This is a genomic window from Paenibacillus sp. FSL K6-1318 (assembly GCF_037976905.1).
GTDB classification, from domain to species: Bacteria; Bacillota; Bacilli; order Paenibacillales; family Paenibacillaceae; genus Paenibacillus; species Paenibacillus amylolyticus_A.
In genome coordinates, this window is sequence record NZ_CP150270.1 from 4237101 (window position 1) to 4294771 (window position 57671).

Here is a 57671-nt window from a genome sequence, read left to right on the forward strand (position 1 = left end):
AAACAACCATGGTCGGCGGCTTAACAGCAACCTGAGTCACATAGTTAATTCTCATTCTCCGTCCTTTGTCCGTTGGCGGAGGGTTAATAGCCACTGCATCCGATACCACATCATTAAGTAGATGCGTTTGTACACGTAACGAGTGTTGCTCCGCTACATGTTTTACAACTGGCAACAGTTTTTGTAAGCGTTGTTTTGTGAGGGCTGACAAAAATACGACCGGAGCATAAGTCATAAACAGGAAGTGATCCCGAATTTTTTTCTCAAACTCTTTCATCGTCTTGTCATGCTTCTCTACCACGTCCCATTTGTTTACGACAAACAAAGACGCTTTACCAGCTTCGAATGCATAACCTGCAATATGCTTGTCCTGTTCAATAATGCCTTCTTCACCATTAATGACAATCAGCACAACATCAGCACGCTCAATCGCACGCATGGCACGCATTACACTGTATTTCTCCGTTGTTTCATATACTTTACCGCGCTTACGCATACCTGCTGTATCAATCAGCACGTAACGTTGGCCGTCTTTTTCAAAAGGTGTATCAATCGCATCCCGAGTCGTTCCAGCCACGTCACTTACAATGACACGCTCTTCACCCAGAATCGCGTTCACCAGTGAAGATTTACCCACGTTCGGTCGTCCGATCAGAGCTACACGAATGACATCCTCATCGTAAGTCTCTTCCTCAAGTTCAGGCAACTTCTCCACAATTGCATCAAGCAAATCACCTACACCTGTACCGTGACTTCCGGATACGCCGATGGGATCACCGAAGCCGAATCCATAAAACTCATAAATGAGCTCACTTCGTCCGATATTATCCACTTTGTTAACGGCTACAACAATAGGCTTGCCTGAGCGGTATAACATCTCTGCGACCTCTTCATCCGATTGCGTAATACCTGCTTTTGCATCACACATGAATACAATAACATCCGCTTCTTCAATAGCGAGCTCTGCTTGCATCCGGATTGATTTTAAGATGACATCCTCACCATCAATTTCGATACCACCTGTATCAATAATACTGAATGGTTTACCGTTCCATTCGCCGATTCCGTAGATCCGGTCACGGGTAATGCCCGGCTTGTCTTCCACAATGGCCAGTCTGTCGCCGATGATCCGATTGAAAATGGTGGATTTACCCACGTTCGGTCGTCCGACAATTGCCACAACGGGTCTTGCCATACATTCCACTCCTCCTGTCCATACTTACGATACTCATCATAGCAAAAAAGATATGTCTTGGCTAACGTTTCATGCCAAAATACTCGCAATAAAAACAATCGGCGAACCCGCCTGGGGCTCGCCGATCTTGCTTTTATTATTCAGCAAAATATGCAGTATATAACTAAGAACCATGCATTGTTAACTTATTTGAATTTGCTGAGTTTGTCACCAAACAGTTCGCCGAGCGTAGTGCTCATACCTTGATTGTTCAAGGAAACGTTTGGATTGTTGATTTCTTCACGTGGAGCGTTGTTTCTTGCAGGTCTTTCTGATTTTTGTGGTTGAGCTGGAGCTTCTTCTGTTTCTTTGATGCTCAAGCTTACACGTTGCTCAGAAGGGTTCATGTCCAAGATTTTAACTTGAACTTCCTGTCCTTCTTTCAGCACTTCATGAGGAGTGCCGATGTGTTTGTGGGAGATTTGCGAAATATGCACAAGTCCCTCAACACCAGGAGCGATTTCAACAAATGCACCGAAGTCTACCAGACGTTTTACAACACCTGTTACGATATCGCTGGAATTGAATTTTTCGCTAGCTGTTTCCCAAGGACCTGGTTGAACAGCTTTCATGCTCAGGCTGATTTTGCCTTTTTCAGGGTCAACTTTCAGCACTTTCACACTAACTTTATCGCCTTCAGACAGAACGTCGGATGGTTTTTCAACGTGTGTCCAAGCCAGCTCGGATACGTGAACCAAACCGTCAACTCCGCCCACATCAACAAATGCGCCGAATTGAGTCAAACGTTGTACTGTACCTTCGATGACTTGACCTTCTTGCAAACCAGCCATAACAGTAGCTTTGTTTGCTTCGAATTCTTGCTCCAGTACGTCTTTTTGGGAAAGGATCACTTTGTTGTTCTCACGGTCGATCTCTTTCACTTTAACACGCAGTGTGCGTCCTTTGTAGTCGCTGAAGTCTTCAACGAAATGGCGTTCAACCATGGAAGCCGGGATAAATCCACGCACGCCCACGTCTGCTACCAGACCGCCTTTAACAACGTCACCTACAACAACTTCGAATACGTCTTGGTCTTCAAAATGCTTTTGCAATTGATCCCATGCGTTTTCGCTGTCGATTGCACGTTTGGACAGAACGAGTTTTTCTTTCTCGTCGTCGATGCTAAGAACTTTAGCTTCAACTTCTTGTCCAACTTCTACTGCATCAGACGCGCTGTCAACATGCAATGAAGACAGTTCACGAATTGGAATGACACCGTCATATTTATATCCAATGCTCACATAGGCTTGGTTATCTTCCAATTTGACGATGGTTCCTTTTACGGTATCTCCTTTTTTCAAGGAAACGAATTGATCCAACTCATCTTGGGTTGCTTCTTGATTTTTCATTTCTTCCGACATGTCAAATACCCTCCTCAATTCAAAAACCCCATTATATTCAAACCTGCCTGTAGCAGAGTTCAAAACACTTTCATCACTGAGTACTACCACTTAGTCTCCCTCAAAAATATGGAAACATGCACTCAGCTACTGACGAAGCCATTACTTGCTTGGCACGCCCGTTTGCACCATTTCGTTAATCTTGGACATAATCTTCTCAGTCGCTTTCTCCAGAGCTTCTCCGGATGGGTCTTCCTTGAACTCGTCCAAACTTACCGGTGCTCCGTATACAACTTTCATCTTACGAAAAACCTTGTAGTTACCGATAATAGCAGTAGGAATAACTGTAGCGCCACTGCGGAGAGCAAAACTCGCTGCCCCTTTTTTGCCGATACCTCCATCATTGTGACGGCTTCCCGAGGGGAAGATTCCGAGCACTTGACCATCACGCAAAATATTGAGTGAGGTTTTGATGGATTCCTTGCTGACACCTCCACGTTTAACGGGGAAAGCGCCCACGGCTTTAATAATTCGGCCGAGTACCGGAATTTCAAACAACTCGCTTTTGGCCATGAAGCGCACCTGACGGCGAATTTTGATACCAACAGTTGGAGGATCGAAGTTACTAATATGATTGGAACATAAAAGTACGCCGCCTTCTTTCGGAATATTCTCCCGTCCAACGGCCTCCAAGCGGAAAAGAATGGTGTAAATGATCCGCAGTAATGTGCTGCAAAATGTGTAAATCATAGACCGATCTCTCCTCTGACCATTGTGCAATAAGATACGATTTTGTCAACCACTTCATGGATGTTCATCTTAGTTGTATCAAGAACGATAGCATCCTCAGCACAACGAAGCGGGGAAATTTCCCGACTCTCATCCAATTTGTCGCGGGTGGCAATGTCTCGCTCCAGTTGTTGCAACGTCAGTCCTTCAGAGGGGTCCAGTTCTTTGAAGCGGCGAAGCGCACGCTCTTCCACACTGGCAGTCATGAAGATTTTCACTTCCGCATCGGGCAGTACTGTCGTTCCGATATCGCGTCCATCCATGACGACGCCCTTGCGCAAAGCCATTTGCCGCTGAGTATCCACTAATTGCGTACGCAGCCCCTCGATTTGCGCATATCGGGACACGATTCCCGTCACTTCACGGGAGCGGATTTCCGAGGTTACTTCTTCCCCATTACAGAACACTTTCTGTCCGTCGGGATCCGGTTGTAAATCAATGACCAGCTTTTGGGCTTCCTGAAGTACCTGTGTCACATCTTCCGGTGTAATACCTTTCCGAAGCATATGCAAGGTTACCGCACGGTACATTGCGCCTGTGTCGACGTAGACATACGCGAGCGCCTCTGCAACCAATCGGGCCACCGTGCTTTTCCCGGCACCGGCAGGTCCGTCAATTGCAACGTTCATTTTCCCGTTCTCTGATGTGTTCTGGCTTGCCAACGGGGCATTCCTCCTCAAACGATAAACCTCAATAAAAAAACAGGCATTGCCTGCATCGTGAAAATTATACCACACTCTACACATGGATGCAAAAACAGACAAATCAACGACGTTTGTGATCAATCATCGTTTGCACTTGAATTGGCGTTCCTTCCAGGCGATCAATCGTGGTCATATTCTTTTTGAAGCCAGGTACTAACAACAGCAATTGATACACCACAAGCAGGATTAGAAGGGATGTGATCAGAATCATAACCCTCCGTTCCATTCGCCTGGAGAATACATAGTAGAGTCGTTCATATCTGCGGGTTGCATGACGATGATTCATGACATATCCTCCGTTTTTTTCATTACGGTACCCGCAGTTTACTCTTTTTATGCCACAACATTCCTATTTCGTACGGTAGTCCAATTGACGTTCAAAACAGAACTTGATGATCTTCTGGCGTTCCGAATCTGAAATCTGTACAAATTTTAGCATGCACAGCAATCTGCCGGTTTCAAGTTTTTTGATCCGCACGACTTCGGCTTCAAAATTGACATGTTCAATTGTTGAATTACGATATGGAACAAGCAACCAGCATTTCAGCTTTTGACCTTCAGCTATTGCAAATCCTGCTTCGCCATAGATAGACAACCCACCGCCACCGATATCTTCAGTCAATCCTACGGCACGGGTCAGATCTTCACTCTGGATGGCCATTTCAAGGTTTGCGTGAACACGAAGAAAGCTGCGACGTTGTATCTTGGATATATCGCTTGGAAGCGGCTTTCGGATACGAACAAGACGGACCACATCCTCTTCAAATCCGGTGACATAGGTATTAAAATAATGCCGGACTCCATCCTCCGTAATATATGAAATGGACAATTCCTCGCCAAAAAAGAGCCTTTTCAGACGGCTGCTTCCCTGTTGCATCGGGACCTCAATCAGAAAACTACTGTCATCCATATCTGCAATGCGTGATTTGTACTCTTTGTTTTCCTCTTTTTCATCTGCCGAAGCGATCTGGATGTATAAAATTTCATTTATTTTAGGAAACAATTGGTTCACCGCCACTTTATGTATTTATCTTCGTATGTACAAGGACTATTATACCATGACCTTTCTCACATTGAACAAGAAAAAAAACAGACCACATCGTGGTCTGCCGTCGTTGTTTATGCGATTGAACATTCAAAGATCTCCAGCTGTTTATGAGGTTGCGTTGACCGGTTTGATCTCCTCAACAGCTTCTTCGATACCTGTATTCGCATTAATGTATATCCGGTAACGAGAACCGTTTATTTTCCCTCCGAACTCATAACACAGCACCTCTTTGCTGTAATCATTTTCAATCAGGGATTTGCGAACATAATTTTCTTCGAACTCCGAATTAAGCTTTTGCCGCGCCTGTTGCTCCGTTAGAGTTGCTTTTGGAACTTTGCGCTTGTCATTATGTTCGTAGACAAAATCACTTGCCTGGAAGCCGGTTACTTCGCCAGTATCCAACCCAACGCGAACTGACATTTTCTCAGGATAAATCAAGGTGTCCCCTTGCTTGCGCACATAAGTAAGGTTACCCAAATTACCGTATTCATCGTAGTTTACAGCCTTCATATCCTTATAGCCTTTATTCATTAGGAATTGATCTGCTTTAGCCATGGCATTCTGACGTGATACCTTTTTGGTTCCAATCGGACGTGTATCACTGTAAGAGATCAGCATTCCGCCATTACGGGTGAAATCCATCATCAGTTTGCCATTCTTGGCATGATCAATCGTAGCCGTGTAGGACTCCCAGTCCGTTCCTTTGCCGTTCTCCTGAACTTGAATTTTGCTACTATCCGCATCAGAAAATTTCGCAGCCTTGCTCTGAATCTGATCTTTGGTCACCGGCAAGCCGTCCAATTTCTTAACTGTACGTTTTGCATAAATATTGGATACTGAAGGACCCCAATCAAGCTCAGGGTACTCCTGTACCTTTTTGTTAACGGTACGGAATCCATCAACTATTGTGTTGTCCATCGTTTGCTCTTGCGTTGCCATGGCGGTCTCCGCATCCATCCAGCGTAAACGGTCCGTGAGGACTTTCTGCTGTACATCCTGCAGATTCTTGGTAATCTCGGATGAATTCTGATATAGCTTTTTCAGGTTGCCCATTTCCTTCTCACTTAGTGGTTCGTTCGTCAAGTCACGCATCGACGCTCGATAAGCAAAGTTGGAAATACGGGAGAGAAACTCCTCTGTCTCGTTAAAGGGCAGCATGGTCAGTGGCAGTTGGTTGATCTCATTCTGTGCTTCACTGGTGAGTCGCCATACATTCATCAAACCTTTGCGATGCATCCCCTGTGATGTGGAGTGAACCGCCAAGGTGTTACCAATCTCCGAATGCAATTTGTCCATATGAAAAGATAAATCGTGAAAGGCACGCTGATATTGATTCTCTGCCTTGATCAGTATTGCATTCTTCTCCTGATTCTCCTGATAGCCCCATACGAGCGCACCGACCAGCAGGACCGCAAATATCGGAAACATAACTGAACTTAATCGTTTATACATCGGTAGAGTCTCCTTTCTTCTAAACCACTACCTCTATTGTGGATCGAAGAAAGATCTCTTATGCATGCGATTTCCAGTCCTTACACAAGCAGGCTGCTAAAGTACCGTTTGGGTACTACTTTTAATTCAACTGAACTCCGGTTGCCATGCCTTCCTCTTCGATTTCGAATTGGTCCCTGTTATCACAGAGGCACTGCTTGAATCCTGTCTCAATCCGGCCACGTTCTTTCTTGCCTCGTAATGTAAAACGTTCACCGCATTGCTTACATCTGATTTTAATTTTGATTCTCATCACAACATCCCCGTTTCTGTTGGTCATTTCCCGGGAGTTTTATCGCAAAAAAATAAAAACACACCAGGGCCGCAGGCGCAATATGCGCTTTATGTCCACCAGTGTGTCCGTATTTTTATAATTTAACCTCTTCCTCCCGCTTCACAAAACGAAAAGGAGAACGGTTATTAGCGCGTGTGATTTTACCCATTGCCCCATACCACAGGCCCGCCATTAGTGGCGCTATAAACCACAACCAATGATTTACCATGGTGTTCATGATGACATCGTACAATGCATGCCAGAAAAAAGGTAACACGAGAGAAAGAACCAGATACCACCGCTTTTTCTTGCCACCGATAAACTTGGCCTTGCCCATGTAGTACCCCATGATTACCGCAAACATTGCATGCCCTGAAACAGGGAGCAGTGCCCGGAGGAACATGGCTGAGACGGATGCATTCCCCGCAAAGGCATACAACACATTCTCAACTGTGGCAAATCCAAGTGAAACAGCAACTGCATATAAGATCCCATCATACGGCTCATCAAATTCGGTGTGATTATAGATGATATGATAAAGCACGAACCATTTGACGAATTCTTCCACACCACCTGAGATCAGAATAGCCTCAAGATAAGGATTATCCCCGAGCCACATCATCATGCCACGCTGAATAATCATCACAGGCAGTACCATCAGAATCCCCATGAGGAAAACCCGCAACACCATATGAAGTGGCTCATAATCATAACGGTCTTTCAGGTAAAAGTATGTTAACAAGGCGAGACCCGGGGCAACTGCTGCCGCTAAGACCGAAAACAAAAGCACCGAAATTCCCTCCTCTGACTAAAGACGCGATTACAACTAGAGATTAATCCTGGCGTTTGAAGTGGGTGCAGATAACATCAATCGCTTGTTCAGAAATAATAACCTTACCATACTCTTCCATAACTGCTGGAGTAACTGAAGAGCCTTCACCAAATTCAGCAAGCAAGGCGATCAATGCCGCATGTTTGGTGGAATCCACCTCATCTGGTTCCAAATGCAAGAACCACTTGTCTTTATAAGAATAAAGTCTCCCAGCATCCGTAACATGCTGACGCAACATATGTGCAGCTTCAATGAGCACTTCAAAGTCCTTGAACGCATAAACGATGGAATCGCTTTGCTCGAGTGTAACTTCCATTTCATATACTTCTTCAGGAAGATCATCTTCATGACCTGAACCATATTGTTGCGGATCATATTTTCCACGTGTGACAATGACAACCATCCCTTGAGCGGGAAGTGCGAATACTTCGACAGCAAGTGGACCAGTGGCATCAAATCCAAGTTCGGAATAGGCCTGATCCATCATTTCAGTGAACAGTTCATGAACCTTAGGTATTTCCTGCCACATATCTTCTTTTTGTATTCCGCGCTCGCTCAGATCGTCAAAGGTCAGGAAAATCCGTATCTTATCGTGACTTAGTCGTTCTATTTTCATACAGGATCTCCCCTTTATAAGCAAGTCTTATAACAGATTATGAAGCACAAAACAATATGTGCTGAAAATAAATCTATGTAGTTATGTTATCATTTTATACCTCTAAATGCACGAAGTAAAATCGACAAAAAAAGAATCATTCCACAGCAAATCAATACTGTGGATGATTCTAATTGGAGGTTTTGGTTTATAAACCCGGTACTGTTGTGTTTGTTTGAGTTAAAATTTGCTCAACTTCATGCTTCACATCCGGATTAGTGCGAATAAAATCCTTGAGCATGCTCATATTCGCTTCTTTTTCCTGCGGAGTAATTGTGCTTACGCTTTTTGCTGCTGGGTTTTTGTGTGATTCGCCATGTTGATTTTGCTTGCTGGTGAACCCATCCATACCCGGGAAAGTCATCTCCATCATCTTATGTTTTGCCTGATCCATCATGTTTCGTGATGAACCCGAAGACAACATGGACATTTTGCCTTTGGACAGCCACGAACTGGCTGCAACGCCAATTACAATGCCCCAAAAAAAGGATGACGCCTTCATTACACCAACCTCCTTTAAGTGTTAAAATCACATGTAGTGTTTGCGGGAGCGAGCGATCTCATTCCGTATAAATACAGGAAAGCGAGTTGAAATCATGTTCAGACATACCGCCGCATTGATTATAGCTGCAAGTTTGCTGTTATCAGCCTGTGGGGCAGCGGAAGAAAAAACATCCGAAAATTCCGCTCCAGCTAGTGAACCCACTACCACAATTCAAGAAGAGCAAAGTGATTCTAACCCAAGTGAATCAGGAGAACCCGGAACCGGTGTGACCGAACCTTCAACGAGCGAATCAACTGCGACAGAAGAAGAACCTGACCCTTCGGAGCAGGTTTCTGCGGAAGAGAAAGTGGAACAAACGTATCATATGAATGAAAATTATTATATTAAACCGAATGATGAAACGAGCCCAAGCAAAGTGGTCTTGTTAACTTTTGATGATGGCCCCAAAGAAGAAAAAATGATTACTTCACTAATCGACACTTTAGATAAACATAACGCTAAAGCGATATTTTTCGTCAATGGATATCGGGTGAAAAGTCACCCGGAATTGCTCAAACTCATCCATGAACGGGGTCAGATTGTAGGCAATCATGCCTGGGATCATGAGGATCTCAAAAAAATGTCTAACGCTGAGGCGTCAAAACAGGTTACAGATGTCCAGAAAATAGTGAAGGATACCATCGGGGAGGAACCGCAATTCTTCCGCCCCCCTTTTGGATCGGGTAATGATGCGCTGAAGGCGACTGTGAAGAAAAATGGCATGTTATATATGACCTGGTCTAATGGTTCGCTTGATTGGGATAAAAGCACCAAAAACAAACCGGAAAAAGTCATTCAAAATGTACTGGACCAGTTAAATCCCGGAAGCAATATTTTGATGCACGAGTTGCCATGGACAGTTGAAGCATTGGATGAGTTGCTGACCAAGCTCGAAAAGAAAGGCTATTCCTTTGTCGATCCGCGTGCTATTGAATTGGAAGCTCGTTAAATTGTAATTTTGCACATTAAAATAAAACAGCCTTGATCCAATGGATCAAGGCTGTTTCTCTGTGAGTGCTCTTTCCGCAGGCACTCTTAACGTGATGATGTGCATCTCCGCAGGACAACCTAGTCGGAGAGGAAGATGATTGGTACCATATCCTCTGCTAACCAGCATTTTGCCTTCTTGATGAACGTCCTCCGGACTGCGCTTCAGGGAGTACCACCCATTCGATATGGGACGATACGCTTTGCTCAGGAACACAGGTCCGAAAAAAGGTAATACCAATTGTCCACCATGTGTATGGCCGCTCAAGATAAGATCTGCATTTTGCTCCAAGCGAAGGGCCTGTAAAGGATCATGAACGATGGCTAATTTGCAAAAATGGTCGCCGACCTGCTCTAACAATACATCTCCCTGTTTGGAACGATAGTCTATACCGATCAGGCTCACTCTGTCGTTGCCCCTACTCAGATATTCCACGCTATCCTGCAGGAGCTGAACGCCCGATTCCCGAAGGATTCGAGCAAGCTGAGCGGTACCAGCCCTCTTATCATGGTTCCCATACACGGTAAAAGAAGGAGCAATGTTCGATAAGAGTTTCATATTGTGTCTAACTATGGACCATGAGATTCCTTTTTCCGCAACGTCCCCACCGATCAGAACCCAGTCCACCTTGTTTTTAAAATTTTCCAGATCCTTCTGTTTCAGCTTGCGCTTGTGCGTATCGGATACATACAAAATCATAGCCCCGTCAAAGGATGGTGGCAGATGAGGAACTTCGACCTCTTCTTCAATCACTTGATGAACATGGGCTTCACGCCACATATGAAAAAATAGTACAACTCCCATCAAAATGATTAAACCTGCGATGAATAGCATTACCACGGCAATGGAAGGAACGTATTCAGAGCGGGTGCCCCTTTTACCCCCCACCAAACCAGACTAATCGTTAACATGACAAAAATAAAAATGAGTGAATTGACAAACCTCTTGCTCAATTTTAACCGACGTGAAGGATGTAATTCTGTCCGTGTAGGAAGCGAACCCGCTTCGGGGATCGATTCTTCCGTTGTTTTTGGCGTTTTTTTGGAGCGTGATGGTGCTCTCTGTGGTAATACTGGACTTTCCAGCGTTTCTGTATAGGGCTTGCGCTGTGATCTAGGTATGGAAACGGAAGTTATTGGTGTGATTCCCCCAACTTCAGCAGCCGCTGCCGTTTCAGCAACCAGGCTTACTTGAGAAGCCACCTGACGCTCGGATGTCTCTTTTTTATCCGATTGACGATGGCGCTGACTGCCATATGTCTTCATTCTGCTTAATGGCTGATTCATGATCCCCTCCGAAAACGTATCGCTAATCCGGACACCAAATCAATTATAAAGTGACATAATATAGGCGCCCATAATGTGCCGGATTGCATGTAAATCCAACCCAATCCATAACTTGAGACAAACACCCATCCTGTTGGAATCCAGTGCCGCAAATAACGAATGTGGATAACTGCAAATAAAATACTTGTCCAGTAAGGACCGATGGCATGTTGAATCGCTCCACGGAATAATAATTCCTCACATACAGCCACAATGGCTGCTATACATACAATGTGCCAGATCGGACGCCCACGGAACAACATCTCATTAATTCCACCGTCATCCATGCTTTCCTGAGGTATAACATACGACAGTACCAAGTCCATAACAAGCATTACGCCAGCAAGACCAAGACCCCACCATATAAATTGGTAATTGTCGGGCCATGCGAGTACATCTAACAAGTTTCGTTTCTGCAATAAAATCCATACAACCCCGATTATCAGTGTCAGACCTTGTGTAAAGTATAGATTGATTAAAAGCAAACGCTCGGTAAGCTGCTGTGGCTCAGCCCTCTGAATCTTGAACTTGGGAAACTTAAATTTTTTCATCGGATGCGTCTGTCCTCTTGAGTTAAATTTGATGGATAACAATTACGTTGTCCAATCGGATAGTATACTAAATGATAGCCAAAAAACCAAATAGGTTCAAGGCCTGCCCGAAGTCCCGGTTTTGAGTCAGTGCCATTACTTCATTAAAGCAGTAAAATCCGATTCATCAAACAGCAGATATTCCATCTCGTTAAGGTATGTACAGTAACTGTTACATGGCTTATAGTGACTCTGACTATGTCTGAATCGAAAGACATCTGCAATCCAATTTAAAACATTTAAGCCTATTGACATGCTCATGTCAGCCATGATACATTATGAAAAAATTAGTCACGTTAAACACGATGATGGAAAAAAGACGTTGCTTCGTCTTCCAGAGAGCCGATGGTAGGTGTGAATCGGTGGCAGGCAAATGGTCTTGAGCGCTCCTGAGTTATTGCATTGAAATTGGAGTAGGTGCAATCGGTTTAGACCCGTTATCCTCTTCGGTCTTCATTGACCGCTAAGACTGTCGTTGCGAAACGGCGGTGAATTAGGGTGGTACCACGACAACTCTCGTCCCTTATTGCGCAAGCAGTATGTGGATTGAGAGTTTTTTGATTTATTTTAAAGGATATCTGTGGGATCACTCTATTTGCTTCACCTTCCCCCTCTGCTGCGACACCGCGTTGTTGGGCGGAAGAATCAACCTGGTTTTAAGGAATACCTCTTCGCTGAGGTCAGACCTTGACGATATAGATACACATACCTAAGGAGGAAGAAACCATGTACAAAGTGTTAGTGTCGGACCCAATCAGTGATCTGGGGATCCAGCAACTGGTGGATGCAAATGATGTTGTTGTTGAGAAGAAAACCGGTCTTAGTGAAGATGAACTTGTTGCCATTATTGGTGATTATGATGCCCTTTTGGTTCGCAGCCAGACTCGTGTTACAGATCGTATTATGACGGCTGGTACCAACCTTAAGGTGATCGGACGTGCAGGCGTTGGTGTAGATAACATTGATCTGGAAGCTGCTACACAGCGTGGTATCATCGTTATTAACGCACCTGACGGCAATACCATCACAACCTGTGAGCACACGTTTGCCATGATGATGGCACTGGCGCGTCACATTCCTCAGGCATACGCCAAAACCATTCAAGGTACGTGGGATCGTAAAACCTTCCTGGGTGTGGAATTAAGAAATAAAACGCTGGGTGTACTGGGCATGGGACGGATCGGTAGTGAAGTTGCCAAGCGCGCCAAAGCATTCGGAATGGACATTCTTGCTTACGACCCGTTCCTCACAGAGGAGCGTGCTGAGAAGCTGCAAGTGAAGCTGGCTAGTGTAGATGATATCATTCGCAATGCGGACTTCATGACCGTTCACACGCCATTAACACCGGAAACACGGCACATGATTTCACGTCCACAATTCGAAGTTATGAAAAAAGGCATGCGGATTATCAACTGTGCCCGTGGTGGTGTAGTTGACGAGATGGCACTTGTGGAAGCAATTGACGAAGGCATTGTTGCCGGAGCAGCATTTGACGTATTTGAAAGTGAACCACCTGCTCAGGACCACCCATTCCTGAATCATCCTAGCATTATTGTCACACCTCACCTTGGTGCATCCACTGTTGAGGCACAAGAAAACGTAGCGATCGACGTATCTGAACAAGTTCTTCACATTCTGCGCAATGAACCGTTCAAGAACGCAGTTAACATGCCGGCTGTTGCACCAACTGTAATGAACAAATTGCAGCCTTATTTCAAACTGGGTGAAACATTGGGTAGTTTTGCAGCACAGATTACACAAAATGCAGTGCAGGAGATTCGGATCGATTACGCTGGTGACCTTTCTGAAGTAGATACGTCTCCTCTCACTCGTTACATTGTAAAAGGAATTCTGGCAAGACATTTGGGCGGGGAAGCCAATATCGTCAACTCCATGCATTTGGCCAAAATCCGTGATCTGAATGTGGTTGTAAGCCAAACCTCTGCCACTAAAGGATTTACTAACCTGATTACCGTAACCTTGGTGACGACTCAGGATGCTGAAGAACGCCGTGTAGCGGGTACATTGCTTGCAGGTTATGGAGAACGTATTGTTCGCCTGGACAAATTCCCGGTAGATATCGCTCCGGAAAGTCATCAAATCTTGATTTCCCATAACGATAAACCAGGTATTATCGGACGTGTAGGAACCCTGCTTGGACAAAATGAGGTCAACATCGCATCCATGCAAGTGGGTCGGAAAATCATTGGTGGTGCTGCCATCATGATCCTGACCGTGGATAAAGCCGTTCCCAAAGATGTTCTTGTTCAGCTCGCTGCCCTTCCAGAAATTAATACAGCCGTTGAAATCGTGTTGGAATAGTTGCTAATCATTCAGTAAATTCAAAAGAGACGAACCCCAAAGGGTCCGTCTCTTTTTTTGGTAGTTAGCTCAAGCGGATAATGTTGAGTGTCGCACCTGGTGGTGATAGAACAGCTGTGGCCACTAGGCCAAACAATTGAAGCTGGATGGTCGAACCCGCTGTGGCAGTGATAATAAAGTCGGTTGCCAATTGGCTTAAAGAGAGCACTGGTGAGATTACACTCGCTGGTACTACAGCTCCATTAAGCAATATTCGTGATTGTACGGCGATTGCTGCTGTCAGATTAACTTTGTAACTGATATAGTATCTGCCTGCTGTAGCAAGAGTGAAGGTATCATTGGTGCCATTTACTGTAATACCTGTTCCAATATTCTGGTTTGCAGGAAGAGCAACGACTGTTCCGCCCAAAATAACAAGGATGGTGCCATTCGTATTCTCAGCGTACGAAGAAGCTGCAGTGACCGACGTTCCTGTCACACCCGTTGCACCGGTACTTCCCGTTATGCCCACACCGGTTGCTCCGGTTATACCTGTGGCTCCTGTTCCTCCAGTCGCGCCAGTTGCTCCTGTACTTCCGGTTACGCCAACACCAGTCGCACCGGTTATACCTGTGGCTCCTGTTCCTCCAGTCGCGCCAGTTGCTCCTGTACTTCCGGTTACACCAACTCCGGTTGCACCGGTTATACCTGTGGCTCCCGTTCCTCCAGTCCCACCAGTTGCACCCGTGCTTCCGGTGACGCCAACTCCGGTTGCTCCGGTTATACCTGTGGCTCCTGTTCCTCCAGTCGCTCCTGTTACACCCGTGCTTCCGGTTACGCCGACTCCGGTCGCACCGGTTATCCCTGTGGCTCCCGTTCCTCCAGTCGCGCCAGTTGCTCCTGTACTTCCGGTTACGCCAACTCCGGTTGCTCCGGTTATACCTGTGGCTCCCGTTCCTCCAGTCGCGCCAGTTGCTCCTGTACTTCCGGTTACGCCAACTCCGGTTGCTCCGGTTATACCTGTGGCTCCCGTTCCTCCAGTCCCACCAGTAACTCCCGTACTTCCGGTTACGCCGACACCGGTCGCACCGGTTATACCTGTGGCTCCTGTTAAGCCCGCAATACCAGTTGCTCCTGTTTCACCAGTTACACCTGTTGCACCTGTGCTTCCGGTTACGCCGACTCCCGTGGCTCCCGTAATGCCTGTTGCACCGGTCAATCCCGTTATGCCAGTTGCTCCGGTTTCACCAGTCACTCCTGTTGTTCCCGTGCTACCTGTTACACTTACTCCTGTGGCTCCCGTTACCCCAGTCGCCCCAGTCAATCCCGTTATGCCAGTTGCTCCGGTTTCACCAGTCACTCCTGTTGTTCCCGTACTACCTGTTACGCTAACTCCCGTGGCTCCCGTTACCCCAGTCGCCCCAGTCAATCCGGTGACGCCAGTTGCTCCGGTTTCACCAGTCACTCCTGTTGTTCCCGTGCTACCTGTTATGCTAACTCCCGTGGCTCCTGTAATACCAGTTGCCCCGGTCAATCCCGTTATGCCAGTTGCTCCGGTTTCACCAGTCACTCCTGTTGCCCCAACTCCGGTTGCACCCGTCGCTCCTGCACCCGCAATCAACGTGTAATCTGGTGACGTACCTGGCGTTCCCGTTGGTGATGCCACATTCGCAATATACGTACTACCGTTGAACGTTACAACCTGACCCGCTGGATACGTCGGAGCTACGGCTGGATCAAACGGCACAACTCCAGCTAATCCTACGCCCGTTGCTCCAGTTGTCCCTGTTACGCCCGGCGTACCAGTCGCTCCCGTGCTTCCTGTAACTCCAATTCCTGTTGCGCCAGTAACACCCGTTGCTCCTGCACCCGCAATTAATGTGTAGTCGGGTGACGTGCCCGGCGTGCCCGTTGGAGATGCCACATTGGCTATATACGTACTACCGTTGAACGTTACGACCTGACCCGCTGGATACGTTGGGGCTACGGCTGGATCGAATGGGACAACTCCCGTCAGACCTGCACCTGTTACGCCCGTTGCTCCAGTACTTCCTGTCACTCCAACTCCTGTTGCACCCGTCGCTCCTGCTCCTGCAATTAATGTGTAGTCTAGCGAGGTGCCTGGCGTTCCCGTTGGCGATGCCACATTCGCAATATACGTACTTCCGTTAAATGTGACCACTTGACCCGCTGGATATGTCGGGGCTACAGCTGGATCGAACGGCACAACTCCAGCCAATCCTACGCCCGTTGCTCCAGTTACGCCTGATGCACCTGTAACTCCTGTAACTCCTGTAACTCCTGTACTTCCCGTTACTCCAACTCCGGTTGCGCCCGTAACACCCGTCGCTCCTGCTCCTGCAATCAACGTGTAATCCGGTGACGTGCCTGGCGTTCCCGTTGGTGATGCCACATTCGCAATATACGTACTACCGTTGAACGTTACGACCTGACCCGCTGGATACGTTGGAGCTACGGCTGGATCAAACGGCACAACTCCAGCCAATCCTACGCCCGTTGCTCCAGTTACGCCGGATGCACCTGTAACTCCTGTACTTCCCGTTACTCCAACTCCGGTTGCGCCCGTAACGCCCGTCGCTCCTGCTCCTGCAATCAACGTGTAATCCGGTGACGTACCCGGCGTTCCCGTTGGTGATGCCACATTCGCAATATACGTACTTCCGTTGAACGTTACGACTTGACCCGCTGGATACGTTGGAGCTACAGCTGGATCGAATGGGACAACTCCCGTCAGACCTGCACCTGTTACGCCCGTTGCTCCAGTACTTCCTGTCACTCCAACTCCTGTTGCCCCCGTCGCTCCCGCACCTGCAATTAGTGTGTAATCCGGCGAGGTACCTGGTGTTCCCGTAGGTGATGCCACATTGGCAATATACGTACTTCCATTAAACGTTACGACTTGACCCGCCGGATACGTCGGAGCTACAGCTGGATCGAATGGCACTATGCCACTTAAACCTATCCCTGTGGCTCCCGTTGCACCTGATGCCCCTGTGGCTCCTGTAGGACCTGCACCTGCAATCAGTGTAAAATCCGGCGAGGTGCCTGGTGTACCTGTTGGTGATGCCACATTGGTAATATACGTGCTTCCATTAAAGGTAACGACCTGACCCGCTGGATACGTTGGAGCTACGGCAGGGTCAAACGGCACAACACCATTTAAGCCGATGCCTGTGGCTCCTGTAACACCCGTCGCTCCTGCTCCAGCTATCAACGTATAGTCTGGTGACGTACCTGGCGTTCCCGTTGGTGATGCCACATTTGCAATATACGTACTGCCGTTGAACGTTACGACCTGACCCGCTGGATATGTCGGGGCTACAGCTGGATCGAACGGCACAACTCCAGCTAATCCTACGCCCGTTGCTCCAGTTACGCCGGATGCACCGGTAACTCCTGTATTTCCCGTTACTCCAACTCCGGTTGCGCCCGTAACGCCCGTCGCTCCTGCTCCTGCAATCAACGTGTAATCCGGTGACGTACCCGGCGTTCCCGTAGGTGATGCCACATTCGCAATATACGTACTTCCGTTGAACGTTACGACTTGACCCGCTGGATACGTTGGTGCCACGGCTGGATCGAATGGCAATATGCCAGTTAGACCTACGCCTGTCGCTCCCGTTGCACCTGACGCCCCTGTGGCTCCTGTAGGTCCTGCACCTGCAAGCAACGTGTAGTCCGGCGAGGTGCCCGGCGTTCCCGTTGGCGCTGCCACATTCGCAATATACGTACTACCGTTGAACGTTACGACCTGACCCGCTGGATACGTTGGAGCTACGGCAGGGTCAAACGGCACAACACCATTTAAGCCAATGCCTGTGGCTCCTGTAACTCCCGTTGCTCCCGCTCCGGCAAGCAACGTGTAATCCGGCGAGGTGCCCGGCGTTCCCGTAGGTGATGCCACATTCGCAATATACGTACTTCCATTGAACGTTACGACCTGACCCGCTGGGTACGTTGGTGCCACGGCTGGATCGAATGGCACAATACCTGTCAATCCTGCACCCGTTGCTCCAGTGCTTCCCGTGACCCCTACTCCGGTTGGCCCAGTGACACCCGTGCTTCCTGCACCAGCAAGTAATGTATAATCCGGTGATGTACCCGGCGTTCCCGTTGGTGATGCTACATTGGTTATATATGTGCTTCCATTAAACGTTACAACCTGACCCGCTGGATACGTTGGAGCTACGGCAGGATCGAATGGCACTATACCTGTCAATCCTGCACCCGTTGCTCCCGTTACACCTGATGCCCCTGTGACTCCTGTAGGTCCTGCACCTGCGAGCAATGTGTAGTCTGGCGAACTGCCTGGCGTCCCCGTAGGAGAAGCTACATTGGTTATATACGTACTGCCATTAAAGGTAACGACCTGACCGGCTGGGTACGTTGGAGCTACTGCAGGGTCAAACGGAACTGCACCGTTTAAGCCAATGCCCGTAGCTCCAGTCGCACCTGTAACACCCGATCCTGCAAGTAAAGTATAGTCTGGCGAACTGCCTGGCGTACCTGTTGGCGATGCGACATTCGTAATGTAGGTACTGCCACCAAACGTGACGATCTGACCCGCCGGATAGGTTGGTGCTAAAGCCGGATCGAACGGTACGATGCCACTTAATCCTACACCTGTGGCTCCGGTTGCCCCGGTCGTTCCTGCACCTGTGACTCCTGCAGCCGCAAGTAGCGTGTAGTCCGGTGAGCTTCCTGGAACTCCTCCAGGACTTGCAACATTCGTAATATAAGTACTACCGTTAAACGTAACGACCTGACCGGCTGGATATGTTGGGGACTGAGCTGGATCAAAAGAAGTTAATCCAGTTAAACCTACACCAGTTGCACCTGTGGCCCCCGCAGCCGCAATTAATGTGTAATCCGATGAAGTACCCGGTGTTCCTAATGGACCAGCTACACTTGTAATGTACGTACTACCGTTATACGTAATTACCTGACCTGCAGGATAACCCGGTGCGAGCGCTGGATCAAATGCTAAGGCTCCAGTCAAACCAGCTCCGGTTGCCCCTGTTGCTCCAGTCGTTCCACCCGACAACAAAAGAGTATAGTCTGGGGAACTTCCGGGTGTACCTAAGGGACCGTTTACATTGGCAACATAAAGACTGCCCTCGTAGCTAACGACCTGCCCCTGAGCATAGGTCGGTCCAAGTGCAGGATCATATTCAGTAATATTGTTTAAACCCACACCAGGTGCTCCTGCCGGACCCTGCGCTCCCTGTGGGCCAACTGGCCCCACTGGTCCTACGGGTCCAATTCCTCCTGCTGGTCCCGCAGGCCCTTTCACCCCAGGGACGCCCGGTACACCTGGAACTCCTGGTACACCTGGAACTCCTGGAACCCCGGGTGGGCCAGCCGGTCCAGTAATGCCCCCGGTTCCGAAAGTCGTCGTTGCCCGACTTAAGGACACAGATATCGAACGGATTAATCCTACAAGTTTATCTTTTTCTGCAGGCGGAACTTCCAGAAGTAACGTCACACTCAACAAGTCATCCAGTAAGTTTTGCAAGTTACCAGCCAGATTAATTAGAGGAACTGGGACAACCTCTGAGCCTGCAATGGTTAATTCCAATACGGCTTGCAATTCCGCCTTTACTCCGGCACGAAATCCGGAATCATTTACAAAAGTAAGCAACTGGCGCAGTCCATTCTGCAATGCCAGTACATTGGCTGAAGTCGATTGACTGATCGCAGCGGGAATAGTTACAGCTAGAGAATGAAGAATGGATTCGAACTGCTCCAGTTCACTTGATGTTATGGGGATAAATGGAGAGCCTGCTCTGAAAGATCTGCCTTCCAGAAAGGCTTTAATATTGACCCTTTTTCGTTCATCGGACATGCTTAACTCAATCCTCCTCTAACTTGCTTGTTTTTCAAGCTTATGTAACATAGAGGGGAAAATTATCTTGGACACTCTTTTTAAGCAAAATAAAAACGATGGTTCATGTTCCACGTTGAACAAGATTAAACGGTACTCTTCAACAAAAAAACACCCTACATAAGAGGGTGTTCTCGCACTTTTTGTATGAAATCGGGCTATTTCGATGAATCCACAGGAAATTGTAAAATAAACTCCGTACCTTCGCCAAGTACACTATTCACATTAATGATGCCTTGATGGGCATCTACAATATTTTTCACAATGGCTAAACCGAGTCCTGTACCTACACTTTCACCCCGAACACGTGCCTTGTCAGCTTTGTAGAAGCGTTCGAAAATAAAAGGTAAGTCAGACGAAGGGATACCTACACCCTGATCTTTCACAGAAACTCTGGCGAACGGAGCGCGAAGATGCGTGACCAGCTCGGCAGAGATCATTACATTTTTGCCAGTAGGCGTATGCCTGAACGCATTGTCCAGCAAATTCGTAAATACCTGCTCCAGTCGATCCTCATCTGCCTGTTGAAGTTCAATGGTTGGCTGTTTGCATTCAAACTGCAGTTGGATTCCCTGTTCTTTCGAGCGCACCGAGAACTTTCGATATACCCGTTCCAGCAGTTCTCCAAGATCAACTTCCTTCATCACCATGTCCGTGTGTCCAGCTTCCATCCGGGCAAGATCAAGCAAGTCTTTGACCAGTCTGCCCATCCGCAGGGACTCATCATGAATCACCTGAATGAGTTCTTCACTCTCCTCAGGTGAGGTTGCCATGCCGTCCAGAAGCGCTTCACTGTAGCCCTGCATCATGGATAACGGGGTTCGTATCTCATGAGATACGTTAGCCACGAAGTCACGCCGCATCTTCTCCAGCCGTACTTCTTCTGTTACGTCTCTCAAGACAGCCACAGCGCCTCTGACAACACTATCAGCATACAACGGTGCCATCTGAACAGACCATACCCCCTGCTGTACATGAACATTGGAGCTCTGATCCCCGCCTTGCTCCATCACCATTCTGAATAAAGGAAGGAGGGGCTCAGGTACATCACGTGAAGACTTGCCAGAATGCTCGGCATCTTGTCCTTCGTCCATCTGTGCCCAATCCAGGTCATACCAAGCCTGCATGATCTTCTCTCCTGGCGGATTCGTCAGGATAACTTTACCTTCACCATCAAAAGTAACCACCGCATCGGTCATGCTTCGAAGCACACTCGCCAGATGTTCTTTCTCATGGTTAAGGTTCCGAATGTTATCTTCCAGTTGGGCAGCCATATGATTAAATGTGTTGGCAAGTTCACCAATCTCATCACTTGTTACCAGGGAGAGGCGGGTTCCATAATTCCCTTTGCGAATCGCATTGGCTGCCTGAATCAATTGCTGCATGGGCTGTGTAATTTTGGTGAAAAGAAACAATGCAAAAAACGTCGTTAAACTGAATCCGATAATACAGATATAGGTGAACAGCCGTTTAATATCTCTCGATTCGGATTCTGCAAAGTTCGTATCAATGTAGGGCAGCAAAAAAAGACCCAGCGCTATAAGTACACAACCCACAAGGCAGATAATAGTGATCCATAACTTCCCGACCAAAGATCTCCAGAAATTAAAACTATTTCGGTACTTCCAGTTTATAACCCACACCCCACACCGTCGTAATCATGGCCGCCGATTCAGGCGATACCTTGTTAAGTTTCTCGCGAAGACGCTTCACGTGCGTATCCACGGTACGAAGATCGCCAAAGAATTCGTAATTCCATACATCTTTGAGCAATTCTTCTCTGGAGAAAACTTTGTCTGGAGATGTTGCGAGATAGTGCAGCAGTTCATATTCTTTTGGTGTAAGACTAATCTCTTCGCCGCCAGCAGTTACCCGGTGGGCATCATGCTCAATAACCAGATGCGGGAACACAATATTGTTACTCGAATTACTCTCCTTAGAGAGATATGCCGTTGCAGAAGATCGACGCAAAATCGCTTTTACGCGATATATCACTTCACGCGGGCTGAATGGTTTTACTACGTAGTCATCAGCGCCAACTTCGAAACCCTGAACCCGGTTAATCTCTTCACCTTTTGCAGTGAGCATCAAAACCGGGGTTGATTTCACCTGACGAAGACGGGTACACACTTCAACGCCATCCATACCCGGCAACATCACGTCAAGCAAAATCAGACCATAGTCACCTGCTGTTGCTTTACGCAGCGCAGTTTCTCCATCCTCAGCTTCATCGATTTCATAACCTTCTTTTTCAAGATACATTTTCAAAAGCCTGCGGATTCTCTCTTCGTCATCCACGACCAGTATTCGATTCTCATGTTCAGCCATGCCTCTCCAGCCCCTTTGCAATAACTCCTCATCACTTCTATTATGTTCGATCTGGCGAACAATATTTGAATACCCTTCAAATAAAAGGTACATTTGTGTTTCCCGCTTCTAAACCAACCTTTGCAATACGAGTTGTCCTAGTCTGCTCCAGCGTAAGAATGTAATCCGGCAATAATCAGATTCACCCCAACCAGCGTAAACATAACGACCAGGAAGCCAAGAACTGCAAGCCATGCAGACTTTTGACCTTGCCAACCTCTGGATAAACGCAAATGCAGATACACACTATAATATAGCCATGTAATTAATGCCCACACCTCTTTGGGGTCCCAGCCCCAAAAGCGACTCCAAGCAATCTGAGCCCAGATCATGGCAAAGATTAATGCTCCCAGCGTAAATATCGGAAAACCAATGGCAATCGCGCGATAACTAATCTCATCTAGATCATCGGCATCGATTCCATCCATCATCGGCTGTAACGCTTGTCCAAGTGGTCTACGCACAAGAAGTCGTACAATTCCATACAGAATCAGACCTACAATAAGTGACCAAACCACCGTATTCAGCTTGCGCCCGGCATTTACCCCGTTCATCCAGGAAGGCGTCTCAAGTAAAGGTTTTTTCATGCCAAGAAACGGTGTCATGCTCTCCACTTCGCTATTATATGGTGCAAAAATCGGAGGCATGCGATAAATCACTTTCTCTATTGTACTATTTTCCTGTACCTCTGTGTCAATGCTGACCGTTTTCTGTACAAAAACCGTCTCGTAACCAGCGGCACGAAAGGCAAATACCGTTCCGATAAATCCGATGACTACGACAATGGTAATCAGCGTGAATTCAACCCATCCCCGTTGGCGTCTTGAAGACTTGTCTTTCCCACTGAAATCAACGGTACGAAGCAAATACATGAATCCTGCCGCAAAACCTACGGCGAAGAACGCTTCACCAAGCGCAGCCAAGGTCACGTGAATTTTCAGCCAGATGGACTGAAGTGCCGGGATTAATGGTTGTACCTCCTGAGGAAATACAGCGGCATACGCCATAATAATGATGGTAAGTGGTAAGGCAAACAAACCAAGTAACGACTTGCGGTATATGGCATAAACAACAATAAATGCAACCATGATCATCATGGAGAGAAAAGACATGAACTCGTACATGTTACTAACCGGGATATGACCTGCCCCAGCCCATCGGGTTACAAAAAATACGATATGTGCCGCCAAAGCGACAGTCGAAGCGATAAAAGCTCTTTTCCCCCAACGATTCATATGGTCCAAAGGATCACGATTACTCCATTTTTTGCCCATTACCGCGACAGCATATAACAAGAATGCAGCACAATAGAGAAAGAAAGCTACGATAAATGCGTCGCTGCTGAAATCCAATAAATTCATGCTTGGTTCCCCCCGTTATCCAACGACTTCTCTTCCACTTCCAGATTCATCTGTTTCAAGACGGCCGCAACTTCACGCCTGAAGCCAAACCAGTTTTTATTCGTATGTCCACCCAAGGTGAGCTGTTTATCATCAAAACGAATCCAGATGCGGCGATGATGCCAATAAAAACCCATGATCAGACCCAACATGACAATGCCGGCTCCTACCCACACAAAAGGCATGGCCTTATCCACTCGTATATTGAGATAACTTACGGACTGAATAATATCAACTTTGTCCATGCTGTCTACTTCCAATTGTAAAGGAATCTCTGTTCCAATCAGCTGTTGGTTAATCGCATCCTGTTGGAACCGTTGTTTATCAATCTGCTTGGCAAAATACAGATATTGTATCCCCTCTTCGGGTAGATCCGGTCCCTTTATGAGAAAGAGAAACGCAGGCGCATTAGGTGAAGGCGATTTTGATTTTGGCTCACCATTCTCATCTAACCCAAAGTCCATAAACTTTTCTTTTACCGTGAGATGATAAGGGCCCGCTTCAAAAGTTCTTTGAGTATCTACCATATCGATTTTAATTGCGCCGTATACTTCACCCGTCTTGGTGTTGACCAGATCAGGCGTTACGGACCGAATGGTTGGTGTTAGATCATAATCAAACTGATAAGCTTTCAGACCGTTATAATTCAATGGATGATTCACCCGTACATCATGCCTTGCTACCTCAGCTAACTGAGGTTTCTTCGAGAGATCCGAACAATCCGCTGTACATTCATACAAAACAACTTTCGTTTCAAACAGTTTTGGAACGGTCTTATTCAGGTTACGGAATTGCTCTGGTACTTCTTCCTCACTGTAGAATTCAACATTAAACTGTTCATTTTGCAGATACATCGACGTATTCGGGATCTTTTTGATCTCACCTTCAGGAAAAGCGACATGCTCGTCCAGGTTCAGACCAGGAAGTCCTCGTGCAAGCACCGCCAGCAAAAATATTATGAGTCCGATATGAATAACATATGGGCCCCATCGACTGAATCGCTGTTTCTCGGCGAGTAATGCATCACCCTGCGTGTGCACACGGTACCCTTTCTTTTTCAGCGGCGTAACCGCTTTCTTAATCCAGTCTTCCGGTGCCTCTTCAATGGAACCTTGGTACACCAGACGCTGTCTTGTCAAAAATTGCGTATGTTTGCGTATTTTCTGTTTATTCAGTGCTTTATAGAGCGGTAAGACGCGATCCAGACTGCATATCACCAATGATGCACCAATCAGCACCAGCAGTAGAATAAACCACCAGGATTCGTATGTATGGGATAGACCCAACAGATAATAAATGTGACCCAACTGACCGTATGTTTCTTTGTAATACACGGAAGGATCAATATTCAAGAATGTACTTTCTTGCGGATAGATCGTGCCAAGCATAGAGCCTACAAGCGTAAAGACAATCATATAGACGGCAATTTTGACGGATGAAAAAAAGTTCCATATGCGGTCAATGATATTGGGATTGCTCCGCTGTGAACGGCGCGCCATGCCATCATAACGCATTTCCAGCACTTCATCCGATTTAGCTTCAGCCTCCAGTAGCGGTTTCCCACATGCTTCACATAGTACAGTGCCTACCGGATTCTGGTGTCCGCACTCACATTTGGTATTTTGGAACACGAATAGACCTCCTGTCAGGGCTGCTTCGCCAGTTGCGAAATTTGAGCGTCAAGTGTGTCCAAATCAAGTTGCCCGATATGAATGGTAGAGATTTTGCCCGTGTCGGATACAAAGAATGTCGTTGGCATCGGAGAGATTCCGAAATCACGAACCGAGTTTTTCTCCCGGTCCAGCATGATTGGAAACGTAACTCCAACTTGCCTCACAAAATTATCCACCGTCATCTGGTCTTCCCCAACATTAATCCCGACAAATTGTACTCCTTGGTCCTTCCATTTGTCAGCTTGCGCCTGAAGTGCAGGCATTTCTTTAACACAAGGTTCACACCACGTGCCCCAGAAATTGATTACCATCGCTTTCCCTTTGTACTCATCAGACGTATGAACTTGACCATCCAGGCCCAGCAGTTCAAAAGAAGGAGACTTGTCCCCTTCCTTTGGCTTGCCATTCGAGCCGGATACCGATGTGGTAATCGCATATCCGCCCAACACCAGGATCAATAACAAAATGACGATTTGCACCGTTCTTCTTGATTTCCCCATGTGCTGCTCCCCTTTTAAGTGACTAAAACAATCGCATCTTATTGATCTAAGTCAACTGTGAACATCCTATGAACAATTATAGCGAATTTCGTCACAAAACTGCGGCGGTTTTATGAAAATTATGTGTCCTCACATTACCTTTTTTTCATTTTTTTGGCTGGTTCTGATTGTGCGAGGGTAATCAGGTTGTTGACTTCCTCTTTGGTCAGATTGCGTGTCAAACCCCGTTTCAGGTTTTGTAGCAAAATCCCACCAAACGAAATCCGTTTCAGTCGGGTTACCGGATGGTTGATCGCCTCGAACATACGTCTAACCTGACGGTTACGCCCTTCATAGATCGTAATGGAGATCACCGACTCATTGGCCGCTGTATCCACATCTTTGTACTCCACCTCTGCAGGAGCAGTCATGCCGTCATCCAGCATAATGCCTGTCTTTAATTTCTCCAGAGCTGAACCATGCGGCACACCTTTGACCGTTGCATGATACGTTTTGGGTACGTGATGCTTCGGATGCGTCAACAAATGTGCAAACTCACCATCATTGGTCAGGATCAATAAGCCCTCTGTGTCATAATCCAGACGACCCACCGGGTATACACGTTCCTTGACACCTTTCAGGTAGTCGGACACAATTTTCCGCCCTTCCGGGTCAGATGCACTTGTAATTACGCCTTTTGGCTTGTTCAACATCAAGTACACTTTTTTCTCACTGCGGATCGGTTTTCCATTAACCGTAATCATATCCTCTTCGGGGTTCGCTTTCGTACCCAGTTCGGTTACGACCTCCCCGTTAACTTCTACTTTGCCGGACAGGATCAGTTCCTCGCTCTTGCGGCGGGATGCAATGCCTGCTTGTGCGATAATTTTTTGTAATCTTTCCATGTTTGTCATGTCACCTCACACTAATGATACCCATCACGCAGGGAAATCACAAGGATTATCCAAGGATTTTGTAAACTGGCGTCACAAATATCCATTTTAGGCTACCTTCCTCCTCCAGACTGATGCAAAAAAAGGCTTACCCTTACACTACCTGTTGAACACAGATGGCATAAAGATAAACCTTTTCTCAAATCATTTAATTGGAAACTTTACCGGCAACCGCAACCTGCTTTTTGGCAGGCGTGGTGCTATCTTTAATGAAAGACTGCAATGTTTTGGAAGTAATATAATAGGTTCGTCCACCATACACAAACGTCATCATGCCGATTACCCGGTTATTCTGATCCAGAACAGGGCCACCTGAATTACCTTGTGCCATGGATTTCACAATACTGCCGATTCCCTTCTTACCCGGAACATCCGAAGCCTGGGAACTGAACACCCGGCTTTTCGCTATCGTATTGTAGGTTGAAGGGAAATCTTCATCCAGAATGACCAGATCACCAGCAGGATTTTTGGGGAATCCAATGGTGTAGACGACCTGGTTATCCCTTGCGTTCGTGAACGTGACCGGTTTGGCGTCTATCTCCTTGTCCAGCTTCAGCAATGCCATGTCTGTCACCGGATCTGTTTTAATGATCTTCGCCTTTACAGGCTGACCCAAGGAACCCGGACTTGCAACAGTCAGTGTGCCTTCATCACCATCAGATAGTTCAGCATAACTCTGAACGACATGGTAATTCGTCAGCACTTCATCCTTGGAGATCAGTATCGAGGTACCAACATCATAATATACCATATCGGGTTCATCCTGCTTGACCAAACGTACATTCACGACTGGAAAAGAATCCGCTGTGACTGCCATTTGTGCACGCAGCTGTTTGTCGAAGTATCCTGTAAAATGTATCGTCTGAACGGCTTGAGCCGCCGCCAGTCCCGTTGACCCTGCGAGCATTGCAATAGCAAGCACGCCTGACATTCCGACACGGAGCATTCGTTTCCAACTCTTCTGCATGTCTCACTCTCCTCCGCTATTATTCTAGCATATCTAATATATCGGAAGGAAAGGAGATATCTTTTAACCAAAAACGAGCAAACAAATGGCGAGCGCAGCAATAAAACCAACGACATCGGAAAACAACCCCACTTTGAGCGCGTACCGACCGTTACGTATGCCTACAGCTCCAAAATAGACGGTCAGCACGTATAACGTGGTATCCGTACTTCCCTGAATTGTAGATGCCATGCGTCCAATCATGGAGTCAGGGCCATGAGTTTTGATCAGATCGGTTGTAAACGCAAGGGAGCCTGTCCCGGTCAACGGACGCAGAATCCCAAGTGGCAAGACTTCCCCCGGTACACCCATCCAGGATACAAGAGGAGCTAACAGGCTAATCACAAAATCCAGTGCACCCGAGGCACGAAAGACGCTGATCGCGACCATCATGCCCACGAGATGCGGAATTATGCTGATTGCAGTCGAGAATCCATCTTTGGCCCCATCAACAAAGGATTCGTATACCGGGACCTTTTTGGTAAACGCATATAATGGAACAAACGCGATAATAACCGGGATGGCCCAGACAGAGATCCAGTTGATGAAGGTTAACAAGGGTGCTCATCCTTTCATGCCGGGATTGCCACTTTTCTGTATACGCGGCGGTTTGTGTAGTGCCCTGTTCCGATACCAGCGATCGGCGATTATAGCAGCAAGTGTAGCGATAATGGTAGCCATTAGTGTTGTTCCCACAATCTCTGTAGCATTTGCGGAATGATAGTTTAACCGAATCGCAATCAGCGTTGTCGGAATAATGGTAATACTCGCCGTATTCAGAGCCAGTAAGGTGCACATGGCAGGAGAAGCGGTTTGTTTGTCCGGATTAAGCTCCTGCAGTTGTTGCATGGCTTTGATTCCCATCGGAGTAGCCGCATTTCCTAGCCCCAGCAGATTGGCACTCATATTGGAGAGAATATAACCCATCGCCGGATGATTTTTGGGCACATCGGGGAATAGAAAACCAACAACCGGACCCAGCAGCTTAGCGATCCGGGCTAGGAGACCGGCATCTTCAGCCATTTTCATCATCCCCATCCAGAACACAAGCACACTGATCAGTCCAAAACAGACCGTGACTCCCGTTGCCGCTCCATCGAAAGCGGCTTGCGTGACCACTTCGATGTTGCCGTTGATGGCTGCAAAAGCAAATCCGATTAAGATCATCAGTAGCCAAATTACATTGATCATGGGTTACATCCTCCCTTCAAAGGTGATTTAGCTAAGGAGATAACAGGTGACTTAACACGGCACGCCATACAGCTGCCCAGGAAGAGACATTGCCGATTCCACCCATTGTAGCCTCTTCTGTCTTCGGCTCAGGAGGAATAAAACTACCTTTGCGATATACCGGAATCGAGCCCACAAGTTTGCCGTCTAACTGCATATCAATGCGACCTGCCAACCCGAACGAAGGATCTGTTGAGGGTTCTTTGCCTTCCGTTTCTGACTGTGCTCGATTCTGGTGCAGAATCAACTTCTTGGTCAATGAGTTTTGCTCACTCTTCGCCAGTGGGTACCAAAATCCCCGGCCTGTAACGACATCGGTATTTTGCACAGGCTGTTCTTGTTTAGCCACCTCTACCAACGGAAAGTATTCAAACCCGAAATCAAGCATCCGAGCATGATCGTTCCAATCGTTTCCATCGTTCAGCGTTACCGCGGCGAGCTGCTGTCCATTACGTGTAGCGGAGCTGACCAAACATCTGAATGCTTTCTTCGTATAGCCGGTTTTCACGCCATCCGCACCTTCATACATCCGCAGCATTTTATTTTTGTTGTGCCAGGAGTATTCCCAGCTTTCATTGGGATTCGGTGCCGATTTATCCTCCGTAGCTACAATGCGTTTAAACACAGGATTGTGCAACGCGTAGGCGGTTAATCTCGCCAAATCATTGGCTGTTGAGTAATGACCTTCTGCATCGAGTCCGTGAGGGTTCATAAAGTGGGAATGGGTCAGACCAATTTGCTCGGCTTTTTTGTTCATTAATAGTACAAACCCTTCTTCCGAACCCCCCACATGTTCTGCGATCGCAGAGGCCGCGTCATTGCCTGAACGGAGCATTAGCCCGTACAACATGTTCTCAAGCGTCATCTCTTCGCCTAACTTGAGATAGATAGATGATCCTTCTTTGGCAAAAGCCGAGGGAGACACTTTAACTTTCTCATCCAGCTTACTGTGTTCGATCGCTACGATCGCCGTCATGATTTTGGTCAGGCTGGCGATGCGCAGTTCCTTATCCCCATCTTTGCTGTATAAGATCCGGCCTGATGTGACATCAATGAGAGCAGCGCTTTGCGCATGTGTAGATGGACCTTGAATCGTTGCCTGGGCTTGAGTAACCCCTAATGAAGACAGCAAGAAGACAGGGATAAGCATGCATGCAATGACTTTCGTTATTTTTCGCATCAATTCATTCCTCCGGGTCACTTGGAATCTTGTACTATCTTATGTCCGGACAACTTGGAGTATGTCCCATAGGGCAAAAACAGCAAAAAATCCCTCTCGCTGGGATGCGGGAGGGACGTTATGTATGAGACACTATGTAAGTGATGAAGAGCTAGGTTAACGATTACGCCTGATCCGATTTATCCAGCATTTTAGCCACTTTTCTCATAATTCGGGAGACTCTCATCTGGCTGATGTCTTCCATATCTGCGGTCTGGGTTTGGTTAAATCCATCTACTCGATGCTTCAAAACAGTTACTTCTTTCTCACTAAGTTTGCGCTTGACCGAATCAATAACCGCATCAACATATAGCTTGTCCAAGACACCTTCTTCAATGTTCTCCCCACTATAGATGGTATCCAGCAACGTAACTGACTGGGTTTGTTGATCATCAGCACCTACAGGCTCATCCAGGTATTTCACCCCTTTACCCACTTGCAGTGCTTTATTGATCTTCTCTTCTTCCTCATCAAGCAACAATGCGATTTCATGTGCTGGTGGGAGGTAGCCCATATCGTGCTCAAGTCGATTGATTCGGTTAATTAATTCCGTAGCTGTGCGAGTTGGGCGAATAATGCTTGCACTATCTCTCAGAAAACATCTGATTTCTCTGACAATGGCAGTGACAGCAAACGAACTGAATTTTACGCCACGCCCCGTATCAAATGCCTTAACCGCTTTGATGAATCCCAGACGGCCCAGTTGAAGAATATCATCCTTCTCCACACAATGATTCTTAATAATCATTTCGGGTTTTCCAATATACTTATGAACGGAATGCCAAATCAGGTTCTCATTGACCAGAATACAATCCCCGAGGAAATGCTCATCGAGCTTACAACGTTCAATATTTTCTACCTCATCCATAGTGTAAAACTTCTTATCTGCTTGCAAATTCGTGCTAATATGTTCTGGAAATTTTCCCATTTGGATCTCCCTATGTAAAATTGATAAACGATCTTATAGTATTCAATTTCTATTGTTAAATGATGTTTATTGACCTTTTTTGATCACTTGAAGCATCTTGTTATGATGTTCCTTCACTTGATTGTAGTACCAGGGGCGAGCCTTTCCCTTAGCCACATTGCCTTCCCCCTGATTGTACGCAATGGTTGCTGTACGAAGATTCCCATCGTATTTATCCATAAGATACTCCATGTATGTAATGCTTGTTCTGATATTCGTTTTGGGCTGGTATAAATCAATTTTGCTCACACCGAACGCTTTGGCTGTACTTGGAAGAATCTGAAGCAACCCAATCGCTCCATGAGATGATACACTATCCTCTAACATTCGGCTCTCCTGCCACATCATAGCCAGAATCCATACGGAATCGATATCCGTATCCTTCGTATATTGGACTGCCCACCTCACATACTTCAGTAGCTTTGCCCGGCTCACTGTTTTCTCATGGTGGAGTTCTATGTACTGCTCAAGCATATCCGTCATTTGTATGAGCGCAGGGGCAACGGATTCATCTTTAGCTTTTTTCTCTTTTTTCTCTGGCTTTTCTTGCTTTTCTTGCTTTTCTTGCTTTTCTTGCTTTTCTTGCTTTTCTTGCTTTATCTGATCTACTTCAATTGCTTGCTTTAATCGCTTGGAGTCATGGACTTCTTCGTCGACCGGTTTGTAGTGTCCTGATGCTGCTAGATTCCCATATTGCGACGCTAATACTACAACAGTAATAACAATACCTATTATTCTTTCTAAAGTGAGCAACAGATTCGCCCACCTCCTTAATGAAAGCCTCTATATTATAGAAGAAATAATCTCATACCTAAGTTAGGATTGGTCTTGTTCACTTGGCTGAAATACGATGATTGCAGCATATTCCAACGTACTGCTGATTGGATCAACGTTGGAGGTGAACTCCAGTCCGGTAACGAATGTATGTGGTTTGGATAACATCCAGGCATTAATCAATTCTTCCACACCTGCAGCGCTAGCGGATACAAACGTTTTTACAGCTAAATCTGAAGCGTAGTTCAACACCTTCATTGCTCTTTACCAGAAGAGTCTTGTTCCTCTTCCTTTTTCTCTACAATGAGTTGATTAAACTCCTCTTCGGTCAGTTCATGAATCTCCAATTCGAAAGCACTTGTCAGAATGTAACCCATACCATCCGTTAAATGAACGTTATAAAATGTTTGTGCTTCTTCATGAAAGGTACCCTCTTCATAGTTGAATCCAATAACGGCTTTTTCGTAACCAGCTACACGACCAGCAAACCATACGTTCGCCTGGGTGGTTGCGCCGGTTGGTGTCTGAACCTCATGCATATTGGTCGGCGCGTGGATATACTTTCCAATCATACTTGCTACGATTTCTTCCGTTAATTTATCTTCTTTTGCTTTGATCATATGTGTCATCGGATTATTCCTCCATTGAATTAAAGTCTGGCAAACATTCATGCCCTTACATTCTCTATACGTGTTATCGGATCATCAGTTAAATTGGAGGCGGAGATGAAGGATTTGTTCCACTGCTGCTTATGACCAAATAGTTCGTCCGCATATGGTGAACAGCCCTGTCCAGATCAGCCACTCGTTTGGAGACAAATTCTTCAATCACAGGCTCCAACTGCGTAAAACCTACACCCAAGATTGGTTTTTTATGAATATAGGCATGATGAATAATCACAATATCAGTAGAAGTCAAATGATTCATATCCAGATTAACCAAGACTGCATCGGCTTGTAGGACTACTTTCTCAATGATCATGGCATACTCCCTGTTGCTTAAATCAGAAGCTGTCGAAGCATCATGACTTGCCCAAGCGATATCCGAAAATTCCTCCAGACGTTCCATCGCAAACCCCAAAACCACCACACTAAGCATCTTGTTCCGCCTTTCTTACTCTGTACTAATCTCTCTATACGACATAAAAAAGCACCCAGTTAAGGGCGCTCTCTCTGTTCTATGTAGGTTACTGAATCTATCTTCATCAAACTTTGGCTATTAATTGCCATTTATGACTACAATGCTTCGTACTTCTCACGAATCGCTTTCCATAACTGGGATATACGTGCCTTGGATACACCTAACATGCCTGCAATCTCTACAAATTCATATCCCGAAGTCCGAAGTTTAAAGATTTGCTTCTCTCGTTCATTCAACTTCATATTCTCCATGATATCTGTTACAAACTCAAAATTCTCATAAGCAAAACCAGCATGACCAAGCGCTAATGCGATATCTGAGCCTTCCGACTCATCGCCACCACCCTGATCCGTGCACATGATCTGTACAGCGTTAACCACACTGAGATTTTTCTCAGACATGCATTTGCGGTACATGTCCTTGATTTTATTTTCGATAAGATGATCAACAAACGTCGACATTTTCGCTTTTTCTGCATCATACTTGTCCAGAGAGTTAACCAATTTGATCATTATTTCCTGGGTCACATCTTCTTTTTCCATCCCGGCAAATGTTTTACCTCTAAGCTTGTGACGACACTTCTCCTGAGCTTTGTTCAGGAACATGTCTATATCCCCAATTTCAAATAAATCATCAAAACCCATAGCAGTTGTAGCAGACATTATACATTTCCCCCATTAACAATTTAATTATCTGTAGTTCGTATACTTTCTTCACAATCTAGTCGCTATCCAGCGTGATCTTACTTCACATACCCGATATTGCTCCCGAAATCTCATATACCATATGTAGTCTTGTTACACACAATTGAAGCTAATAAGCCTAATTACATACAAACGATCAGGAAACCGCTCCTTTGATCCGCCTCCTCATTCCCATTCGATTACATTCAGAATAACAAATACGAACTAATGTTCGCAACATTTATTTATTTCGTTCGCTTATATGCCTTTTACTGACTATATACGAAGTATACGTTGAAAGGTAAAGAAGCATTTTATACAAACAAAAAGACCAACACAGAGCGCACCACTGGAAAATACCAAAATGGTGGAATGTGTCGGTCTTGGTCTGACATCTATTTCGTCCCAATTACCGAAGATATGGCCTTCAAGTTCTTTAACAAGGTTATAGGCTTCGTCAAGATTATTAATCTATTCAATCGCCATAAGGGTAGTATAAGGAAATATGTAGGATATTGTCAACAACAAAATTAGTTCCTAAGAACCTGTCCAGTATTCAAACGGAAATTATTAGGTCTTAAGGCATGTTTATCTCATCATTTTTTAGCAGCACTTCAACATCCTTGTTCATCTTGAAGACAGTAATCTGTTCCGCAAAATCATGGCCAAAAAACGTTGTTTCGATGTCTTCAATCTTCAGACCCATGTTGATATAGGAGAAAACGGGATTGAAATCTTCCCTCATCATTAGTGCAAGCTTTACCTTGTATTCGGCGAAAATTTGACTTGAGTGCGATTGCATATGTTCCAGCATGAATGCTTCAGGCTTGGTGAATTTTGCTGTAAACTTTAAGATGATAAAATGATTCATGATGGAGACTCTGGTATCTACCGGCCCGCGTTCAGTAAAATCTTTTCTTATTCTGGATGCCAGCTTTGCGAGCTCTCTTTCCAAGTCTTTTATCTCAATGTCCCATCCCTCCTTGCCAATCATCCTGACCCCTTCTACTGCCCCTGAACATATGAATTCAACCTAGTTTAATCAAAACTGCTTATACAAGACAAGTTTCAATGGATGCATTAAATCAAGTCACTATCAACTTTTCATGAAAAAGGAATAGACCCCAGAACTAGGCTTGGGGTATATCACTTTATTAACTATATTTTATAATTATTCAAATAAATTAGAAGTTGATGCTGAAAAACTAACATTAGTTAGCGTAAACGCTCTATTTAATTTATCGTTTCATTGGATATCTCTATTTTGAGCAAGCTAAACGCAACCAGGTTCAAAACGACATGGGCACCATAGTCCCGTTCGATCAAATCGAACGCTTCTTCCGTGGCTCCAACCAGATCTTCCTTATCCGAGGTCATCTCGGTAGTGACGATCTCCTCATTATTCAGTGCGAAGGTCAGCCTGTACAGCATCTGCGTTCCCCTCCTTAGAGGTCAATTCAATATTTCGCACATCGGTAAGATCAATGATATGAACCACATCATCTGTATCTTCCAGCGTAATCGATTTCCCTTCGTTCTTGTGTTTGGTGAAAAGTCGGCGATATTCTTGCTTAACCTCATCGGCAGTTAACGGAATTTCGCGTACGATTTTATCCGAATCTTTCTCTTTCTGTTGTAATCTAGGGTTATCTTCCATCCAGTTTACCGTCTTCTTCTTCCCACTTCCCTTGAAATAGAAATGAGCAGTAAGTTCAATATTCATCGTACAACACCTCCCGGAATAATTACGTTCTCATACTACTTTCTCTATACGCCTTGATCATCAGATTGTTAATGCTAATCTTCATATGTTAATGCGGGATTCACAGACTATTTCGTTGTTAAAAGAAAAATGAGCTGTCCCTAGCCAATATGACTTATGGAACAGCCCCTCCTTATTCATATTTCTTAACCGCTATGCGATTGCCGAATGAGTCATATGTATATTTAAAGTTGGTTTGAACAGGTGTTGTTCCCACCCTGGTGATGGACTTGCCCATAAGTCTTCCCTCTTCATCATACTGGTAAATGACATCAACCAAAGTAGGAAGCTGCACGAAGTCCAGACCGTCATATCGATATATCTCACCAATCGAAATGACCAGGAAGGATTCATCCTGTGCATAACCTTCTGGAGAAGCCGGCATGGTAAGTACAGGTGCTCTCACTAGCTGCTCGGTGTAGTTGTCTGTAACGACTTGTCGAATAACTCTTCCCTGATTGTCAAAAGCAAAATATGTAACCACATCCGTATAATCTACCAAGTCGCTGATCGATTCCCAGGGATCAATGACATTGAGGCGTTTTCGTTCCCCCCAAGTCATGCTCACATGTGTTTCTCCATCGCTGATCATATCGGCACTATGTGTATCAGGATGTGTGTAATGATTGGCCTTAAGCTCGATGTTGGACAACTTTTCACGTTCGTTCAGAGTCATGATAACGTTATGACTTCCATCTGTTAACATATCAGCACTGTGTGTATCCGGATGGCTATAGATCACCGTTTTGGTACCATTAAGATTAATGGTACCATTCTCCGGATGATTCGACACTCGATCACCACCTACCTTTACATATTCCCCGCTGCTGTATGTATAGGTCGTTGATTCATTTTGATTACTTGAATCTTGGCGTACTAGATATAATCTTCCTGCTTCACCCACGGTGGGCAGTTCTGTTTTGAGTCTGACCGAGACCACGTTCCCTACTGACACCGCGTCCAGTCTGCCATCAAGTGAGGCATAAGAATCCCTGGCTTGTTTAACTTCACGTTCTACTTTGGCAGCTTTGCTGAATGAAACAATATCCATATGTTGGTCCTCCTCCTACCTCGTAGTCAAACCAACGACCTCAATATCGAAGTTGGCCACATCTGTACCCAGATTTTTTAACGACAAGTGAAGTGTTGAAGTCCCATCTACGTCCTCATATGGCAAATCGATCATATCGTAAATCCCTTCCATAAAATTCCCTGTCGAGTATTGCGCATTGTTGAAATAGAGAACCTCCGGATGTGGACCGGCACTGTTCAAAACATGAACTTCCACATTTGTCTCTCTGGACGGAATGACCCTAATTGTTTTGATCATGAATCGAGGATGTTCCATGGGAATATCAATCATTGCCTTCGCCCCACCGCCAACATACTCAACCCTTTGGGCAAATGATACTGGCAATAGCACTTTTCTCATCTCCTCCATTAGTTTCCATGTCCTGTTCAAGAGTCTTCCCTCCTTCTAGGAATATGCGTATCTGGATACCGTCGTGGACGAATATGATTGCCAGATGTGTTGCCACTTCCGCTGTAAGACCAATCCCCCCACGTTTTCCCCACTAACCCCGCTTGCTGGACAGGAATCTTGACCTTAATGCACCAATCAAGCCCCGCAAAATTTTGTTTTGTTTTTAGACCTCTTATGCTGTCTCGAATTAAACCTGACCCACTGGATTGGGTCAAAAATTGATGCTTCAGTATCATATTTTTTTCATTAGGAATTCCCACTCTGGTTCGTGGCCCATAAATATATTTATCTGTAACGTATCCAATCAAAAGATCATTATGGTTGTCCAGTACCCTCCATGTACCCCAACGGTAGATGTCAATTAATTCAGTCGTAGTGGATAACGTTCCTAATGAATAGACCATTTCCTTACCCTCAATGGATAACGGAACAGCATCAAGATCGTATCCAATGCTATGGAAAACTGCCGCCTTACTCTGGGTAAAAAGAGAACCGCTCTCGGCGGTCCCTACAACTTTCCCTTGATGTATAGCCATGTCCATTCACCACCTTAATTCATCAGGACAGCAACCGTAGCTCCTGATAAGAAGCTCTGTCCACCAATCGACAGAGAGTATACCTTATATGTTTTGGTGCCGACTTTGATCTCATCTCCATGAGAAACTCCGGCAGAAGGTACCGCATAGATGTCAATAAGCTCGCCTCTTGGGCCTTCCACACCATTACACATAATTACCGGAGCAAGGTGATAAAGAGACCCCCAGCCTGGATTAACAGGAAGCATGGCAGAGTAGGCATCATAAATGTTATTCACCATCTGTTTATCTTTATCACGCAACGTCCTGATCCCGTTATCCCCGTTGTAGCTGAGACCTACACTCAAACTTGAGGAATCCGTCTCTGTGGCATACCTGTTCAGAATTCCGAAGTAACCCAGATTGGATATACCGGTAACCGAGTTCACATCCCCCTGCAAATAAATAATAATACGGTTGGGTTGAACTGAAACTTGGTAATCGATTAATAGATTCGTATCAACGGCACTCGTATGACATAGGAAGTCCTTTTTTACTTCGGCTCTTCCCAAAGGTATACTACCATCTGTTGCCATCACATCTTCAGCCACACTAACGGTCAATGTGTTTCCCGTTGTTCCCTTCGTGTTTCCAACCTCAAGTCTGAAGAACAGTTTATCTGAGCCCGTTGTGCCCACCGATTTCAGTACGATCACACTCGCTGTCTCGTAAAAAACAGACCAGGGAGATCCCGCAATCGTTTTAAAGCCTTGAACAATATTCGCGAATAATTCATTCATCTTAACTTTGCCTGTGAAATTAGCCATCCCTCATAAACACCTCCTATATTTGGAAAAGTAACGCTCTTTGCCCGCCACCAAGCAGTCTCGCACCATGGAAGAACTTCGGCCTTGAATACACAGGAACTTGGTTCGAATTGTAGTAATAACGTCCATAGTCCGTATTCGGATAATCCTGATCTTTGACATGAAACACGTAGTACTTGCCATCATTGCCAAGATCGAGGATCGATCCGTCCGGGTGCTGCGCACTGTTTTTAAATACAATGGAACGCATACCCTTGAATTCGCCCCTAGCTCCTTCAGATGGATGGTAGACCATGAAAGGCGTAACATAGTATCTGGAACCCACGCCTGGAGAAGGAATCGACTCTGTTCCAAAATTGTACAGTGCATACTCCGTTCCATTCCGTGAAGTCATCACGACACCTCTCGGTGTATCGTATTGATCTGATGTGTTGTTATCCGAAGCGGATAAAGGCATGTGTGGGAAAACGCCATAAAATTTGTTGGCAATCGCCGGGTCTTCTTGCTCTAATGGCTGGCATTTACCTAGGAATATTCGTACTGGGTAAGCTCGTTCCGGGTAGTTCAGACTTTCTCCATGGATAAACAGAATATCCTCATTCGTAATTACAGACCACTTATAGTTCACATTGTACTGCACGTTATGACACAAAAATGGCGTTTCCGTCATGAATTTATCTGTGTCCACAGGCGGATTTACGAATAGATCTGGTGATGCCACATTGCTTCCCAGGTTCTTCAGTCCCCAGCGAATGTTGACTCCTCTGGCGTGCGCCCATACACACATGGTAAAACGCATGGATGTATTTTTTTTATTGGTAAGCAGCGCATTTCCCCAGTTGGCATAGGTTGTTTCGGCCGTATGTATGGTATCCCAGTAAGGATCGAGTGCATCCTTCAAGGTGTTAACAAGCGTTGAAGTAAACAAGCTTAGCGTACTGGTAAACTCGTGTCTGCGAATCATGGTCATGCACTACACCTCCTTCTCAATCTCGAATAGCAGTACCCGCTGTCCACCACCGAGTAGTAACGCTGAATCGAAGAAGTAGGGTTTACCCTTGTAGTAAGCTCCATTGCTTGTATAAAAACCTTGATGTGTTGGGGGATGCTGTTGATTCATAACATGGAAAACATAATAGCGTTCCTCTCCAAGATCAAGAATAGAACCATCGGGATACATACCTGCATCCCTTAAAACGGCTGTTCGAATACCATAAAACTCTCCACGAACACCTTCTGATTCATGCCATACATAGAAGGGCGAAACAAAGTACCTCCCACCCAAACCTGGAGAAGAGACTTGAGAGCTTGTTGAAAAGTGATATAGAGCATTTGCTGTGCCGTTTCTTGATGTTCTCACATAGCCTCGCCCTGTGCTATACTTTAATTCGTCGTCCAACATATTCAGCCCTAGAGGATAATGTCCGAAAACGCCTACAAAATCGTTAGCTACTAAAGGGTCTTCATTTTCGAAAGGTTTCAATTTTCCAAGATACAATCTTACTGGATATGCTACGTCAGTAGCATTCTGTGGCTCACCTAACATGAAAATATAATGCTGTGAGCTGAATAAGCTCCATTTCCAGTATACATTTGGGGCATTGCTTGTATTCGAATAGGCCTCATTGATGCAAGTATTTAATGGTATTTCTGACACAGCGCCTACTTCAGTATAAAGATCAGGTTTAACTACTGAGCCATTGTTTCTATATCCAGTTCTAAGTAAATAACCCCGTGTGTAGTCATTAGTATAATAATTAGTATAAAATCTTGATATGTTCATACTTATTGTAAAAAATAAACTTGGATCATTTTTGTTTTTTGCTGTTATCGTTCCTTGGTTTCCTGTAAATCTACTGGTGTTATTCCAGCTTCTTGGAATCGCATACTCATTCGTTGTATTGTATTCCCATTCCCAGTTGGTATCTCCATATAACTCTTGACTTACAGTTTTATAGAGTTCTGAAATGAATGTGGACGAGTAAGAATAAAACTCGTATCTTCGTAGCGCGCTTAGTAGAATGTTCTCAGCCACTCTAATACCTCCTTAAGTCCCGAATCTTAAACTCATATCACGAAAAATATGTTCCTTAATAACAGTAAACAAGACTGTTTTCACCATGTTGCTTCTCTCTGTTATAAGATTCTCTTGATAAGACTGCTCTTGTTCACTGGCTTCATCTTCTGAATCCACACCACTAGAATCAGCCTCATGAATTTCAGGCAGCCCTTTAAGTGAAGGCAGAAACTTATGAGCCACATTATCAAACAGGATATTGCTTTCAAAAGCAAAGATCAGAATCTCAATTTCTTCTGTACTGAATGGCTCCGAGTGATTGCCAACTAATTTATCCATAATGGTATGTAGTGCAAACTTCACATCCTGCACGGTCCTCGTCACGTCAAATCACAACCTTTCTAATTTTTACTTGTTTGATGTTACCGCTAGCATCGTATTCAAATGCCTTCTGAACTCCTTGGCCGTCATAGATCAAGTTCTCGGTCTTAACGGTACCATCTGCATTGTAAGTGAACGATGTTTTCTTCAATAGCTGCGGTGTCAATTCTACGGAGAACACTTCTTCTGACTCGATGTCACCATTAGAGAAGTAGTTATACACGACATCAAGCTCAAGGGCACTTCCTTCTAGAAAGACAAGCCTCCTCCGGATATCCGTGTCATCGAAGGTAGCACCACCTTGAAGCACATAATACTCTGCACCATTGTTAATTTCACGCAGCACTTTCCCCGTAATGTCACGCTGATACTCAATGGACTTAATCTGCCCGTTACTCTCGGTAACCTCTTGTCGTTCCAGATTTCCATCCGGGCTATAGAAGTGCTCAATGGTGCGGTTAATCCCTCCATCAATCTTCTCGGTATGTACTTTTCCATCTGGATAATAGGTATATTCAGTTACCGAAGTGGTGTTAATAATAGACCCACGACCAATGACCGTTACTCGGGCTTCCTTGGGTACATCAAAAGTAAATCGTATCAGCGTATCGTTATATTCAATGTAATCGTCTACTGCATCCATGCGTATTCCATCCAGAAATACCTCTGCCGAATTTGAACCAATCACATATCGGGGCACTTGAAAATCTCTAGTCGTCGACAACCTGCTGTTAGGAGCAGAAGTGAAATGGAATACGGATTGATGCTCCATGGTGCCTCGACTCTCAGCGAGTTCAAGACGACTCTGCATATTGTCGAGTCTGTCCTTAAGAGCATCATAGACTACTCCATTTTTATCTTCTCTTGAAACCATAACTTCTTTAGCAGTTTCTTCTAATTGGGCTTCCATCGCTTTGATTGCCGTATGATGTGTAGCAATAGTTATGGTTTGCTCACCAACCGTTTTTTCCAGATCATCTACACGAATTCCCAATGCTGACATGTCATTTTCAACAGAACCCTTTGTTAAGAAATACCTGAAATCCAAAGCCGTGAGTGAAGTTGTTGGAGAAACTCCGACATCGAGTCCACCAACAATCATGGCATCCTTGGGCTCTTTTTGATCTGAGCTATAAGAGTACTCCCCATTTTCATGAAGAAAAATATAATATGTCGTATTTGCCACAATGTCTGTAATACTGAATGTCTGGGTAAATTGATCCACAATAACCTTGTTGATACTGGCTCGTCCTGCATTAATCGTAACTTGAACACTGTTATTTGTATCTAGGTACGTGGGGTTGGTAACACTGAGATCCTGAATGGGTTGCTTCGCTACAACTTCAATCGCTTTCTCCAACGTGTCAAATCGATGATCTATGGATGCCTCTGCTCCACGTGCTTCTTTCATTTCCATCTCAGCCAGGCTCAATCTCTTCTCGTGGTCATCCTGACTTTTGGAAAGAGTGTTGACATCTGCTCTTGCCGTCAGAATATCCTGCTGAACATCATCCAATCGTGAGCTGTTTGAAGTAACCTTAGTCTCGACATCGCCTAGTCTCTGCTCATGACCTTTTACTGAATCTCGGCTATCGTGTGCAGACTCTTCTACGAGTGTGATTCGGTCGCCTAGACTAAGTGCAGTCCCTCTGGCTTCTTCCAACTCTGCAAGATAGGAATCAATCTCATCATGCGTACGAACCCCAATATCACTCAATTCCTTATGACTCTTGGCGGATGATCGATGAGACTGGTTAATTCTTACTGACATTTGACCACCTCCATTCATGCCTTACATGATCTATACGTAATTACTCCAATACGATTAAGTCATATGTATGTCGAATACATCTGTAGCGAAAATTTGACCTGGGAAGCATACCTGTCTTGAGACTCTTCCCTTTGCATTCGCAGCCAGAATCGATAGGACGCTCCTGGCAAAATGGTAAACGCGGTGATTGAGTAGCTGAAAGACCCAGGAACGCCTTCAACATCGGGCGCAATCTGCACTTTATCCATTCCGCTTGTGAGCGCAAAAGTTACATTTTTAAAGTCTCCTGATATCATGGGGTTCTTGGCAAACATTCGAACTTCTTGTGTAGCAGAACCACCTGCCGTTAAATAGCCTAGAAACCGATCCGTGTTGGGATAAAGAAGCACATCGAAATCTTCTCCTGTTTCAGGATTCGACTCTTTGTAATATAAATCTGGTGTAACCTCAAAATACATTAGGTCTCCCTTGTATAACTTTATAGAATCCATGGCCTGAAACCGATTTCCATCTGGAAGCCTAATCCCGAAATTGCCCTCAAACGGATAGGGATATGGATCCATGTTAAAATGTACAACCGTTTCCTCAGATCGGCACACCCTGGACTCAAGCACAACACCATTCAGATCGATTAGATCAACCACAGTTCCTTTGGTTAGATTGTCTACAGCAATAGATGTTCCTTTGTTGATTCGAATATACTCAACATGCATGGGATGATCCCCTTCACCCTTCAGATACAGACCAATTTTAGGGGCTCCCACCAGTTCTACAGAACCAATGATGTTCCAAATCAAACCATCATCTGACCAATACGCCGTATAATAGTTGTAATCTCGAATCAAACGAATCCAAGGGTAGGTCTTTAACAAAGGCGTTGGCAAAGACACATCCAGAAACTCTTCAATCTCCATGTAATTATGTTCGTCTACAAACACGATAACCCCACCGTAACATCCCTCTGTATCGGGATTGTAACTGTTCTTCACATCCATGACGAATTGCTTCATATCTGTCAGAGGTTTATAGAACATATACAGCGGATCTTGACCATGTTTGAGCACCAGGCTGCCACTACCCGCTTGATAGCGAGTAGCATCGTTAGGGAGTACTTCCCATTTGGAATCCAGGTTGGAGCTTACGAACGCATCCTCATAAATCCTGCCTGATTCTTTCAATCTCGCAACACCCATATAGAACCTCCTTTCTTTACGTGAATAACCAGATGCGTTTACCAATTACACACATCTTAGGCCTTGCTTTCCAAACTTCCAGCAAGCATTTAATAAGCGCTTCAACACACTTGTCCCCCCCACCGCCTTCGCAGTAAGGAATGACATAGATGTCATCACATATCCAGTTGGTCAGTTCCATCCAGTCCAGATTAGCGTATTCGTAGCTACGCGTACCCACTTCCTGAAGGGAGGTGAACACCCATTTGAATTCATGTTTGCCTTTGGGCACCGGGTGTGAAAAAGTATAGTATCCACCCTCTTGGGTGAATGTTTTGATCAGCTCATCGTCAATGAAGAAATCCAATTGACAATCAAACGGCTCAGGTACCCACACCCATCTTTCGTAGGCTTTGAAGTCATGCAGCCGGAAGGTTGTCAGATATCGTTTTCCTGTCCATTCGCTGATCTGCCCCTTCTGATCTGTTGTAATCTCCACTTTATACTTGCTATATGGCTTGGGAGCCAGATCATTCAGTTCGAAGCCACGATACCCATCCCCGTAATACTTTTCATCCCATAACACTTTTCCGTCCTCACGTGTAATTTTCACGCGCATATTACTGTTATCGCAGCCACCCATCCAGATCGGTTTGTTATTCCAAACTTCAAAGTGGGTCACTTCTGCCCAGGATGGTTCAACTTTAATAATATCATCAATATTCAGTTTTCCTCCCCAGATCATTGCCCCGTCTCCAGGGCATCCCTGCTCGAATCGAACACGAACCTCGTAATTCTTTTTCTGATCTGAGGTATTCTCGACTTCAATGGAGATGATCTGATCATCTTCATTTGTAACTTCTCGTGGTGGGATTATTAGTTGACCGTCCTCGTAAGTTTCAATGACAATTTTGGTTCCTCGACAAGCCCTATCTCTATTCTCGTATAATCGAATAACGTCGAGCCAGGCATGACTGCCACCATCTGGCGCAGTCGTATCTGGTCCAGGTGGATTCCATGAATCTTCTCCTGGATGGGGAGATTTATCCTTTAGATATATCCCCCCCTTCGCATCAGTGCAATAAGCGCCCCAGGTCTCTGTAAAGCTCCCATTACTAAGCGTGAAACCACCAGCATCAAGACCCGTGGCGTTCGATGAGCCCTTATTTTTATGGAGTGTGTATGTAATGGTATATTTAGTTCCAGGTTCTAGGTTAGTTGGAATTTGGATGCTTTCACCTGTTTGGTTACCTGCTTCTACTTTCAATTTTCTAAGAAGGCTTTTTGCCCCAGTCTTAGTATTTGTCAATTCAACATCTACATACGTTTTATTATCATAAATAGAGTAATTAACTAGTTTATCTCCGTTTTTACCGTTAGGATCTTCAGTTCGAATTTGAAGGTTCTTAATGGATGCATGATAAGGAATCCCTTTTGAATCTTCATCTTCGTCTTTCAAGGTATCCGTAAGTCCAATACACAAGGTATAAGTACCCGGCTCCTTAACAGTCACTTTTTTGTTAAAAGGTATTGCATCCTTCCACTGCTTATCAGTAATGGATTTGTAGTTAATTATTCCTTGATTGTACCCTAAATTTTTCTTCTTATCTAAGATGACTACACCTTTTTTCGCCTCTACTTGTGTACCTTTGTAATACTGGACACGAAATCTGGCTTTCTCATCTCCATCAAATAGATAACACATATAATCGAAACTGATTTCAAAGCTTCCATTACAATAAAATTCAACGTAAACTTTTCTGGTGTGTTCACTTCCAAAATCTGAATCTTTATTACCTGGTCTGGTATTACGGACATCTATTGAGTAATAATTTAAATTTTTACCCGGCTCTTTTATTCCTGCTTCTGCTTTGAAAGTAGAATCTTTAAGCGTTCTTAATCCATATACCTTTAACTTTTGAACCGGGTATACAGTGAGATATTCCGAGAATTGAATCGTCCCAACGTCGGAAACAACAAAATCTCGTTTAATGGCTTTATTGTTCGTAACACCTATCGCATATGCTCCACCAGATCCTGAGAAGACCTGTCCCTGATTATAAGCCTTCCACAAAGCATTACGATCAGACTTACCTGAATAAAGCTTTTGCCCGTATTGAATGTCATGATTCTTGAACGAAGCTGGATAACACTCTTCTCCAAAAGGACTTTTAACTGCTATACCTGATTGATCATTAACGGTACCATTCCCTCCGGAATTTGCTGATCCATTTTCTGCTCCGCCCGTACTACCATTACCTGGTGCATACGCCTTACCATCCCGGTAAATCCAGCGGAAACTGTGACTCCCCGATGGTAATGGATACATACAATTTGTTCCATCGTCTCCATTGGACTGACTCCCGGTCCAGACTGAAACACCATCAATTTGAAGTTCCAGTTTCTCGCCGGTGTCAAATTCCCCTCCATACTGCCAGCAGATATATCCTGAGTTGTCTAACTGTGCTTCAAACTCGCATATGAAATCCTGATCATGACCTTGGGCCCACATCACGCCATCTCCGACTACAACTTCTTTCCAATCCCAACTCCCTATGAACCTCAATGCCTCATCATAGTTGCCTTCGTCATTAAATATCTCTTTAAACACGTTCTCATCTCTTGAAGCTCCTGTGACAGGATTATACGCGGCGTCCATTGCCGGATATATACGCATATGCTCTTTTACACTAAACTTGGCACCAGGGTTCAACTCCGCCTTATACGTAATCGTATCTCCATGTTGTTCTGTCCTTGCACCAGCATCCGTAACATCCCAGTTCCTTGTCACATCAACATATGAGCCTAGCGGAGATAAGGTACGATATGTATTGCCGGTGTTGTTTCCATAGGTGAACGGTTTATCCATCTCATATATGAGTGGTTCTTCGGTCAATCTATCTCGAATATAAAACTGTATTAGATTAGTACCAGCCTCTAAAGGGATACGTATCTGATCTCCGTGACTTTGCATGGTTGTATAATGTTCTAACATACCGTTGACTGTTACCTCGAACGCTTCAGTAGTCCTCAATTGATGAGAGTAATTGAATAAAAACCAACCATCATCATCTAAAATCACCTCTGTTTGGGCAATCATATCACCATGCTTTGGTTCATCCAGACGCAAGGTATCATTGTGACGAATCCAACTGGGATTTCCCGACATTGTCCATTGATAATTCCCAATCCCTTGTCCATAAAGACTGGGCTCCCAGTGATCAATTTCTTGAGGTGGACAAATGACCTCAACTACCCCTTTCAGGTCAATGGTCGTATCATGCCCTGCAACAATTTCATACTCAATCTTGGCTAGGTCGGTTTCCGTTTCTGAATATTCTCCATTTAGTATCCACTCCACACCATGCACTGATCGAGCATAGCTGCCATGATCTCCATCCCCGCGCTGGGTACGTTGAAGCATTTTATCGTCGAAAAACAACTCATAATCATGATCAGGATAGGGCTCTTCATCTACACCCATTTTGTAGGCAAATGAGATACTTCCGTTACATTCGTTGTCCAAATCCATTATCATAGTTTTCTTTCGTAAATCATCTGCAATAAATTGACCTTGAAAATGCGCTTGTGCCACACTTTGTGGGGATCTTACTACCCAATTACCGTACTCATGTACATGCTCCCCATCCAAATCATAATCCAGAGGCGCAGGCGGCTTGCGTGTATCCACAATCTCAACGACTTCAACATCCTTGATATAAATGCCATTGTTCTGCCATACTTCAGGTCTCATTTTGCGAATTAACCAGTCGAACTTGTACATCTGTCCTGGCTGCAACGTAAATGCAGCTTCCTGCCATCCACTGTTCTCGCTCCATTCGCCCCCAACTTGCTGCCCATTAATATAGAACAGCATGCCATTACCACGCTTGGCGCTAGCCAGGTACTTGAACCTAATCTGTCCATAACGCTTCACACGCCAGTTAAATGTTATTTTGGATGAGTTGCCAATCTCCAGAAGTCCTAAATCCAGTTTTAAGATCATCTCTGAACCAGATTGTTCATTTAGGCCTACAGAGTGAACAGCTACCCATTCCTGATCCTCCGTCGATGATACATATCTGAAGAAATCAGGGAATTTATTCGAGAACGGGACGTCCTTTTTCATAGAAAAGAGCGGGATCTCATATACGGTTGCATCAAAATGATTAAAGTAATTCCCACTAAAATGATGGTAGTATGGTGCCGGACAGACGGGCAATGACACACCATGATGACTACCGCCAGGCTTCTGAGCATTTTCAAGAATCTTGTGAATACAATCTTTAATCATCTGCAGTACCCGCTGATATTGTGTTTTATCTGGAGGCTGCTGCTGTTCTACCCACCATTCAATCCTGCGATACATATTCCACAGTGCTTCACGGCAGCGTACACTCGTATACCACGACTTATCTTTCAGATATTGCTCAATGATTTGATCAATACTATTTTCCAGTGCATCCAATTGAACCGTCTGCCATCGTCCGATCTGACCGTAACCTGGATCACCCAGAATAGGATTATTTTCTTCGCCATGCCGGTCCGTTTCACTCCTCGGTGCATTGGGACTCTGCGGTAAATACGCAGGGTTATTGGGGTTGCCGTAACTTTCGTCCGCAATCTTCGCTCTCATATTGGCGAACAATACACCTTTCTGTGATTTGGAGAACAAACCAAATGTATGACCCATACCAATCACCTCCCAATCTCTCTATACGACAAAAAGAGCACCGAGTTAATCGGTGCCCGCCAGATCATATTGCAATTTCGAATCTGTGTAGATCTGGAGTTTATTTTTCATGACAGAAACGGACAATGTATACCATTTATCCTTCTCCCACTTAAAGGGTTGCATCGGAGAACCGACTGCAGTTGGATTACCAGCAACGATTTTATATAGCTGCATCGGCGTTCTCATATCCAGACTGTTATCGCTGTCTCCTCCATGAACCATAAACATCCAATAATTATTTTCATCGAAGTATTTGAAAATAATCCCTGCACCATTCCCATCCGTACTTGCATCCACCTTGAAATCAATTGAGAACTTATACGTCTCAGCCAGGAAATTATTACGGTACCATCCACTGACGTCCTTCGTATCTTCCTTGGAATAAAACTTTCCAAGCAATGGATCCCGATCCCAATCGCCTTGACCGAATTTAGTCCAATCGTCTGATTGGGATAATTCCAGCGCATCCATATCCTTGGAATACGGATAGTACACATTAAATGGATCATTCGGATCATAGTCCTCCGGCACACCCAAACCCCCTTCCCAATCTTCAGGATCCATCCCTCGATCGAGCAGATCTTCCGAGTAATCGAATATGAGACCCTGTGCCATGGTATCCATCATCGGAATATAAGCATCAGCGGATTCACGTTCAGCCACCGGATGATCATTCAGTGTGAAGCTCTCACGCGGTTCCATCTTGGCTTCGTGATACATTTCCATAAGATGAGCTGTTCTCTCGGGAAGGAACGCGTGCAACTGTTCCAGATACTCTGCTCTTTTCTCAGGTCTTTCAGCGAAAATAAAACCTGTGATGACTTGAGAACAGCGTTCTTCAAATGAAGCCATGAGAGAATCAGGATCTTCGATTTCAGACAATCTGGCGTTCGCTATACCAGTTGGCAACTCTCTTTCTATACTGGATTCACGTTCCTCAATTATCCCTTTAAAATCATCTTCACTGAGATAACCCGGGTCTATTAACTTACTGCCAAAGCTCTCGCCGTCATTAACAATGTAACTTGTGTATGGAAGACTATTTCCGTAACTTAACTTCTCACTGGAGAAAGCAAACCTCTGGAGTGTGGTACCATATATCCCATCAAAATGCTCACCGGCTCGCTCGCCCCCAAGGCCACTTTCCATTTCATGTGAATGACCATATCGATCCATTTTCCCCGCTGCGAATTGCTCCCAATCCAGAGTCGTGCTTCTTAACAAGTTCATTCCAGAATCCAATTGGTGGTTATACGCGTCATAAGAACTTCTAGAGCTCATGAACAAGTTATCTTCAATATGAAGGTCTCTCGCTTTAAGGTAAGCATATTCGCTTTGGATCAGGTCTATCTGTTTATATTGGAAGCCAACCAGTTCCATGTCCAAAATGGATTCATTAAATTCCTTGTTTCCGTAGAACATGTCCTGATCCAACGATCCATTTCGCAGTTTCACTACATCATTGATCGTCTCATGGGTATGCGCCCATCTTTCAGCTTTTACCCCAAAAAGGTTGTCATGCAGGAATGCTGATCTATCCTCTTTATTTAACTCAAGCGTTTGGATCAAATCAGCTTCATTACCGTTTTTAAACGCATGAATTTGCTCATCAATAGTGGAATCTTTGGCATTTTTCAGACCGTACATGTTCTCTTCCAAATATCCATATTGCGGTTTGTCGGCGAGCAGATTCTCTTCCATATTGCCGTACTGGGGTTTGTCCGCTGAGAGTACAATCTCTGTTGTTCCATACTTCAAGTTTGTTCCACCAACAATCTCAACTGGAACATCACCGTACTTCAGATTCGTTCCGCCAACAATCTCTACAGGTATATCTCCATAACTGAGCCCCGTCCCACCCACGGATTCCACTGGAACATCTGCATATTTCAGATTTGTACCGCCTAGTGGTAACGTGAGGTCAAGGTAACCATTTTGCGGTTTATCCGCTATTAGTTGTTCTTCAAGATTAGCAATCTTTTCAATCGTGCTATCCGTTGTCTCATGAAGGTAAGCGTCATGAGTAAGCTTGTAGGCAAGGATCACATCATGATCCGATGCTGAATCCTTTTTACTCTTTATCGAATCATAGATCAGTTCGACCAAGTCAGTATCTCTGATACCTTTACCACCATACCAACCCTCACCATGCAATTCACTCAAGCGTAATTTGACAACTTCACTCTCAATCTCATGTACTGATGCCTCTTTCACGATTCTTGTAGAATGGTTATCTTCAAGCATGAGAGATAGTCTGTTCATGTTATCCGAAATGATTTCAACGTTCAATTGTCCTTTGCGCATGATTGAATGAGCCGTCAGCATATCGTCAAGATTCGCAGATTTCATTACAGTAGTGGCTAGAGATATCTCATCTTGCACCGATCCATATCGATCTACCCTAATCGCTTCAGAAGTAATATTTACCAACGTGGATTCCCATGCTTGCCGCGTACCTGCATTAAACTCAATATTCATTGCACTATCTCTTGCCCACGATGAACCAAGCGTATATCCAATCTCAGCTACTCCATCTCGATATTTCGAGCTGCTTATGGAATAATCCTCGCTGAACAGCGCAGATCTCCATTCCAAAGTCGCCAGTGAGTAATCGATATCAATAGCTGCCTGACGTGGTTCAATCATGCCAATAGAATAACTCTCATTCAAATACAACTGTCTGATCTTGGCTGTGCCTATGGAGTACTCACCACTGATTAAACCTTCTCTTATTGGATTAGTCGCCATAAGTTGTTGATCATACGAGTATCCCTCACGAGTCTTTGACGTTCCAATAGCATATTCGCTGTTCAAAAGCATCTGGCGCAAGTTCGTGCCACCCATGGTGTATTCATCATCAACTATTCCATATCGATACCGGGAAACCCCGCCCATATTAAATTCGGTATGAATCACACTCTCACGGTTCATGTTGGAACTCACAATATGATGGTCGAGAGCCATTCCGTCCCGTTTGTATTTTGCGCCTATCCCGTACTCATCAAAGGTTTGTCCTCTGCGTTCAACTTGACTTCCTTCATACGCTGGGTCATCCGGGAATAATCCCCCTCCGGGATTCAGGTAACCTAATGAGTCTTCAAACTCAATAATAGCCGGTCTTGCATTATAATCTGCGCCGTAAATGACTTCTGTAATTTCGCCATGCTGATCTTCCTTTACTTTCACTCCCTCGAAAACGTCTGTCTTTAGTGTGGAGTTACGTCTGTCGAGTTCGGCCAATCGAGATTCATCTTCAAGTACTGTTATGCTCAAATCTTTGGATGCTTCTGAGAGTTCCGTCCCTATATCACCAAGCTGAGATTCCTTCGTACCTTCGAAATTAAAGGAAATGATGCCTGATCTGCTTCCTTCTTTATCAGCTGTTAAGATCCCACAATCGATTAACGCATCTACCCGCTCTCTAACCCCGGCCAAAAACGGTTCATCAAAATAAACCGAAGCGTCTGCATTATTCACAGCTTCCATCATCATTTCCAGAATGACTGCCGGGCTGTTCTCCAAGATCTCCCCTACGATAAATTCCTCGTCCAGATACCCAGGGTAGGCTTTATTCCCTAACCATCCTCCACCAACCAATTTGTCCAGAAGCTCGTCTCGAATCATAGTGGGTCGACTAAGATCTCGGATAGATTGCAGGATCGTTTCCAGATTTAGCTTTTTACGCTCTCTATGTAACATAAGTGGTTTCTCTGTCAGATGTACATGCTTCTGTTCGTCGTTCTTTCCAAACGAATTTAGCTTTTCGAGCATGGTAGAACGTAATAATTCTTTGTCAGCCAAATGGTCCTCAGACTCAGGTAACCACAAGTCATGAGCCAACGCTCTTTCTGCCGTTGTTGAACCAGCCGTATAGCTTTCAAAGGAGGCTTCTCTTTCTGCACCTTCCTCGCTGTTCGGGATGAACAACTTCCTTTTTTCTGTTTTTGCAGTATGGAACTTGTCCTCAATATAGCTATCAAACTCGCTTTCCCTTTCACCGAGTGATTGCTTGTTGAGTATTTCAAGAGCCTCTGCAGTCACTCGTTTGCCTAGCCTACTTTCCCTCTCTAAATACCCAGGAACCTTACTGATCCTTCTGCTCTCCTGCAAATCTCTGAAAACAAAACCGTACTCCTTACTTTCACGATAAGCCTGTTCTGCATGACGGTCCACCTCACTATGAACCACATAAATTCGTCGTGCCTTAGGACGATCATGCTCAATATACATTTTCTCCAAATAAACTCTTTGCCCCGTAGTTAGATCACCTAAGACGTTCATATCTTCCGTTTGATCCCGAACAGCCCAAGGAAATTGCCTTTCCACATCCGTAATAGTCCCTATTTCTCTGGATGCCAAAATGATACCGGATGCTGTAGTTGCCGGATGTTTGTCTATCATTCTGTGAGCTTGGAACGGATGCCAAAGGGTATCACTCGGACGAAAGACTAACGCATTTCGATGTTGGTCACGGCTGCTTTGAGTGAGATCATCATGAAAGTAAAGTTGCTTGTTGACTTCTCGCGTACCTCTCATATCGGTATGCAGAACTGTGGGGTACTGACGATCCTTCAGTTTGGCAAGTACATTCTCATGAGTTGTCAATTCATTCTCAATAACCCGCGTAGCCTGATTCAGTTGTGAAAGAAACATATTCTCTTCGATGTCTCTGATTGCTTGAACAATTTTGCCTGTAGTCGTTCCACCAAACGTAGTTGCTCGGATAGCTGTTCCAAGGGTCTGCATGAGTGTCAATTGTGAACTGTTATACACTCTATGAGCTAACGGCAACGTGCGATCAAGGTGCATATACTTTATTTCCTGAAATCGACGAATATAAGCAGTCGACATATCCGAGAGAACGGACAATTGCTGATGATCATCTACCCTTTTCCCAATCATGGCAGCTTGTTCAGCAAATGTTTCTTTATGATCATCACGTAAACCTAGCAGGTCCTGATATAGAATTTCCACATCTTGTTTGCTTACTTTCCGGGACTGAAGGCTTCTCTCGAGTTCTGTACTTCTGAAGTGATCTTGAATGGCTTCTAACAAAAATTCGTTCTGTGTGGATCGTCCAATGATCTTCTCCACTCTCTCGAAAACCTCTGCCACATCCATATCCGGTTTATCGTTTCGAACAGAGTGTATCAATTGCTTAATCACCAGTTCAGAACTGCTATCTTGCTCTGCACTATCTGCATAATCCGCAATCATCCCAAATTCACTAACCCTGAAACTGATTTTTCCAGGCTCCAGCTTATCCAAGTTCTTCACAAAGTTACGAGTTAGACCCAAATTACGGACAATCTTCAGCTCTTTATCGTTATCTACGCGCCAGCCCTCTGACATATCTTCATGAATGAATGAATCCTTTGATCCTCCGGGCCTGTGGCCTTCATCGTGATGATCCATCTCCAAAGCTTCAATTAAAGCAGATCGCTCCATTTCAAACGAAAATTCCATGACATCGCCTTGCTTGGTAGCTGAGCTCAATCCTTCCATGGAACTGTGTAAAAGCCCTTCTTTATCCTGTTCAGAATCACTTAGGACAATAAATCGTTCTTCTCCTTCCAGATCCTTGCGAATCGCTTCCACAAGTTGATGATTAAATCCATGAGAGATCGATCTTGCCATGTAAAAATCAAGCATCAGGAAACTTGGATACCGGCTGTAAGGCATGTATATAAATCGATAATCCTCAGGCCTGCTTCCTGTAGTTCCGACTGTAAACAGGTAACCGTACTGAGTTGTCGTGTAATCTATAACGGTGAAATCAAACTTATTGACTACTTGATTCACGTCACTGCCCCCTTCCAACTAAAAAAAGGGAACCCCTGAGTGGAGTCTCAGAAAGTTCCCTCTCACTGAATCTATACGACTCAGCTTTGATTCAGTTTAACTTACGCCGTATAACGGACTTCCTTTAGAATAGCTACACCCATGCGCTGGTTGGCAGACAGATTCATGAAATTCTGTGCTGTATCGGTATCGAAGTAACGATACACTTCTTGATCCCAAGACTTGCCTTCCACATCAATAATCAACTCATCCAAGTGAAGGATATTATGCTTTGTAACCGCGATGCAGTTATCGAATTGACCGCGGTAGCCCTCGTAAGGATGAACCACGTAGATTGGAGACAAGTGATATTTGGATGTCCATTTGGATGCCTGGAAACCTTGAGGCTCCAACTCCAAACCCGTATCCCCCAATTCTGGATCTTGATAAGCTTTACCTTTCGGTGGAGCTTGCGTGATAAAGGAAGGATAGTGCTGCTGGAATTCAATACCCGATTTGGTTTTCAACATCTGAAGTGTGTTGTTACCTGCAGAGGTATATTGACCGTAGTAGTATGTTCCTGTTGTGGCAATCTGAGAGATATCCGGTTCTTCGATTACTGCTCCGGCTGTCAACATTACGTTTCCGTCTACATCATTCAGGTTGTATTTGAACGGTTTCAATGCACCTGCATACAGGAAGGATTTTTTGTAATCAAGGAAGTTTACTGCTGGGTCAGCAACGAGAACCATCGCCAAACGATTGTTCATGACATTCACATACATGTACACAGGTTTTTCTTTATTCCGATCCGTTGGTGTGTAGTTTTCCAGTGCCCATTGGTAGAGTACCGGATGCCCTGTCAGCTTGAATGTAGGGCGAGTGGTAACTGGTAGTGTAGTTGGTTCGCTGCCTTCGAATCCTTCAAGCAACTGAACAGTCAACGTACTATGCTCCTCATAGGCTGGAACAGGTGCAACGACGCGTGGTACCAGAGCATGATTAATGAAACTTACATAGAAATGTTTAGTAATCGGAGTTGCTTGTGTTCCAATCGTCATGATCCCGCGAAGAATAAGTTCCTGAATACGGTCACTACTATCCTTTTCTTCGTAAAATACTTCCCACAGATTTTGTTCCTGAGACTCGCCTGCAGTGGATTCAAATGGGAAACTCTTAAACCCTGTAACTTCCTCTTTCAGTTTTGTCAACACGTCCTGTGAAGTGGTGATTGTTTCTACATATTTAAAATTTGCCATTATGTAATCCTCCTTATTTTATCTCTTTCAAAAATGCAATCGTAATTACATCTGGTGATGGGGAATGCTTGAATAGATTCAACGGACTCTTGATACTGAAAAACTTGTAAACCTCAGTCCACGTACCCAATGCAGGTTTGGAAGGATCTTTCAGAATTTCTGTGTCTACGATCAATTCATCACGATTGACCAAATTATGGTCGTATATCGCAACTACACCGTCCATATAACCTCGGTATCCTTCTGCCTGATGCACAAGGTAGATTGGGCTCGCGTGATACTTTCCTGTCCAGAGGGATTTCTGGAAGCCATCCGCATCTACGATCAATTTCGAAAGACCTGGGGGAAGTTTACCCACAGAAGGATAGTTAGGAAGATGCGAAATAAATGCCGGGTAATACCGCTGGAACAAGACATTACTGCGTGTCTTCAACATGGACATGGAGTCCATACCATTTGAAGTGTACTCACCGTATTTGGCATAGATATCCGGATTAAGATCCGTGAGAATATCATTTTTCGTATAACCTGTCATATCTGTTCGCAGATCACCCATACCTACAGTGACACCAAAGTTGCCTCCATGGTCGTAATCATTGAACGGAACGATCTTGCCTATGTATCCAAAACTGCGGTAATAGCTATGAATATTCGGTGAAGGATCACCTTCCAGAACAAGAACTACTCGATCATTGTTTACCGATAAAGTGTAAGCTACCAGGTAATCCGGTCTGCGTTTTTTGTTAGGCAACCATGACGTGGTAGAATGTCGTCCGTGGAAAAATCGAGCTGCCGGGCTTACGATCTCTGTCTTGCCGTCATAATCCAACTTCCACTTCGTGGTCGGTGGGATGAAAGGTTTAATGGCTGATGAATCATTCCATGTCAAATACATATAATGTGCCTTCAATTGGTCAATGACTGTAGGTGCCTTCCCAATCGTTATGGTTGCAGGATCACAGATCCCATCATACGTTTCGCTCTGGCTTCCTTGAGCAACTTTCCCCTCGAAACCTTCGCCATAGTAGATGTTAATGTAATTCCAGTCATGGGCTGGCTGCTCAAACATGACATAATAATCTCGAACCTGAATCCCTGTGGGAACTGTAGGCGTTGCTTTCACTACGGTCTGAGCAGTTACATTGTTCAGTACATCAGCTGTATAGAATAGTTCATCAAATTTGTAAAGTTGCTTTACAGGTTCATAGAAACTATCAACTATGTTTGCCCAGCTCCAGTAAGGTGAAGAGGACTGTGAACTCACCTTTCTGGAAAAGTTATACTGAAATTTCCCTTTTGGTGATAATTTGATCGCGTATGCCCAGTCTGTAGGCATCTCTGTCACAATTTCAAACTGGTTCCACTCCTTCGATGATTTGGTCGTTCCATCCAGATTCCCAATCACCTGACGTACTAAAAATGCTCTGTACCCATCCGGAACTGAATTATCTACAACAACGGTTACCAAACAACCAGGAATATCAACATATTTCGTTTGATTGGTTTGAGTATCCTGATAACTGAACTGTACAACCTGAATTTTACGGTCTGTTCTATAATTACCATAAGTGGTACCAACATTAGTTGAATTTGGTCCTGTTTTACCTTCAACCACTTCATCAAAGTAAGTTTGCCTTACTTCCCATAGACAGCCATCTGCATCCAATGCAGAATCTCCAGTATGACTTTTGGCTTCCGTCCAATCCGGAATTTTGTATACTTCATACGGACTTCCGTCCGAATGGGTGTACATGCCAACAATGCCTTTGTGATAACTTTTACTGTAAGTCACCCATTCAGCTCCATCAGATTCATAGACTTTCTCCCAACGATTAGCGTCAATTCCGCCCTCTACTTTGGGAATATCAGTACCTACGATTTCATCGGCGAGCGTGTTGATCAATTTTTGTGCTTCCGACTCTCCGTCAATATAAGCGGCAAAGTTCGTCTGCGGTTTTTGCAGTGCCATCGTCACCCTCCTTATCTTAAAAATTTGATGTTGTACCAGACCGACTTGGCTTCAGCCACCGCGTTGTAGAAGTCAAACTTAATGGTCG

At 45.0% G+C, this 57671-nt stretch carries 50 protein-coding genes and 1 other annotated feature (2 of these 51 cut by a window edge); of the genes, 2 read left to right on the forward strand and 48 right to left on the reverse strand.

The annotated features are described in order from the left end of the window. The 11 genes from der to NYE45_RS18740 form a co-directional block, all read right to left on the reverse strand. Window positions 1–1195, reverse strand: partial view of a ribosome biogenesis GTPase Der gene (gene der, locus NYE45_RS18690; RefSeq protein WP_062835204.1) — the 5' portion only. 128 nt of this gene lie to the left of the window's left edge; 1195 of the gene's 1323 nt are visible here — the first part of the coding sequence; it begins with the start codon at window positions 1193–1195; its stop codon lies off the left edge, out of view. Window positions 1196–1380: 185 nt separating this feature from the next. Further along, the gene (rpsA, locus tag NYE45_RS18695) at window positions 1381–2595 is read right to left on the reverse strand and encodes a 30S ribosomal protein S1 (RefSeq protein ID WP_062835205.1); all 1215 of its coding nucleotides are present in this window, start codon (window positions 2593–2595) and stop codon (window positions 1381–1383) included. Between the two features lie 141 nt (window positions 2596–2736). Beyond that, window positions 2737–3324 (reverse strand): lysophospholipid acyltransferase family protein, encoded by a 588-nt coding sequence (locus NYE45_RS18700; protein ID WP_091018056.1) that lies wholly within the window; start codon window positions 3322–3324, stop codon window positions 2737–2739. Next, complete coding sequence (gene cmk, locus NYE45_RS18705) at window positions 3321–4025, reverse strand: (d)CMP kinase (RefSeq protein WP_062835207.1); 705 nt, start codon at window positions 4023–4025, stop codon at window positions 3321–3323. The genes NYE45_RS18700 and cmk overlap by 4 nt, the downstream gene beginning before the upstream one ends. Window positions 4026–4128: 103 nt before the next feature. Next, the gene (locus tag NYE45_RS18710) at window positions 4129–4353 is read right to left on the reverse strand and encodes a hypothetical protein (protein ID WP_340013582.1); all 225 of its coding nucleotides are present in this window, start codon (window positions 4351–4353) and stop codon (window positions 4129–4131) included. Between the two features lie 63 nt (window positions 4354–4416). Further along, the gene (locus tag NYE45_RS18715; RefSeq protein ID WP_340017399.1) at window positions 4417–5070 is read right to left on the reverse strand and encodes a flagellar brake domain-containing protein; all 654 of its coding nucleotides are present in this window, start codon (window positions 5068–5070) and stop codon (window positions 4417–4419) included. A gap of 150 nt (window positions 5071–5220) precedes the next feature. Continuing rightward, entirely contained in the window at window positions 5221–6567 is a 1347-nt protein-coding gene (gene ypeB, locus NYE45_RS18720) for a germination protein YpeB (RefSeq protein WP_340013583.1), read from the reverse strand. A 121-nt stretch (window positions 6568–6688) separates the two neighbouring features. Then, window positions 6689–6859: a hypothetical protein gene (locus NYE45_RS18725; protein WP_167350887.1), complete on the reverse strand. Its 171-nt coding sequence runs from the start codon at window positions 6857–6859 to the stop codon at window positions 6689–6691. Window positions 6860–6974: 115 nt separating this feature from the next. Next, window positions 6975–7670: a glutamic-type intramembrane protease PrsW gene (gene prsW, locus NYE45_RS18730; protein ID WP_062835211.1), complete on the reverse strand. Its 696-nt coding sequence runs from the start codon at window positions 7668–7670 to the stop codon at window positions 6975–6977. A gap of 43 nt (window positions 7671–7713) precedes the next feature. Next, window positions 7714–8328: a genetic competence negative regulator gene (locus tag NYE45_RS18735; RefSeq protein ID WP_062835212.1), complete on the reverse strand. Its 615-nt coding sequence runs from the start codon at window positions 8326–8328 to the stop codon at window positions 7714–7716. A 187-nt stretch (window positions 8329–8515) separates the two neighbouring features. Next, on the reverse strand, window positions 8516–8869 hold the full coding sequence (locus NYE45_RS18740; RefSeq protein WP_340013584.1) for a hypothetical protein: 354 nt from the start codon (window positions 8867–8869) through the stop codon (window positions 8516–8518). A 94-nt stretch (window positions 8870–8963) separates the two neighbouring features. On the opposite strand from NYE45_RS18740, the gene NYE45_RS18745 reads away from it, so the two are divergent. Then, complete coding sequence (locus tag NYE45_RS18745) at window positions 8964–9860, forward strand: polysaccharide deacetylase family protein (RefSeq protein ID WP_340013585.1); 897 nt, start codon at window positions 8964–8966, stop codon at window positions 9858–9860. Window positions 9861–9905: 45 nt separating this feature from the next. Here the strand turns inward: NYE45_RS18745 and NYE45_RS18750 are convergent, their stop codons facing one another. Genes NYE45_RS18750 through NYE45_RS18760 form a run of 3 tightly spaced genes read right to left on the reverse strand, consistent with a single transcriptional unit; the run spans window position 9906 to window position 11775 of the window. Next, window positions 9906–10679, reverse strand: coding sequence for a metallophosphoesterase (locus NYE45_RS18750; protein WP_340013586.1), 774 nt, complete (start codon window positions 10677–10679; stop codon window positions 9906–9908). A gap of 53 nt (window positions 10680–10732) precedes the next feature. Continuing rightward, the gene (locus tag NYE45_RS18755; RefSeq protein ID WP_062835216.1) at window positions 10733–11185 is read right to left on the reverse strand and encodes a hypothetical protein; all 453 of its coding nucleotides are present in this window, start codon (window positions 11183–11185) and stop codon (window positions 10733–10735) included. Continuing rightward, window positions 11182–11775: a type II CAAX endopeptidase family protein gene (locus NYE45_RS18760; RefSeq protein WP_340013587.1), complete on the reverse strand. Its 594-nt coding sequence runs from the start codon at window positions 11773–11775 to the stop codon at window positions 11182–11184. The genes NYE45_RS18755 and NYE45_RS18760 overlap by 4 nt, the downstream gene beginning before the upstream one ends. A 335-nt stretch (window positions 11776–12110) precedes the next feature. After that, window positions 12111–12341 (forward strand) — a binding site (T-box leader). 199 nt (window positions 12342–12540) lie between these two features. Between NYE45_RS18760 and serA the strand changes: the two genes are divergently transcribed. Continuing rightward, window positions 12541–14136: a phosphoglycerate dehydrogenase gene (serA, locus tag NYE45_RS18765; protein ID WP_062835218.1), complete on the forward strand. Its 1596-nt coding sequence runs from the start codon at window positions 12541–12543 to the stop codon at window positions 14134–14136. Window positions 14137–14200: 64 nt separating this feature from the next. Here the strand turns inward: serA and NYE45_RS18770 are convergent, their stop codons facing one another. The 34 genes from NYE45_RS18770 to NYE45_RS18935 all read right to left on the reverse strand — a co-directional run. Next, window positions 14201–19981, reverse strand: coding sequence for a collagen-like repeat preface domain-containing protein (locus NYE45_RS18770; RefSeq protein WP_340013588.1), 5781 nt, complete (start codon window positions 19979–19981; stop codon window positions 14201–14203). 197 nt (window positions 19982–20178) lie between these two features. Then, window positions 20179–21576 carry an ATP-binding protein gene (locus tag NYE45_RS18775; RefSeq protein ID WP_340013589.1) on the reverse strand — a complete coding sequence of 466 codons (1398 nt, stop codon included), beginning with the start codon at window positions 21574–21576 and terminating at the stop codon, window positions 20179–20181. 55 nt (window positions 21577–21631) lie between these two features. Continuing rightward, window positions 21632–22348: a response regulator transcription factor gene (locus NYE45_RS18780; protein ID WP_017687664.1), complete on the reverse strand. Its 717-nt coding sequence runs from the start codon at window positions 22346–22348 to the stop codon at window positions 21632–21634. 137 nt (window positions 22349–22485) lie between these two features. Then, window positions 22486–23748, reverse strand: coding sequence for a cytochrome c biogenesis protein CcsA (gene ccsA, locus NYE45_RS18785; RefSeq protein WP_340013590.1), 1263 nt, complete (start codon window positions 23746–23748; stop codon window positions 22486–22488). After that, window positions 23745–25418, reverse strand: coding sequence for a cytochrome c biogenesis protein ResB (locus tag NYE45_RS18790; RefSeq protein WP_340013591.1), 1674 nt, complete (start codon window positions 25416–25418; stop codon window positions 23745–23747). Before NYE45_RS18790 ends, ccsA begins: the two co-directional genes overlap by 4 nt. Before the next feature lie 14 nt (window positions 25419–25432). Continuing rightward, entirely contained in the window at window positions 25433–25960 is a 528-nt protein-coding gene (locus NYE45_RS18795) for a redoxin family protein (RefSeq protein ID WP_017687661.1), read from the reverse strand. A 134-nt stretch (window positions 25961–26094) separates the two neighbouring features. Next, window positions 26095–26844 carry a pseudouridine synthase gene (locus NYE45_RS18800; protein ID WP_340013592.1) on the reverse strand — a complete coding sequence of 250 codons (750 nt, stop codon included), beginning with the start codon at window positions 26842–26844 and terminating at the stop codon, window positions 26095–26097. 196 nt (window positions 26845–27040) lie between these two features. Further along, window positions 27041–27859 (reverse strand): serine protease, encoded by an 819-nt coding sequence (locus tag NYE45_RS18805; RefSeq protein ID WP_340013593.1) that lies wholly within the window; start codon window positions 27857–27859, stop codon window positions 27041–27043. A 63-nt stretch (window positions 27860–27922) separates the two neighbouring features. Then, entirely contained in the window at window positions 27923–28456 is a 534-nt protein-coding gene (locus tag NYE45_RS18810; protein WP_062835224.1) for a spore maturation protein, read from the reverse strand. 6 nt (window positions 28457–28462) lie between these two features. After that, window positions 28463–29089, reverse strand: coding sequence for a nucleoside recognition domain-containing protein (locus NYE45_RS18815; protein ID WP_340013594.1), 627 nt, complete (start codon window positions 29087–29089; stop codon window positions 28463–28465). A 31-nt stretch (window positions 29090–29120) separates the two neighbouring features. Further along, the gene (locus tag NYE45_RS18820; protein ID WP_340013595.1) at window positions 29121–30308 is read right to left on the reverse strand and encodes a D-alanyl-D-alanine carboxypeptidase family protein; all 1188 of its coding nucleotides are present in this window, start codon (window positions 30306–30308) and stop codon (window positions 29121–29123) included. A 163-nt stretch (window positions 30309–30471) separates the two neighbouring features. Further along, window positions 30472–31275: a sigma-70 family RNA polymerase sigma factor gene (locus NYE45_RS18825; RefSeq protein WP_340013596.1), complete on the reverse strand. Its 804-nt coding sequence runs from the start codon at window positions 31273–31275 to the stop codon at window positions 30472–30474. A gap of 66 nt (window positions 31276–31341) precedes the next feature. Beyond that, window positions 31342–32067 carry a transglycosylase SLT domain-containing protein gene (locus tag NYE45_RS18830; protein ID WP_340013597.1) on the reverse strand — a complete coding sequence of 242 codons (726 nt, stop codon included), beginning with the start codon at window positions 32065–32067 and terminating at the stop codon, window positions 31342–31344. Between the two features lie 63 nt (window positions 32068–32130). Next, on the reverse strand, window positions 32131–32346 hold the full coding sequence (locus tag NYE45_RS18835; RefSeq protein WP_340013598.1) for a hypothetical protein: 216 nt from the start codon (window positions 32344–32346) through the stop codon (window positions 32131–32133). Then, window positions 32343–32717: a hypothetical protein gene (locus tag NYE45_RS18840; protein ID WP_340013599.1), complete on the reverse strand. Its 375-nt coding sequence runs from the start codon at window positions 32715–32717 to the stop codon at window positions 32343–32345. The genes NYE45_RS18835 and NYE45_RS18840 overlap by 4 nt, the downstream gene beginning before the upstream one ends. Window positions 32718–32796: 79 nt before the next feature. Then, window positions 32797–33186, reverse strand: coding sequence for a hypothetical protein (locus NYE45_RS18845; RefSeq protein WP_340013600.1), 390 nt, complete (start codon window positions 33184–33186; stop codon window positions 32797–32799). 137 nt (window positions 33187–33323) lie between these two features. Continuing rightward, complete coding sequence (locus NYE45_RS18850) at window positions 33324–33890, reverse strand: sigma-70 family RNA polymerase sigma factor (RefSeq protein WP_083679489.1); 567 nt, start codon at window positions 33888–33890, stop codon at window positions 33324–33326. Window positions 33891–34488: 598 nt separating this feature from the next. Further along, the gene (locus tag NYE45_RS18855) at window positions 34489–34905 is read right to left on the reverse strand and encodes a Na-translocating system protein MpsC family protein (RefSeq protein WP_076331364.1); all 417 of its coding nucleotides are present in this window, start codon (window positions 34903–34905) and stop codon (window positions 34489–34491) included. Between the two features lie 239 nt (window positions 34906–35144). Next, window positions 35145–35342, reverse strand: coding sequence for a hypothetical protein (locus NYE45_RS18860; RefSeq protein WP_340013601.1), 198 nt, complete (start codon window positions 35340–35342; stop codon window positions 35145–35147). Further along, window positions 35311–35634, reverse strand: coding sequence for a hypothetical protein (locus NYE45_RS18865; protein WP_340013602.1), 324 nt, complete (start codon window positions 35632–35634; stop codon window positions 35311–35313). Before NYE45_RS18865 ends, NYE45_RS18860 begins: the two co-directional genes overlap by 32 nt. 172 nt (window positions 35635–35806) lie before the next feature. Then, complete coding sequence (locus tag NYE45_RS18870) at window positions 35807–36724, reverse strand: hypothetical protein (RefSeq protein WP_340013603.1); 918 nt, start codon at window positions 36722–36724, stop codon at window positions 35807–35809. Between the two features lie 15 nt (window positions 36725–36739). Continuing rightward, window positions 36740–37135 carry a hypothetical protein gene (locus NYE45_RS18875; RefSeq protein WP_036672279.1) on the reverse strand — a complete coding sequence of 132 codons (396 nt, stop codon included), beginning with the start codon at window positions 37133–37135 and terminating at the stop codon, window positions 36740–36742. Further along, window positions 37132–37692, reverse strand: coding sequence for a hypothetical protein (locus NYE45_RS18880; protein ID WP_340013604.1), 561 nt, complete (start codon window positions 37690–37692; stop codon window positions 37132–37134). The genes NYE45_RS18875 and NYE45_RS18880 overlap by 4 nt, the downstream gene beginning before the upstream one ends. Before the next feature lie 14 nt (window positions 37693–37706). Further along, window positions 37707–38498: a hypothetical protein gene (locus NYE45_RS18885; protein ID WP_133385367.1), complete on the reverse strand. Its 792-nt coding sequence runs from the start codon at window positions 38496–38498 to the stop codon at window positions 37707–37709. A 16-nt stretch (window positions 38499–38514) separates the two neighbouring features. Then, window positions 38515–39468 carry a hypothetical protein gene (locus tag NYE45_RS18890; RefSeq protein ID WP_340013605.1) on the reverse strand — a complete coding sequence of 318 codons (954 nt, stop codon included), beginning with the start codon at window positions 39466–39468 and terminating at the stop codon, window positions 38515–38517. Between the two features lie 3 nt (window positions 39469–39471). Beyond that, window positions 39472–40533, reverse strand: a complete 1062-nt coding sequence (locus tag NYE45_RS18895) for a hypothetical protein (RefSeq protein ID WP_340013606.1) — start codon at window positions 40531–40533, stop codon at window positions 39472–39474. Between the two features lie 12 nt (window positions 40534–40545). Further along, entirely contained in the window at window positions 40546–40854 is a 309-nt protein-coding gene (locus NYE45_RS18900; protein ID WP_340013607.1) for a hypothetical protein, read from the reverse strand. Between the two features lie 46 nt (window positions 40855–40900). Then, a complete protein-coding gene (locus NYE45_RS18905) occupies window positions 40901–42667 on the reverse strand; it encodes a hypothetical protein (RefSeq protein ID WP_340013608.1) in 1767 nt (588 codons plus the stop codon). 59 nt (window positions 42668–42726) lie between these two features. Then, entirely contained in the window at window positions 42727–43860 is a 1134-nt protein-coding gene (locus tag NYE45_RS18910; protein WP_340013609.1) for a hypothetical protein, read from the reverse strand. A gap of 16 nt (window positions 43861–43876) precedes the next feature. After that, entirely contained in the window at window positions 43877–48532 is a 4656-nt protein-coding gene (locus tag NYE45_RS18915; protein WP_340013610.1) for a hypothetical protein, read from the reverse strand. A gap of 45 nt (window positions 48533–48577) precedes the next feature. Beyond that, complete coding sequence (locus tag NYE45_RS18920; protein ID WP_340013611.1) at window positions 48578–54376, reverse strand: hypothetical protein; 5799 nt, start codon at window positions 54374–54376, stop codon at window positions 48578–48580. 101 nt (window positions 54377–54477) lie between these two features. Continuing rightward, window positions 54478–55614 (reverse strand): hypothetical protein, encoded by a 1137-nt coding sequence (locus NYE45_RS18925; RefSeq protein ID WP_076328285.1) that lies wholly within the window; start codon window positions 55612–55614, stop codon window positions 54478–54480. 13 nt (window positions 55615–55627) lie between these two features. Continuing rightward, a complete protein-coding gene (locus tag NYE45_RS18930) occupies window positions 55628–57583 on the reverse strand; it encodes a hypothetical protein (protein ID WP_340013612.1) in 1956 nt (651 codons plus the stop codon). 11 nt (window positions 57584–57594) lie between these two features. Next, window positions 57595–57671, reverse strand: the 3' end of a protein-coding gene (locus tag NYE45_RS18935; RefSeq protein ID WP_076328283.1) for a hypothetical protein. 334 nt of this gene lie beyond the right edge of the window; 77 of the gene's 411 nt are visible here — the last part of the coding sequence; its start codon lies beyond the right edge, outside the window; the stop codon is at window positions 57595–57597.

Bases quoted from the DNA above. Each gene is read 5' to 3' on its own strand.
- NYE45_RS18885 (WP_133385367.1), bottom strand. From the start codon at position 38,498: ATGGCTAATTTCACAGGCAAAGTTAAGATGAATGAATTATTCGCGAAT.
- NYE45_RS18795 (WP_017687661.1), bottom strand. From the start codon at position 25,960: ATGGGGAAATCAAGAAGAACGGTGCAAATCGTCATTTTGTTATTGATC.
- NYE45_RS18770 (WP_340013588.1), bottom strand. From the start codon at position 19,981: ATGTCCGATGAACGAAAAAGGGTCAATATTAAAGCCTTTCTGGAAGGC.
- NYE45_RS18750 (WP_340013586.1), bottom strand. From the start codon at position 10,679: ATGTGGCGTGAAGCCCATGTTCATCAAGTGATTGAAGAAGAGGTCGAA.
- NYE45_RS18805 (WP_340013593.1), bottom strand. From the start codon at position 27,859: ATGCAGAAGAGTTGGAAACGAATGCTCCGTGTCGGAATGTCAGGCGTG.
- NYE45_RS18820 (WP_340013595.1), bottom strand. From the start codon at position 30,308: ATGCGAAAAATAACGAAAGTCATTGCATGCATGCTTATCCCTGTCTTC.
- NYE45_RS18710 (WP_340013582.1), bottom strand. From the start codon at position 4,353: ATGAATCATCGTCATGCAACCCGCAGATATGAACGACTCTACTATGTA.
- NYE45_RS18735 (WP_062835212.1), bottom strand. From the start codon at position 8,328: ATGAAAATAGAACGACTAAGTCACGATAAGATACGGATTTTCCTGACC.
- NYE45_RS18890 (WP_340013605.1), bottom strand. From the start codon at position 39,468: ATGACCATGATTCGCAGACACGAGTTTACCAGTACGCTAAGCTTGTTT.
- NYE45_RS18870 (WP_340013603.1), bottom strand. From the start codon at position 36,724: ATGGATATTGTTTCATTCAGCAAAGCTGCCAAAGTAGAACGTGAAGTT.
- NYE45_RS18915 (WP_340013610.1), bottom strand. From the start codon at position 48,532: ATGGGTCATACATTTGGTTTGTTCTCCAAATCACAGAAAGGTGTATTG.
- rpsA (WP_062835205.1), bottom strand. From the start codon at position 2,595: ATGTCGGAAGAAATGAAAAATCAAGAAGCAACCCAAGATGAGTTGGAT.
- NYE45_RS18760 (WP_340013587.1), bottom strand. From the start codon at position 11,775: ATGAAAAAATTTAAGTTTCCCAAGTTCAAGATTCAGAGGGCTGAGCCA.
- NYE45_RS18840 (WP_340013599.1), bottom strand. From the start codon at position 32,717: ATGACACATATGATCAAAGCAAAAGAAGATAAATTAACGGAAGAAATC.
- NYE45_RS18865 (WP_340013602.1), bottom strand. From the start codon at position 35,634: ATGAATATTGAACTTACTGCTCATTTCTATTTCAAGGGAAGTGGGAAG.
- NYE45_RS18910 (WP_340013609.1), bottom strand. From the start codon at position 43,860: ATGGGTGTTGCGAGATTGAAAGAATCAGGCAGGATTTATGAGGATGCG.
- serA (WP_062835218.1), top strand. From the start codon at position 12,541: ATGTACAAAGTGTTAGTGTCGGACCCAATCAGTGATCTGGGGATCCAG.
- ypeB (WP_340013583.1), bottom strand. From the start codon at position 6,567: ATGTATAAACGATTAAGTTCAGTTATGTTTCCGATATTTGCGGTCCTG.
- NYE45_RS18845 (WP_340013600.1), bottom strand. From the start codon at position 33,186: ATGCTTAGTGTGGTGGTTTTGGGGTTTGCGATGGAACGTCTGGAGGAA.
- NYE45_RS18925 (WP_076328285.1), bottom strand. From the start codon at position 55,614: ATGGCAAATTTTAAATATGTAGAAACAATCACCACTTCACAGGACGTG.
- NYE45_RS18835 (WP_340013598.1), bottom strand. From the start codon at position 32,346: ATGAAGGTGTTGAACTACGCTTCAGATTTAGCTGTAAAAACGTTTGTA.
- NYE45_RS18725 (WP_167350887.1), bottom strand. From the start codon at position 6,859: ATGAGAATCAAAATTAAAATCAGATGTAAGCAATGCGGTGAACGTTTT.
- NYE45_RS18825 (WP_340013596.1), bottom strand. From the start codon at position 31,275: ATGGGAAAATTTCCAGAACATATTAGCACGAATTTGCAAGCAGATAAG.
- NYE45_RS18855 (WP_076331364.1), bottom strand. From the start codon at position 34,905: ATGATTGGCAAGGAGGGATGGGACATTGAGATAAAAGACTTGGAAAGA.
- NYE45_RS18880 (WP_340013604.1), bottom strand. From the start codon at position 37,692: ATGGCTATACATCAAGGGAAAGTTGTAGGGACCGCCGAGAGCGGTTCT.
- NYE45_RS18905 (WP_340013608.1), bottom strand. From the start codon at position 42,667: ATGTCAGTAAGAATTAACCAGTCTCATCGATCATCCGCCAAGAGTCAT.
- ccsA (WP_340013590.1), bottom strand. From the start codon at position 23,748: ATGAATTTATTGGATTTCAGCAGCGACGCATTTATCGTAGCTTTCTTT.
- NYE45_RS18815 (WP_340013594.1), bottom strand. From the start codon at position 29,089: ATGATCAATGTAATTTGGCTACTGATGATCTTAATCGGATTTGCTTTT.
- NYE45_RS18900 (WP_340013607.1), bottom strand. From the start codon at position 40,854: ATGGATAAATTAGTTGGCAATCACTCGGAGCCATTCAGTACAGAAGAA.
- NYE45_RS18800 (WP_340013592.1), bottom strand. From the start codon at position 26,844: ATGGAAAGATTACAAAAAATTATCGCACAAGCAGGCATTGCATCCCGC.
- NYE45_RS18780 (WP_017687664.1), bottom strand. From the start codon at position 22,348: ATGGCTGAACATGAGAATCGAATACTGGTCGTGGATGACGAAGAGAGA.
- NYE45_RS18700 (WP_091018056.1), bottom strand. From the start codon at position 3,324: ATGATTTACACATTTTGCAGCACATTACTGCGGATCATTTACACCATT.
- NYE45_RS18860 (WP_340013601.1), bottom strand. From the start codon at position 35,342: ATGCTGTACAGGCTGACCTTCGCACTGAATAATGAGGAGATCGTCACT.
- NYE45_RS18850 (WP_083679489.1), bottom strand. From the start codon at position 33,890: ATGTCTGCTACAACTGCTATGGGTTTTGATGATTTATTTGAAATTGGG.
- NYE45_RS18740 (WP_340013584.1), bottom strand. From the start codon at position 8,869: ATGAAGGCGTCATCCTTTTTTTGGGGCATTGTAATTGGCGTTGCAGCC.
- NYE45_RS18755 (WP_062835216.1), bottom strand. From the start codon at position 11,185: ATGAATCAGCCATTAAGCAGAATGAAGACATATGGCAGTCAGCGCCAT.
- NYE45_RS18930 (WP_340013612.1), bottom strand. From the start codon at position 57,583: ATGGCACTGCAAAAACCGCAGACGAACTTTGCCGCTTATATTGACGGA.
- NYE45_RS18745 (WP_340013585.1), top strand. From the start codon at position 8,964: ATGTTCAGACATACCGCCGCATTGATTATAGCTGCAAGTTTGCTGTTA.